Below are 57,671 nucleotides of genomic sequence, written 5' to 3'. Positions count from 1 at the left end.
TGCTGGTGTTGCTGGCTCAGCACTTTGTACCTCTGCTGGTGTTGCCTGTTGTGCAGACTGTGCTGGTGTTGCACCTTCTGATTGTTCTGCACTTTGTGCAGGTGTTGCTTGCGTTGTTTGTGCCTGTTGTGCAGGTTCTGCTGGTGTTGCTTTTTGTGTTTGTTGTGGTGTTTCCGCTTTTTCTGCTGGTGTTGCTTTTTCAGCTTGTTCTGGCTTTTGTGCCGGTTCCGCTTTGTCTGCCTCTTGTGCCTTTTCTGCTGGTTCTGCTTTTTTTACTTCTTTTTCATTTTGTTTTTCTTCTGCACTATTTGTTTGTTCTATTTCTTCTATTTGCTGTGGTGCTTCGCCTCCACTTCCACAAGAAGTCAATATCATAGTACTACAAAAAACCGCTGTTAACAACATAATTACTTTTTTCACTTTAATACTCCCTCTCTATGAAACATTTATATTATAAAAACAGCTTGCAAATCCGTTTTTATTCCTTCTGGTACATAAGCAGTAAATACTTGTCCAGTTTGCTCTTGTGTTGTTACAAAAGCTTCATAAATTTGGTTTTGCCACTGTATATATACTTTTCCTTTTTTGTGTATTGTTCCCTTAACACAGCTATATCCCTCTAAATCACTTTGTTCTACTACAACATCAGAAACATCTATTTGCTGTAACTGTGTGATATATTGTTGTGATACAGGTGATGGAAAAATAGGGGCATATTTTGCCAAATTTGAAATATTTCTTTCCACAATTTCTACAATTACTACATCTGCATTAACTTGCTGCATTACAGTTAAATTGTATGGCACTTTTCTGGAAAAACGGCTATGCCCAAAACTATCTGCCATAAAAGGATAGAGTGCATTGCCAAAAGAGTCCCGAAACATTAACAAAGAATGTTGTTTTGTTTCATTTATGGTATCAATTTGTATGTCATCTGGGGAATGAATTTCATTTTCTGCTTCAAATACAAATTCCCTTTCAAACACAACATTATTGTCCAATTCTTTTCCCATAGGATACAGCATTTCATATAAATCGCCTTTATGATTTTTTACAATGCTATACGGCTCATAATACCATTTTACATCATGTTCTATTTCTAATGCTTCTAATATAGTATCTCTAGCCAATGCTGCACCTTTGTTATTCCAATGAGAGTCTAATTTATGATACAATATTTCCTCTTTTTCACCAAATACAGCAAAAAAATCAATGTAATTTATATTTTGTTTTTGTAATGCCAACATCAATTTTTGAGCATTACTTTGTTCTGAAAACTTTTCTCCTAATTCTGGCATATATTGCCCATACAAACTATTTTTATTTGGTGCAATAAAAAATAAAAACTTTGCTCCTTGTGCTTCCACATATTGCTGCATCATATTGATATTGTTTGCAATAATTTCTATTTCTGCATCAGACAAAACATTTTTTCTGAAATAATTGTCCTCTGTATCTTTATAATACAGCCAACCCTCTTTACCTAATATAACATCTTTTGATGCAGAAGTATGAAATACTTTTGACAATATACTATTATGCACTGTAATCAACTCTGCTCTAAAAGCACTATGGTCGCTTACATAGTCTGTTACATTTTGCAAATAATTTTTATTGATGCCACCTTCTGGCAATTTTAGCAAGGGCTTAGGAGTTAATATTTCATTTGCTCTCGTTTTTGGTTGTTCTGTAAAAAACATTCCTACTGAAAGAAATATACAAATTGTCATAAAAAATATTATAAAAAAACTATATAAACCATTTTTATTCATAATTACAACACCTAAAATTGAAAATAAATAAAAGGATTAAATGTAGATGCAGACAAATCTATTACACTCCACACTAAAAGTATCATAGCAAATACATAACTTCCACATTCTACAACATTTTTTGTTACAATGCCTTTTTGATACAATTTGGGTACAATGCCTAAACAAGCTACTACACAAATCAACAATATAAATACTGTATAATGAGAAAGCAGTTGTTTAAAAAGCAATGTACTTTCTAATGTAACAGAAGATATTATAAACATTTTTGTTATCATACTAGCTGCTTGATATAAGTTTTCACTTCTAAAAAGTACAAAACCTATTGTTACAATCAGCATAGTATAAATATGTCCTATTACTTTTCCTTTCATTTTGTGAATGGGTATACTATTTGATTGCTCCAGCACAGAAAAAAGTCCATGAAAAAGTCCCCACAATATAAATGTTACATTTGCACCATGCCAAAATCCTGTTGCAAAAAACACTATCAATTTATTAATACCTGTTCTAAACCTTCCTAGCTGATTTCCTCCTAAAGGAATGTACAAATAATCTCTAAACCAAGAGGACAAAGAAATATGCCATCTCCTCCAAAATTCTTTAATACTATCGGCAGTATAGGGATAATTGAAATTCTCTTTAAAATGAAAACCAAATACTTTACCCAAGCCTATCGCCATATCACTATAACCACTAAAATCAAAATAAATTTGAAATACATAACAAATTGCACCTAGCCATGCTAAAGGCATATCAATTTGTGCTGTATTTAACTGAAAAACACTGTCTGCTACTAATCCCACTGTATTAGAAAGCAACAATTTTTTTGCTAAACCTATTGTAAAACGCCTTAGTCCTTCTGCTGTATTTTTTAATGTACAAACTCTATTGTCTATTTCATTTGAAATATCATGATATTTTATAATAGGCCCTGCTATAAGCTGAGGAAAAAATGAAATATACAAAAGTACTTTTAAAAAATTGTTTGTTCCCTCTGTACGATTTCTATATACATCTATCACATAAGAAATCCCTTGAAATGTGAAAAATGATATTCCTATAGGCAAAGGTATACCTGTTGTGGGAATATGGGTATGCAGTATTGTATTCAAACTTTCAATGAAAAAATCTGTATACTTAAATATGCAAAGCATACCAATATTCACAATAACAGCAAATGTAACAATATTTTTTCTTTTTGAAACACTGACATACTGTTTTGAAAGCAATATACCAAAAATATAATTACAAAAAACAGAAAATAAAAGCAATGGCAAATATTGCAGTTGTCCAAAAGCATAAAATACAATACTTGCTACTGTCAATATGATATTTCTGCAATTTTTATTCGGTATTATAAAATAAAGTAAAAATGTAATAGGGAAAAACCAATATAAAAATATGGCAGAACTAAAAACCATAATATACCACCCTTTTTACCATTTTACATATACAAAAGGTGCATCATTGTATGTCTTTTTATATAAATCATACTGTTGTCCACGCAATCTATATGCCATATCCATCTCTGTATCAAATAAATATGTTGTACCATTCATTTCAATTTCTACCCAGCCATGAGGAGAATGGTTGTGTCCTATTGTTCCAATAACAGCGTGTGCATCATAGCCTATTTGTTTGGCTAAATAATAATATAATGCTGCAAAACTGTAGCAGTTACCTTTGTGCATATCAATCATAGCTTCTGCATATTCTGCTTCCCAATCCAATTGCCCTTTTTGTACAAAAGGTCTTTTTATATATTTGTAATCATCTCTTACATAATCATACAATACACGAAGTTTTTGTTCTTGTGCCATGTCTTCACTTGTATGTAACATTACAATTTCAGAAAGTTTTTTATCTAATTCTGCATGATTTGTAGTATATACACCATTTTCATTAAATGTAAAATTACCTATTGTTTTATTTCTTGCTAAATCTCCATTTTCTTCTATATAATATAGTGTACCGTTTTGACTATAAAGTCCACAAGGAATATTTAAACTTTCTTTTTGAAAATCTGTCCAATTTTCTCCACTATCTGTCTTTTGATAGTCATGTACAACAGTAGCTTCTAAAATATCATAATATGCCCAATGTGATGGGGAAACATCAAAAAATTCTCTTATTCTGGTGTCTGTATTTTCTATGGTATTTTTATCTCCTGTTCTACCAAGCACTCTATTTAATATCACAACAGCTTCTTGCCTTTTTATAGCATTGTCTGGTAACACATTTTCTGTTGTACTAATCCAACCTCTTTTTGCTGCATTTGATATAGCATCTATTGCCCAATGCTCACTTGTTACATCAGTAAATGTCAATATTGTACCATCAGAAGGATATATTTTTGACAATATCGCTAAAAACTCTGCTCTTGTCATTTCTCTATTTGGCTCAAAATTTTCGCCATATCCTTCTACTAATCCCATTGTGGCAAGTGTACCTACTGCATCTGCATACCACTGTTGTGTATCTATATCTGAAAATGTTTTTTGAGGGGACTGTTTTTGTTTTAATAATATATATAATATTTGGCACGCTTCTGCTCTTGTTAATACCTTTTCTGGATAAAAATTTCCATTGCTTCCGTCCATATATTTTATATGTTTTTCTGTTTCTAATGCTATAGCACCTTCTATATTTTGTGATGGCTGCTGTGGCATTGTTGACATATCATAAACAGCAGTATATGCTACATTGCCAGATACTATTTGTGAAGCAATTTCTACTATTTCATTTTCTGCATTTTTCCAAGCAATAATTTGTTTTGCTTGTTTATTTTCAGTTGGTATATTTTGAGGTGTTTTTCCCGTATAAGTATATTCTCTAACAATTTCTGAATTGCCTAAATCATACAATATTTGGCACTGTTGTGCCTGCTGCCAAATTGCATATAATGTTATACTTTCTGTAACATCTTCTGGCAATTTTTGCACTGTAATTTCTTCCTCACTCAAAAACAAAACATCTGTACTTTCTTTTTCTATTCCCCAGCCTAAAAAAAAGCAGTCTTGTTTTGTCATATTATTTTGCTCTAATAAATATCCTTTTTCATTTGAAATAATAATGCTTTCTGGTGCTGTTCCTTCTGCACCATTTTCATCAAATGTTACAGTAACTGTTCTTTTTTGTTCCTCTTTTTGTTGTGTCTGTTCTGTTTGCTCTTGTTGTTGTTCTGTTTGTTCCTGTTGTTGTTCTGTTTGCTTTTGTTGTTGCCCTGTTTGTTCCTGTTGTTGTTCTGTTTGCTCTTGTTGTTGTGCTATTTGTTCCCCTTGTTGTTCAACTACATCTGTTTGTGTCTGTTCTGCCATTGCTGTCATTGGCAATAATGTTGTAGTAATACTTATAGTCAATAACAAAGCAAACGCCATTTTTGCTTTCATAACACTAATTTCCCCCTACTAAACCTCTCTAATACAAAAAAATCCTTAATAATACACACTTTTTTCATTATACAATTTTAGACATATTCTGTCAATATTTTTTACTATTATATTAGACAGTATACTTTTATAGTAGTCAAATATTTTTATATTTTGCATAAAAAAACACCTATTTAAAGTAATATAGGTGCTTTTTTTATTTTTCAATTATTTCGTTATATTTTTTGTTGCATTACTTCTAATAAGTCACTTAATGCAATATTTTCTACTGTACCTTGTTGCATTTGTTTGAGTTCTACACTATTTTTTTCTATTTCTGTATCTCCTATTACAACAGTATACATTGCATTGATTTTATTAGCATATTTCATTTGTGCTTTTACGCTTCTTTCTACAGTATCACATTCTGCATGAATACCAGCTTTTCTCATCTGCAATGTCAATGCTTGAGATTTTAACATTCCTTTTTCTCCCATAGCACCAATATATAGCATAACATCATTTTTTTGTTCTGACTGTCCATACTGTTTTTCTAGTATCATTACAAGGCGTTCTATTCCCATGCCAAAACCTACTGCTCCTGTTGGTTTTCCTCCACACTGTTCTACTAACTGGTCATAGCGGCCTCCTCCACATACTGTCAAACCATCTGACACAAATTCAAACACTGTTCTAGTATAATAATCCAATCCCCTTACAATTTTAGGGTCTATTGTAAAGGCAATATTCATTTCTTTCAATATTGTTTGTACTTTTTCAAAATGCTTTGTACATTCCTCATCTAAACAATCTAATACAGAAGGAGCATTTGCAATGACTTCTTGACAGCCTTTTTCTTTACAATCTAACACTCTTAAAGGATTTTTTAAATATCTTTGTTTACAAGTATCACAAAGCTTGTCTAAATGAGAAGCAATAAATTCTTTTAATTTTTGATTATAGCGGTTTCTACATTCTACACAGCCTAAACTGTTCAAACGTAATTCTACATTTTTAACACCTAACTGTTCTAACAATGTTGTTGCAACAGATATTGCCTCTGCATCTTGTGCCGCACTATAAGAGCCAAACATTTCTACACCAAACTGATGAAATTGTCTTTGTCTGCCTGCCTGCGTATTTTCACAGCGGAATGTAGGAGAAATATAATATAATTTTGTAGGTTGTGCTTGGTTGTGCATACCATGTTCAATATATGCTCTTACTGTTCCTGCTGTGCCTTCTGGTCTTAATGTCAAGCTTCTATTTCCGTCATCTGTAAATGTGTACATTTCTTTTTGTACAATATCCGTTGTTTCTCCTACTCCTCTAGCAAACAACTCTGTAAATTCAAATACAGGTGTTCTCATTTCTCCAATACCAAATACTGCACAAAGTTGACGCATTTTATATTCTAATTGTTGCCATTGTAATACTTCACTTCCATATAAATCTTTTGTTCCTTTTACTAGCTGAACCGCCAACGCAATCCCCTCCTAAATTTGAAAACCTTTTTTCTTTCTGTCTATCATTTCATCTATACGTGCAATATAATCATCTACACTTTTTACATTGAATATTCTTTCTACTCTATTTTGAGCAATATCTACTGTTTTGGTACTTGCTCCTGCTCCTGCTGCAAATACATTGTGCTTTTCTTCCATAATTTGTATATTGTATATACATTCTTTTGACTTGGCACAATATCCTACATTTTCAAAATTACCTACCATATTTTTTTGACGATACATATAATAGGGTTTCATATCCATTTTTTGAGCATATTCTGCCGCTATTGCAATCATTTTCTGCAATTGTTCTGCATCTGTAAGCGTATATAAATTAAAATTTTCTTTTAAACGAGAGGCTCTTTTTACTGCTAATGTATGTACTGTCAAATTATCTGGGAGAAGTTTTTCCATTTCTTTCATACTGTATTCTACATCTTTTACACTTTCCTGAGGTAAGCCTAATATCATATCCATATTGATAACATCAAAGCCTATTTCTCTTGCAGTAGCATAAATTTGTTTTATTTGTTCTACACTGTGTTTTCTTCCTATCAAATCCAATGTTTTTTGGTTCATTGTTTGAGGATTGATAGAAATTCTATTGACACCATATTCTTTCATAACACACAATTTTTCTTTTGTAATGGTGTCAGGTCTGCCTGCTTCTACACAAAACTCCAATGCCCCTTTTTTTATGTCAAAATTATTTGTCATAGTTTCAAAAAGCTGCTTCATTTGTTCTGCTGTAAGTGATGTAGGTGTTCCTCCTCCTACATATACTGTTTTTAAATCAAATGACTTAGTATATTCTCCTAAAAAATGCAACTCTTTATATAGTGCTTTCAAATACAATTCTACTTTATTTTGATATTGTGTAAGAGGATAAGAAGTAAAAGAACAATAAAGGCATCTTGTAGGGCAAAAAGGTATTCCAACATATAAACTTACATCATTTTGTTTATTTTTACTTAATATATCCCTTTCTGCCTTTGCTACTTCTAATGAAAGTTTTGCTTTTTGCTCTGTTACATCATACCCTTGTGTAAAATAACGCAGACATTGCTCCTCTGTATATCCTTTGTCTAAAAGTTCATTTATTGTTTTTGCAGGACGTACTCCTGTAATAAATCCCCATTGAGGGCGTATATTTGTTATTTGTTTTAATAGTTTATAAATAGAGCATTTTATTACTCTTTTTTTCTCTTTTTCAGATAAATTACTATTATCATATTCTACAAAAGAAATTTCTTTTTGTATACCATTTTCATAATATATAGCAACTGCTTTTTTCTGCTCTAATATACTTTTTATTGTAATACCATTTTGTTGTGGTTGCTCTACCATATAATAATGCAAATTAGGATAAAACACTTGTATGATTGTTTGTACATCGTGTTTCAATGTATGATTTTCTATTATAAAATATATCATATCATTCTTTCCTCAAATTAAAAATTCTTTTCACTATCAAGCAGTATTGTAACAGGGCCATCATTTACAATTTCTACTTTCATATCTGCCTGAAATTGTCCTGTTGCTACTTTTTTAATAGGCAATGTTTTTGCGTGTGCTACCAATTTGTCAAATATGCCACTTGCTACAGCAGGTGCTGCACCACTGGAATAGCCTGGACGTCTGCCTTTTCTGGCATCTCCATATAATGTAAAATTAGGTACAATCATAAGTTCACCTTCTATATCTAATAGTGAAAGGTTCATTTTTCCTGCTTCATCTTCAAATATTCTCATATTTATCACTTTATCAAGCATATATTCTATTACTTTGTCATCATCACTATCTAACATACCAAAAAGTACCATAATTCCCTTTCCAATTTCTCCTATTACTTTTCCCTCTACTGTCACACTTGCTCTTTGTACTCTTTGTAATACTGCTCTCATAATATCCTCCTATCAATTCGCTACACGTTCTATTTCTAATATATCATTTAATTTCATAAGCCTTTTTATAATTTTTTCTAGTTGTTCTTTTCCTTTTACTTCTATTGCTACATCAAATATTGCTGTATTTTTTGTTGTTTTAATAGTAAGCGATTTCACAGAAACATCTTCATCTGTAAATACTTTTGAAACTTCCATCATTAAGCCAACTCTATCTGTACCTACAATACGTATACCAGCTAAATAAGATACATTTGCCATACCTTTGCCTTCTACGTCCCATTCTGCTTCTATTAATCTATTTCTATCTTCTTCTGTCAAATTCATTACATTGATGCAGTCTGTTCTGTGTATTGTAACACCTCGCCCTCTTGTAACAAATCCTACAATTTCATCACCAGGCACAGGATTACAACATTTTGAAAATCTTACTGCAACATCTCCTATTCCTTTTACTACAACACCACTTTTACTTTTATATCTTTCTAATTTTTGTACAATATTACTATTGAAAGTATCTAGTAATGTATTTTCATCTTCTTGTTTTTTCTTTTCTCTCAAATATTCTTCTGCTAGTCTATTTGTTACTTGACCTTCTTTTACGCCACCATGTCCTACTGCAGCACAAAGTGCGTCCCAATCTCTAAAACCAAATTTATTTAATACAATTTGTATCCATTCTGTTTTTAAAAGTTCAGAAGGTACATAATTTTTCTTTTTCATGTCTTTATCAATGAGTTCTCTGCCTTTTAATATATTTTCCTCTTTAAATTCTTTTTTGAACCATTGATTGATTTTTGTTCTTGCTTGAGAACTTTTTACGGTATTGAGCCAATCTCTACTAGGGCCTTTTGAATTTTGAGAAGTTAATATTTCAATTCTATCACCATTTTGTATTTTATACTCAATAGAAACCATTTTATTATTTACTCTTGCTCCCACCATTTTATTGCCTATAGCACTGTGTATCATATAAGCAAAGTCTATTGTAGTAGAACCTTTTGGTAAACTAACCACTTTTCCCTGTGGTGTAAAAGCATATACTTGGTCATTAAATATATTCAAATCTAATTTAATGGTATCCAAATATTCTTTATTATCAGACATATCTTTTTGCCATTCCAATATTTGTCTTAGCCATGTCAATTTTGCTTGTTCGCTGTCGCCTTTTTTATTTGTGCCATTTTTTCCGCCTTCTTTATATTTCCAGTGTGCTGCAATACCATATTCACTAGTACGATGCATATCCCATGTTCTAATTTGCACCTCAAAAGGTTCTCCTTCTGGGCCTATAAGTGTATTATGCAAAGACTGATACATATTAGGCTTTGGCATAGCAATATAATCTTTAAATCTGCCTGGCATAGGTGTATACATAGTATGCACAACACCTAAAACACCATAGCAATCTCTTACTGTATCTACAATAGCCCTTACTGCAAACAAATCATAAATTTGGTCTAATGTTTTATTTTGATTTACCATTTTTTTATAAATGCTAAAAAAATGTTTACTTCTTCCTACTACCTTTCCATTTATACCAGACTGCTCCATTTTTTGTTTTAAATCATTTACAATAGACTTTACAAAATCTTCTCTTTCTATTTGTTTCCTTTCTATTTTTTCTTTCAAATCATAATAAGCATCTGGATTTAGATATTGAAAACAAAGGTCTTCCATTTCTGTTCTAATTTTAGAAATACCTAATCTATGTGCCAAAGGTGCATAAATATCAAGTGTTTCTTGTGCTTTTTCTCTTTGTTTGGCTTCTGTCATATAATTAAGTGTTCTCATATTGTGCAGACGGTCAGCCAATTTAATCAATATCACTCTAATATCTTTTGCCATAGCCATAAACATTTTTCTATAATTTTCTGCCTGCATTTCTTCTTTTGTAGAATAAGACAATTTTCCCAATTTGGTAACGCCATCTACAAGAATTGCTACTTCTTCACTAAAAAGTTCTACAATATCCTCATAAGTATAAGGAGTATCTTCTATAGTATCATGCAGTATACCTGCTGTAATAGTTTCTTTGTCTAGTTCCAACTCTGCTAATATATAAGCCACTTTTAAAGGGTGTATAATATAAGGTTCGCCAGATTTTCTTTTTTGGTCTTTATGTGCTTCTACCGCCAAATGATATGCCTTTTCAATAATATCAAACTCTTTTGTTGGGTGATAAGTATTCATTTTATTAATTAACTCTTTGTATAATTCTTCTTCTATCCTCACAAAATTCACCTCTCCAATTCTATACAAAAAGGACTTTTTTCAAAATACACATTATTTAAGTAAAAAGATTTTAAATATTATTATAATAATTTCTTTGTATACTTTCAATAGCGTTATGCTGCAAATTTATTGAAAATATCCCTTATCATACTTTAATGATAGTATTCTTTTTACTTTTTCATTTAGTTCCTGCTCTGACAAAGTTCCCTTTTTTACTGCGTTATAAACAGTATAATAAGATTTTTCCAGTTCAAAAGGCATCAATACCATATCTGCCCCTGCTTCTATTGCCTTAAGTGAAGTATCCTGTTGATTATATTCTGTAACTGCCCCCATATCTAAAGCATCTGTAATTATAATTCCTTTAAATTGTAATTTATTTCTTAACTGCTCTGTCAGCATTTCATAAGACAGAGAAGCAGGTAAGCCATCTGTTGTAGCATTTGGTGTTGTAATATGTCCTGCCATAACAAAATCTACATTTTGTTGTATAGCCTTTTGGAAAGGAAGCCATTCTATTTTTTCCATTTCCTCCAATGTATGATATGCTACAGCGATACCATTATGGCTATCTTCTATAGTATCGCCATGTCCTGGAAAATGTTTTACACAGGCACTAATGCCATTTTCATGTAATCCTTTTATAAAAGCGGTTGCCATTTCTGCTACTATTTGTGCATCACTAGAATAAGCTCTATCTCCTATTACTGTATTTTTTTCATTTGTATTCACATCTGCAACTGGTGCAAAATCTACATCAAATCCTAATTCTTTTAATTCACTTCCTATTGTTTTCCCAGCCTCATATGCTGTATTTGTATCATTACTATCTCCTATTATTTTTGCAGGAGGAATATCTTTTACTTTTAAATTTCCACTGGAATGTAAACGGCTTACTCTGCCACCTTCTTCATCTACTCCTATTAAAAGTGGTATATTGCTATGATTTCTATATTCTGCAATTAACTGTTTTGTCTGCTGTTCTGTATCAATATTCTCTCCAAATAACACCACGCCCCCTATATGATACTGTTGTATTGTTTTTTCTATGTCCTCATTCCATACTGTAATAGGTATATTTTTATCATCTCTTCTAAATGCACAGAAAAAAAGTTGTCCAACTTTTTGTTCTAGTGTCATATCTGCAATTTTTTGATTTAAAAAATCCTCCTTTATGTCTTTTATATCTTGTTCTGTCAATGCCTCATTTGTTTTCTGTTGTTGTGGTGGTACTATTTCTTGCTGCTGTTTACAGCCTAAAAGCCCTATGCTTATGCAATATAGCAACAATATAGAAAGTATCACTTTTTTCATAAAAACACCCCTTTCTAAATTTATATAATTTCATTATATCCTTTCTTATGAAAAAAGCATAGTAATTACTTTTTATTTTCTCATTTTTTTAGTATAATAAAATAATATTGTTTATTATTACAGCGTGTCGATAAAGTCGACACGCTAAGTCGAAAACAGATTTTCGACTTGTTTAAATAGAAGTATAAACAGCTTATTTCATAGGCTTAAAAGCCTTGAAACTCGCTGTTTTCCTCAGGCGAGCAAAGCTCGCCTTGCGGATTAGAATGGGGAGTTGTACTCCCCTATACCCCTTGCTTTTTACAGCAAAATGAGGTTTTTTGACAGATTGAAATAATATTATTTATTATCATGTTATACAGAAATATTTTGTTTACAGATATGATATATATTTGAAAACTTTTTATAAAAAATTTTACAGATTTTATATTCTATTATAGTATTATATTGGAGGCAATTTATGAAATTACAAAAACTATTAAGTTATGTTCGTCGTGCAGTAGAAGATTACAATATGATTGAACATGGTGACAAAATTGCAGTAGGCATCTCAGGAGGAAAAGACAGTATCTGTCTTTTATTAGCATTAAAAAATTTACAACGTTTTTATCCTAAACATTTCGAATTAGAAGCAATTACTGTTTCTTTAGGATTGCCTAATGCTAATTATGATGATATAAAACATTTTTGCCATGAAATTGGTGTAAATTACACTGTCGTAAATACAGACATAGCACAAATTATATTTGAAGAAAGAAAAGAAAAAAACCCTTGTTCACTTTGTGCTAAAATGAGAAAAGGAGCTTTAAATGATATGGCTGAACAACTAAATTGCAATAAAGTTGCTTTAGGTCATAACAAAGATGATGTTGTAGAAACATTTTTTATGTCATTGTTTTATGAAGGTCGTATCAACTGTTTTTCTCCTGTAAGTTTTTTAGACAGAAAACAAATTTATTCCATTCGTCCTCTTATGTATGTACCAGAACCAGAAATAAAAGGATTTATACAAAAAAGTGGTATTTCTATTGTAAAAAATCCTTGTATTGCTGATGGTAATACCAAAAGACAAGAAACAAAACAACTACTTCAATCTCTTTCAAAAGATTATAAAAATTTGCAGCAAAAAGTATTTGGTGCAATACAACGTTCTGATATAAAAGGTTGGAAATTAAAATAAATAAAGTTTAAATTGTTATGTTATAGAAATTTTATTCATATATAAATTAGAAATAGAAAGGAAGTTATTCTGTGAGTACTTATCACGAACAGCAAAAAAGAAATGATACCATACGTTTACGTGCTATATTAGAGGAGTGTCCTTATTTTTTAGGAGAATTTTTCAGAGCAATGGCTAATACAGCATCTATTAAAACACGTGTGGTATATGCTTATGATTTAAAAATATTTTTTACATATATTTCGCAATATCATCAAAAATTAAAAGGAACTTCATTAGAAGATATGACATTAAATTGTTTAAATGAAATTAATGCAGACGATATTGAAGGTTTTTTAGAATATTTAACGTACTATCAAAAGCCTGACCCTCTTTGTCCAGAAAAAATGATTGAAATTCAAAACGATGCAGAGGGAAAAACACGCAAATTAGCTGCTGTTAGAACAATGTATCAATTTTTTTATAAAAAACAAAAAGTATCTTCTAATCCTGCCGCTATTGTAGATGCTCCCAAAATACACAAAAAACAGATTATTTACTTAGAACCTGATGAAGTAGCCAATCTTTTAGATTTAGTAGAAAATTGTAATACAGATGCTATGTCACATACACAAAAGGCTCACATAGCCCACAGCCAAAAAAGAGATTTGGCACTTATTTCACTTTTTTTAGGTACAGGTATGCGTGTTTCAGAATGTGTAGGTATTGACTTAAATGATATTGATTTTAGAAACAACAGTGTAAAAGTTATTCGTAAAGGTGGCAATGAGTCAATACTTTATTTTAATGAAGAAGTACAACACGCTTTATTAGATTACATTGCTCAAAGAGAAAAACAAAAAAATAAAGCAGAACAAGAACAAGCTCTTTTTCTCTCAAACAGAGGGACTCGTATTACAGTACGTGCTGTTGAAAATATTGTTAAAAAATACTCTCGTATTGCATCGCCTTCTAAAAAAATATCTCCTCACAAATTACGCAGCACATATGCTACTTCTCTTTATCAAGAAACTGGAGATATTTATTTAGTAGCAGATGCCTTAGGACATTCTGACATAAACACTACTCAAAAACATTATGCGGCAATGGGAGAAAATCGTCGTCGTAGTGCTCCAAAATATGTCAAACTTCGTAAAAATTAACTAGAAATCATGAAAGGAGTGATTTTTTGAAATATACAAACACTTATATAAAAAATATCAAAAACAAATTACAAAATAATACACCAAAACCTATTATGAAATATCTTCCTTCTGCCGTTATGCTTTTACTTTTTTGTATTGATGATGAAATTCATTTACTTTTTACCAAACGTTCAGAAAAACTACTTCACCAGCCTGGTGATATTAGTTTTCCTGGAGGCAGAGGAGAAAATAATGAAACGCCCCTTCAAACTGCATTGCGTGAAACACAGGAAGAACTAGGCATTTCTCCTGATAACATTGCAGTACTTGGTTGTATGGATTTTGTATTGACAACATTTGGTACTATAATCATGCCATTTGTAGGATTTGTTTCAGGTATCAATATAAAAGATATTCATTTCAGCAAAGAAGAAGTAGACGAAATATTCACTGTACCAATTTCTTTTTTTAAACAAACAGAACCTGAAATACATTATTTATATTTTTCTCCTTTTACAAAAGAAGATTTTCCTTACGAGCGTATTCATGGAGGAAAAAATTATACTTTTGCTACCCCCAAAATACCGGAATTATTTTATCAATATCAGCAATATACTATTTGGGGCATTACTGCACAAATTACACATCATGCTATTACATCGCTTTTTTCATAAAGCAATTATAATGTGTTTTTTATATTGTGTTCAAAAGGAATACTATAGCCCTTTTGAACACAAATATATTTTATATAACCATTTTAGAAGTAATAGAAGTGTCCTTTTGTTAACATGATATACTTTGTCCCATTTTCTTTATATGATATTGTCTTTTTCTACTTTCTTTACATTGCAACTTTTTATTTCTTTGGCTTTTCTATAAAATGTAGAAGTACTAATGCCTAATTCTATACTTACCTCACAGGCAGATAATTCTTTATTTCTCCATCTTTCTACTATAGATAAAAAGTCCTGTGGTAATTCCTTTTCTGGCCTTCCAAATTTCATACCTCTTGCTTTTGCTGCGGCAATTCCCTCCGCTTGTCTTTGACGTATATTCTCTCTCTCATTCTGTGCTACAAAAGAAAGCAACTGCAATACCAAATCAGAAATTAATGTCCCTAATAAATCTTTGCTCTTACTTGTATCCAGCAAAGGCATATCCAACACACGAATATCTACTTTTTTTTCTTTTGTTAAATACTTCCACTGCATAATGATTTCTTCATAATTCCTTCCTAGCCTGTCAATACTTTTAATTACAATTAAATCTCCTTCCTTTACCTTTTCGACCATTCTATGATAAGCTGGTCTATTAAAATCTTTTCCTGACTGCCAGTCTATAAATGTATTACTCCTTTTCACTCCCTGTTCTTTTAATGCCTTTACTTGTCTTATTTCATTTTGTTCTTTTGTGGAAACACGAATGTATCCAAATAATTTTTTTGACATCTTCTTCACCTCCACAATTAGTCTATCAAATACCCTCCCTTTTTTTATTCTATTTCACAATATACAATAAACTTCATTTATCATTTTTCCCCTATTTTTCATTTTATTACTGATATAAAATTGGTAAATATACAAAAAAATCTATTTTTTTCATAAAAAAACGTGTCGATTTTATCGACACGCTGACACATTAAATTTTGAAACATATTTTATTATTTACATTTCCCAATATCTAATATCTTCTTCTCTTATATCAATATATCGGAACTGTTTTCGTTTTAAATCTCCATAAGTATACGGTTTTATTTCTCCATACAAATTATATCGCAATGTTACCTCCAACACGATATTGGCAGGTATCATTTTTCTTACTGTCTTTTTTATTTCCTCTTGCAATTGTTTTTTAATCAATCTAATTTCTATATGTAAATAATACAAATCATGCTGCATATCTACTACTACATTTGTTACATTATCTTTATTACATATTCCTTCCAACCAATCTAACAAATGAAAATAAGTATAAGGTTTATGATGGTTCCACAAAAAAAGTATTCTTTGTCTAAAATCTTCTAAACTTTCATTTTGCTCTCTTACAATATTTAATAATTTTGCTCTTCTTTTTAATCCTCTTTCTGTTGCTGTTACAATCCATTGGTCATCTTCTAAATATTGTTTTGCCTGTTTTTCTTCTGTCAATATATTTCCTTCTATTTCTGAAAGCATTTGAAATTCTCTTGTGTCTTTTACAAATGGTGGCAAATATTTTTCATAAATTTGTTTCATTCTGTCACCACACTTCCCAAAAACGGAATTTCATTATATTCTAATATATAATTTTGTGCACGGTCATTTATTTTAGTATATTGCACATCAATAACTCCTTCTGCGTCCAATGCCCTCGCTTCCAAATAACTAATACGTACTGTTAAATATTCCATATCTGCCCATTGTTTTCTCAAATTTGAAAAATAATCTTCTATAGAATTTGTAATTTCTTCTGTTACTTTTGTTTTATTTGTTCCATCTTTTAATAACAATGTCATTTCTATATAGCATTGTACTTCTTTTGCTGGTTCTACTGTTACTTTATGTCCTATTGGTGCAATACCATAGCCCAATCCCCTTTTTTGAGGGTCTATTACTTGTTGTATTTTTGCAATTTCTCCTTCTATTGGTGCATTGAAATTTCCGTCTACTATTGTCAGTTTTACTGTTCCTCCTCCATTCCAAACTGGTGTTACTTTTACTCCTCCTACTCCTTTTAATGCCATTACTTTTACTTTATAGTCTTCTATATTTCCCCCAAATGTATCTGTATTAAAACTACTATAGTATCTTTTTCTCAGACTTTCATCTGTTTCTTCATCTTCTCCTTCTGTAAGCAGTTCTATCAATTCTCCTTTTGCCAGTCCCTCTAAATATGTAATGGGTATTAAATCCCCTAAATACTGATTACCTGTTTCTCCTACTGTTTCGCACTCTAATATATACTCTCCTTCTACTGCTGTCTTTTCTATTACAATATAATTTAATTCTTCCAAATTAAATCTCATACCAATAGGTACATTACAAGCTCTTTCATTTCTATCTATAAATTTTCCTAAAAAAGTGGCTTTTGTACCTTCTTTTCTAAAAACTCCTCTTTCCATACATCTTCTTGTTAAATCTTGTTCTGTTGCACTATCTCCATAAGTACGATTTTCCAGCATTTTTAAATCTGCATAAAATATAGCTGTTTCTGCTGCATTTGGTGCAATCGCATCAAATATAATACTTCCCTGTCTTCTATCTCTTTTTTGATTTACTTGTTCTAGCTTTCTCTCCATCAATTCCTCATAACTCTCATACATTAAATATCAACCGTCCTTTCTATTTCTAGTGTTCCAAATATAGTATGTACTTTAAATTTTACTTCCAATTCTCCTTTTTTCCCTCCAAATTGAAAATCTGTTACTGCTTTTATTCTATCATCCGCCAGCAATGCCTCCTCAATTCTCTTTTTCATTTCTGGTATCACATAACTTTTTGCTCTACCAAACAAATCTTTCAATTCCATACCATACTCCCAATTATAAATTTCATACTGGTATCTTTCTGTAAACAATATTTTAAACACTGCCTGTTTCATTGCTTCCAATTCATCTACTGTACCAGAAACAATTTCTTTTTCTTTTTGCACTCTATAAGTTAATGTAGGTATTTTTTGTATAACCACATTACTATTTACTTCTATTTCAGACTGTGGTGTCAGTTTCATTTTCTGTCATCTCCTCTCCTACTCTATCCAATACGACATATCTTTGTCCTCCTGTCATTTTCATCAATATGACTCTTTCTCCCTTTTTTAGTTCCTTTTCAATTATGATTTCATAGTGTTCCCACTGTTCATTACTATCTTTTTTCCTCATATAAAAGCTTTCATAATGTTTCATTACATTTTGTGACAATATCAAAAAATTTTCTGTTAATTCTAATTTTTGCTCCAATATTATTTTTAGTGGTTCTGTTGCTGTTACAGTACCATAACAAATATCTGCTATATTTTCTTGCTGCAATACATCATATGCCAACAATTTTACTGCTTCTAACATACTTTTTTCCCCATTTCATATTTTCATTTGACTTGCTCTCAAACTTCTCTCTCTTTGTTCTAACAGCTTTTCTGTCATATGTAAAAACAATGTATTTATATCAACATTTTGTTGCTTTTGCTGCACTTGTTGTTTTTGCTGTTTTTGCTCTTCTTTTTGTTTTAAACTATTTTTTACAACATTTTGTATTATTTCTGTATTTATTTTTTTATTATATTGTTCTATTTGTTCTATATTTTTATTTTCTTTTTCCCACACACTTTTTATATCTCTTTTTTGTTCTGAACCAGGCCACACTTCTTTTTGCCATTGTTTTTTATTTTGTTTTTGTTCTAAATTCTTTTGTTTTATTTTTTCTATATTATTTTTTACACTATATTCTTTTTGTTGTAATATTTGTTTTCCTAAATTAAAAACACTTTCTTTTTTTTCTTTTTTTAAAATGCTATTTCCATATCCCCAAATATCACCTTTTTTTATTTCTTTTAACACTACTTTATTCTGTTTCTCTTTTTTATTTTCGCTTCCTTTTTTATCAAATATTTCTTTTATATCAAAGTATTTCTGTTTTTCTATCTCTTTGTTATATTCTCTATTTTGTTTTTCTATTTCCCATACACTTTCACTTTGTTTTTGATTTTTTTTATCTATTTTATATTGTTGTAATTCTTGTCTTTTTTGTTCTCTTTTATTTTCATTTTGCTGTTGTGTTTGTTTTCTTTTTTGTTGTTGTTTTTGAATTTGTTGTTCATATTCTTGCTGTTTTTGTTGTATATTTTGTTTTTGTTGTTGGTATCGTTGCTGTTTTTGTTTTTGATATTGTTTTTGTTGTTCTATTTGGTACTGTTTTTCTATTTCATATTTATTTTGTATCTGATATTTTATTTGTTTTTCTTTTTCAATTTGGTATTGTTTTTCTATATCACTTTTTTTCTGTTGTTGTTGTCTTTTTTGTTCTTCTGTTTGTTTATATTCTTCATATTCTTTTTGATACTGTATTTCATCAAACATACTTTTTGTTTTTTGTTTTTCAAATATTTCTTGTTTTTTAAATATACTATTTTCCTGTTTTTGTTTCTTTTTTATTTCTTTTTCAACACTTTTTTTCTCTTTATTATTTTTTATACTATTTTCTTTCTCTCCAACCATTTTATACAGCGACTGTTGTTTATTTTCATACAGATATTGTTGTCGCCACAATATACTTTTCTTTTGCATTTCTTCCTGTTCATACCAACGCCAAAAAAAATCATTTCCTTTTTCATTTTTTAAAAACTGTTTTTTATAAAAAGAAAACATTATCATCACCTCTCCTCCAGTTCCAAATCTATTACACTTTTTATAAACATTTTCTGTTCGAAATCCATACGAAAATATTGACTTGGCAATATATGATAATGTCGGAGAGCATAAGCAGCATAATCTGTTTCTGCTCTACCCTCCTTTATTGCTTTTTTATATCATTTTTTATTTTTTGTTCTCTTTGTTCAAAGCAATTTTGTTCTCTTACTGCTTTCAAAAGTATCATATATTCTCCCATTGTAAGCATTTCTTTCAATACTTCATCTGCTTTATCACAGCCATAACTTTTTAAAAGTTCTCTATCATTCAAATTTGGTATTACAACACAACTAGCACACAATTTTCCCCAATATTGCTCTATTGCTTCTGTTGTTTTTGTTTGTTTTATTTTTTGATGTTCTTTTTCTTTTAATGCTTTTATTCTCCATTTCAGAGGTTTTCCATTTTCTCCTATAAATCTTTTAGATACTTCAATTTCTTTTTCTTCTAGCAAATATTTTTCTTCTATCATAATTACTCCTCCATTCTTATATTCAAATCTGCTTTATATCCTCCATTAAAAAAATGATAAATTCCTTTTTCTATTACAAACATACCTTTTAAACTAATTTCAGCCAATTCTGGTAATTCTATATAAATAGACTGGCCTGGTATTAATATTAATTTTTCTGAAAATTGTTTTAATAGCAATGTCTTTTTTACACGGCATTTTTGTGACAAAATTGTATTTCCTATTGCTCTTAAATCATACTGTGTTAATCTATGGTCTACTCTTTGATAGTACAATATTCTGCCCCATTTTTTAATTTCTTCTTCTTTTTCTTCTCTATAAGACAATTTTTCTGTTTCCAATCTTCCCGCCTGAAACAGCTGTACACCATTATAAGTATCTTCTGATATATCTGTTATATAAATATAATCTTCTATACTTCCATCACACTGCAACACTTCATTTGTTACCATATCACTTTTTTCTGTTAGTGTTAATTTTCCCCCTTCATCATAAAAAAAATATTCTTTCCCTATCTCCTTTTTTGTTAAATTTAGTGCTGTATTAATCATATCCCAAAGTGTTTGACCTTCTTCTATTCTTTGCGGAATTTGCCACATTGTATTACAAATTTCTCCCATTTCTAAGCCATAATCATTCGCTATCATTTGTATGAGTTCTGATGCTTTTTTGTTATAATACACATAGGTATCTTTATTTTGTACCAAATAAAAAAACTGGTCATATGCCGTTACTTCTATAATTTGTTTAGAAGTTCTACTTTTTTTCATTATCCACCCTGAAAAAAATAATTTATCTTCTGCATAAAATTGTATTTGATTTCCTTCTACAAACTGTGTTACGCCATCTCTTATAATAGAACAAGTCATTTTTCCACAAGTCCCTATAATACTTTTCTCTACAACAACCTCTCCTTCTAACAAATTTGTTGCATCATACATTTTATTATTATTTTTTACAAGCATTTTAATTTTCATTTTTATCACCCCAAACGCAGTATTTGTCCTATCTGTATTTTATTGGGATTTACAATATTATTTTTTTCTGCAATTTCTTTATAGCGACTACCATCATTTAGCATTGTTTGTGCAATTTTCCACAAACTATCTCCCTTTTTTACTGTATAAGTATTTGGAATTTCTTTTCCTTCTCTTTTTACTCCATATTCTTCTAATACTGTTTGTCCCTCTTTTTGCTCTATTTTATATGTTGCAGATGTGATTTTCCTATATTCTTTCAAATTGATTTCTACCCAAAAATCACCTTGTTCTCCTCCCCTTTCCAGTACTGTATATCTTTCAAAAGAAACATCTATATTTCCACTAAACAATTCTGTACCATCTGCTAACTTTCGAAACACAATCAAACTTACTGGTTTTTTACTCATTTTATACTGTCTAAACTGATTTAAAAAAAATATAGGTGGCTGAAATACACCTTCTGTTTGTACAAAACTATACTGTACTGCTGGCAGCAACACTGTAAAAGAAATTCTTCTCAATCCTATATCTTTTAATATACTTCCCTCTCCTATATCTACTAACTCTACTCTCTCACTTTCTCCTTCTACATTTGTTATCAATTCTGATGGTGCTACTGGCAGCAATATTTGTTCTCCATTTTGTTTCATATAAAATCGATACATATTTTTTCCTCCCCTTTTACTGCACTTCTTCCACCACATTTTTCAGCTTTTCATATTCTCCTGCTGTCAACATTTCTAAAAGTAATGCTTCTTTTCCTATCACATGGTATTTATTTTGCAGTTCTACATTACTTAAATCTGGAAACACAACACTTTCTACCAATACCATTACCTCATACAAATTTTGTTTTCCTTCTTCTTTCATTGCTCTACATTTTTTTAATATATTTTCATTTTCTTTTTGGCTTAATGGTCTTATTTCCCACACAACTACATTTCCTTGTTTATCTACCAATCTCTCAGAAATTACTATTTTTTTATTTTTTATTTCTTTTCTATTTTGTTTATAATATGCCTGCATTCCCTTACACTCCTTTTTATTTATATAATATACGTCCCCCATCTAATAAGATGGAGGACTGTTTTATTTTCTTTTTTTTACAATTCTTCAAACGCTTCTAGCAAATCTGCATCATTAAATGTAAATGTCAATACTTCATCTAATGCTTCTTTATCTACATCTAATTTTGTAATAAACATACTATCAATATTAACTCCTTTTAAAAGTACTGTTTGTTTCCCTGTTTCACTTGTAGGGTCTTCATTTGTTACAAGCAATTCAAAATAAGTATCCACCCCATTTTTCATATACTCTAACATTACCTTTCTAAACAAACTTGAAACATAATACACCTCCATTGTTCCAGTACCTTTCCAGCCTCCAGCTTTATGCTGTTTTGATGTCAGCCCCAATATTGGTATTTCTGATTTTGTTTTCTCTACTTTTGCCTCTACATTTTTCGCCTGCATAATTTCATATCGATTTCCATTGATTAACGCAAAGCAAGTACCCAATGCTCCATTTATTGTATCTTTTGCTCTCAAATACGCCATTTTATTACCCCCTCACCTAATTAAATAACTTCTACTTTCATATACAATTTTTCCATAGCATCTATTGGTTTTACTTTCTCATACACTACAACATCTTGTTTTTCTATTCCCTGCATAATTGTAATATCTTCTGGTTCAAAACCCTCTATTGCTTCTATTCCTTCTAATTGTTCATGATACTGTATCAATTCCGCTTTTAACAGATTTCTTCCATTATCATTATTACTTTGTTTTCCCAAATAATACTGACTAAATATTCTTGCTACATCATTCGCTATAGCATCTAACACTCGTATTACTCTATTACTTGAAAAATCACTATTTTTATTACTTTCAAATGACGTAAATGTATTAATATCTCTCAGTACTCTAATATCATCGCCATCTTCATAATACAAAAATTCCCCATTTTGCAATCCTTCTATAAATTTTGATTTTTTATATTTTGCTTTAACGCTATATTCCCCATTATATTTTTTATTTGTTATACTTTCATTTACTTCTGCCCCTGCTTCTGCTCCTGCTGTCCAATACACCAGACCTGTTTTCTGTTCTTCTGTTTCATTTGTTACAGAAATAACGCCTTCAAAATCTGCTTTTGTATACTGAAACAACACTGTTACAAATTTTACGCCTTCTTCATTTCTTAATCTTTTTGTAAAAGCTGTAAACAATCCTTTTGTTACTTCATCTTCTCCTGCATAAGCCAACACATTGAAATTCTCTTTTTCTGCTTCTTCCAAAAAATCAGCATAATCATTTCCTGTTACTTCTTTATTTGTTCCACCTGTTAAATTGACTCCTGCATTTGCCTGCAATGCCCCTGTTCCCTGAAATACTACATAAGTATTTTCATTCAATTCTTCTATTGTTTTTACTGTTTGTGTATCTTGCAATACCAAATCTAAATATGTCCTTACATCAAATGCTGTTTCATCATCTACATTTTTTGCAATTACAATTTTTATATCATTTCCTCTTGTTCCGCCACATTTTGCCTGTACAGTACATTCTCCTACTTTTACACTTGCCTTTTCTCCACTATTACAACGATAAATCAATGCCTTTTTTGCATACAAAAACAATTCTCTCAGTGGTTGCATTTTTTCATGGGTATAATCATACCCAAATATATCTTGTGCTTCTGTTTGAAATTCTTCTGCCTCTACTGTCATCATGCCACTTTTTCCCCAATCTAATTCTAGTGCCATGCACACAGTACCTCTTTCCCCCAATGTTCCCATCGCTCTCGGTTGTGATACAAAATTGATATATGCTCCAGGTAATATTTTATTTTGTACTAAATAAGTACCTCCTCCTAATGCCATACGCTTTCATCTTCTCCTTTCTCTTTTTCCCTCTAAATACATTTTGACTAATCTCTCGGCTTCTTTTTTACTATACTGTTTCCCTTCTTTTAATACTGCTTGTACAACATCTTTATTCCACTTTTTATTTTTACTTTTCAAAAACTGTTCTTTTTCATACACATTTCTTTCTTCTTGCACTCCTTTTCCTCCTTATTTTTTAATATCCTACTACTTGACTTCCATTATATTCTAATCTTTCCATTTTTCTTTGTGTTACAACAGGCATAATTTGCACATAGTAAGTTACTTCAAATTGAAATCCTTTTTCTGTCATATTATGCTGCATTTTTACTGCAAAAAATTTATTTTTCCCTTCCCCTATCAATGACAACACATCATAAAGTATTTCTACTTTTTCTATACTTTCTGCTTTTTCTCTTTTTTCTACATCATTTCTATACTCTACATTCATTGTTATCCATTGTTCTCGTCTACCCTTTAAAAGTGGTTTCTGTTCTACACTTTTTACACTTACTCCAAAACAATTTTTACTTCCATTTTGAGGTACTTCTTCCCCATATACTTCACTTTGTTCAAATTGTTCTGCTATTGTTTTTATTACAATTTCTTTTATAATTTGTAATATCCCTTTCTCCACTCACTTTCCCCCCTTTTTTATGCTATATCTTCTCTTTTTAATGCAATTTCATTGTGTGTACTATAACTTACCATTTCTCCTACACTTTTAAATACAATATTTTCCCCTCCCTCCTTCTCTATTTCTATATTACTTCCTGCCTTTATCACATCTTCTTTACAAAACAACAATACTGCATCATATAGTATTTTTGCAGGTAAAACACCATTTTTTACTACTATTTTAGGGCTTCTACACAATCTACATTTTATTTGTTTTTTTTCTTCTTTTTCTACAAACAATATTTCTCCCCAATTTTGTTTTTGTTTTTCCCATACTGTTACAGTACATTTTTCATTAAAAAATTTCTCTACTTCTCTTTTTGTTCTTTTTATAATATTTTCACCTCTTTTCCCTCCCCTTACTATTTCACTACTACCATTTCATATTTCTAAATTTATCTAATTCCTCTGAAAATGTTCTCAACAAAACATTTTTTTGCTCTCTCCAACTACTTTTTTCACTTTGGTAGCTTACCGAAACATTACCTTCTGTTATACTTTTCAAGCGAGCATTTTTTTCTTCTTCTCTATAATTCTCATTATCATAAAGCAACATTGTTATTTCTACACAAACATTCTTTAATTCTTTTGGTACTTTTTCTATATTACAATAGCCCTTTACCATTTCAATACTTCTTTCACTTGCAAAAAGCAATATATCATCTATTTGTTCTATTTCTTGCTCTGTTTGTTGTTCTATTTCATTTTCTTTTATTTCTTCTTTACTTTTTCTAAGCTCTTTTATTTTTTGATATACTTCTTCTACTGTCACAAAATATTGCTCTTTTTCATCATTTTGTTTCATTTTATTTATCACCTGCTCATGCTGTTGCTTGTCCATCAATATTTACCCATATTCCTTCTATTGCATTATCTGGTATCCACAAATCATGGTATTTTCTATAGTCAATTTTCCAAGCATTTGCTTTTTGATTTGTTAATGGGTCGAATATTCTTGTTACATCTGTTTTAGACACTCCTATTAACGCATGACGTACTGCTATAATCCAATTTATATCTTTTGCATCTGTTTTTGCTTCAAATCCACCTTCTGTTTCTCCTGTTGTTACTCCATCAAAAAATTGATAGCTTGTTTTTAATCTTGCAGAAGGCACTCTTATAATAGGACTTCCATCTATATTTTTAACTTTCAATTCCACTTTTCCCTGTTCAAAAACACCACTTTCCAACATATGGTTACTTGCTATATCTAACAAATTGGCTATTTTTGTTGACATTGTTACAATTACTTCATTTTCATCTCCTACAATATCTTTTATTATTGTGATTTCTTCTAAAAGTTTTTGTACAATACTATCTTTCTCAGCATGATAATAAGACACTTTTTTACTTTCTGTTGCCAATTCTGCTATTTTACTATAGCGATATGCGTCAATTTCTGGTATTACTTTTGTTCTCTGAAATTCTCCCATTACATTCCCTGCTACCAATGCAAAATTTGTTTCATCTACATCTATCGCATCAAGTTGAAATGTTCTTCCTCTATCTTGTGTCATTTGTTTTGTTTCATATGTCAATGTTACTGCACCTTGCACAAATCCATTATCTCTATCATATGTACCCAGACCATTCAATTCTATTTTTGGTATTTTTACCTCATTTCCTCCAGTATACTGTATCTGTCCACTATTTTCTTCCATCCAGCCACTTGTTGCTCCTGCTATTAGCTGTTCATCTAACGCTTCCATAAATATTTTTGCATATTCTATTGTATTGATACTCATACTATTTTTCCTCCTTTTATCTTCTCATCAATGCTGTTTGAAACTGTTTTGCTGCTTCACTTTTTTTATCTACTTTTTTATTTGTACTATAATATCCCGTTCCCTCTATTTTTTTGTTTTCTTCCTCAAATAAATAAGGGACTTCTCTTTTTAATTTTTTTATATCCAATCCTTCTACTGTTCCATCTTCATTTAAAACAATATCTTGCAATTCCACCAATGCTAATAATGCTTTTGTATTTCTTCCTCCTGCTTGTTTTAATGCAGACTGTACTACATACTGTTTTAATTTTTCATTGTATTGCTGTTTCAATTCTTCCTTTTCTTTTTTCAACTGTGCTATTTTCTGCTGGTATTCTTGTTCTTTTGTTTTGTATTGCTCTTGTTTGTCTATTTTCTCCATCTGCATGATATTTCTCATTCCTTTCTTTTTCTTGTTTTATTGCTTCCATTTCACTATTTACATCTTGTACAAATGGGTGCTGTGCCAAAAGTGTTTTTTCGCTTACAATACCTTTTGATGCTGTTATCATATTTACTGTTTCTATATCATCTGTTATGCTATTTAGATTTAATCTAAAATCTAATTGATTTACATCATATTCTGTACCATTTTTTCTATTATTATCTTCTATTAAAAACCAAAAAAACTCTTTCAATGCTTTTTTAATTTCAGGTATTATGCCATTGATTTTTAAATTAAACATAGCATACTGAAATTTTAATGATACTCCACTTGGTGCATTCCCCAATCTTTCACTATCTGTATCTACTCCCATACCAAAATGAAATATATCTTTTCTCAACAATTTCAGCCATTCTATTCTACCCTCTATAGGCAAATGTACCTGTTTCGTTTCTACTTTTCCAGAAGCATCTGAAATTTGTACTGCTCTATTGACTTGCAATTTTTTTGTTATGGCATTTGCTGTTTCTCCTCCATATCCTGCTATTACCCAATACAGTTCTACCAAATCCAACAAGCTATTTGTTCCTTCACTACATATCAAATCATAAGCATCTACCAAGCCTTTTATCATTTTTAAATCAGACATTTCTTTACTATTATTTCGAAGTGCTATAAATGGTACTCTCCCCCAACCATGTTGCTCTTTCTCTGTCTGTTCTTGTTTTCCTTTTACTACTGTCCAATGTCCTATTTTTTGTTGTTCTTCTTTTTTATAGCTTCCATCTCCTTTTTCTATATAATATGTGACATCTTGTTTTGTCCACCATTCTACCTTTTTTACTATTTTTTCTTTACCATTTTCTACTACTACAAATTGATAATATCTTATTACTTGCTCTATTTCTTTTTTATTTACAGAATTATAAAATACAATCAATTCTTCCGCTGGTACAACACAATACTGCAATACGCCCTCTTTATCATAATAAACATGAACATACTCTATTCCTTTATTTGATGCCCCAACAAGCCACTCATACAACACCCCATTAAATACTTCATTTGCTACTGTTGTCATATATCTTTCATATTCTGTTATTTCTTTTCCCCTTACTAATATGCTTGGCTCTTTTGCTACCAAATAAGAAACTTTCTGTTCTACCAAAATATGATGAAAAGGACATACTACATGATGATTACTTCTATTTGGATTAGAAAGTAATTTTATTCTTTCTTGTTCTTCTCCTTGTGTATTTTTATATGTTTCTGAAAAATGTCTTACTGAAAAGTTCTTTTGTAACACATTATGCTCACAGCAATAATATTTTTCTCCTTCTATCATTTCCTTTTTCTTTTTACTATTTTCATCTTCTGCTATGAGCATTTTTAGTAGTTCACTTTCGCTCCATTTTTTCTCTGACTGTAATTTCGCTTTCATCAATTCCAATTCTGTGATATACATTTTTTCCCTCCTTCCTTTTATGTTACTTTTACATTTCGCATATCATATTCCCTTGCATATCGCACTGCATCTATTGCATGGTTATTTTTATCTGGAAATTTTGACAGCCATTTATTATCAATATCCCTCTCTAATTCATATTCAAAAAATTCTCTTGCTGTATTAGGACATCTTTTTTCATCTATTACTATCTGTTCCAGACTTTGCAGCCATTTTATACCATAGTTTACGCTATCAGGTCCCTTTTTTGCTCCTATCATTCTCAAACCATACGACTGCATTTCTGCTATAGATTTTGGTTCTGCACTATCTGCTACAATTACCCCATTTTGTTTATTTTCTTGTTTTATCATTTCATATGTTTTTCTATTACTTAATCCCCTTTGTTGTATCTCAAAATATATATAAAGTTTTTTCCTTGTTTTATCATAGTGATTTACTGTATAATGCAGTGGGTCTATTGCATATCCCCAATCCAATCCTCTAGACACATTATCAAATGCAGCTATCTCCTCTTGTGTAATTTCTCTCAATACTATATTTTGAAACACTGTCCCTTCTGTATCTACCACTTCTCCCATATATTCATGTTGATACACTTCGGGTTGTACCTGTTTTAAATGCTCCGCTTCTATAAAAAATTGCTCTCCCAGCCACTGTTGGGGTACTTCTTCATAAGTGCTATGATGTATATATTTATCTTCTCTTTTTCTTTCAACTTCTTTATTTACCCAATTCATTTTACTTTTTGGAGGGTTATAGGTATAAAATACTACAAATTTTTTACCGCCTCTCATCAATGACTGATTTATATTTCTTATCTCTGCCATTCCTGAAAATTCATCTGTTTCTTCATACCATATATATTTTACATATCCTTTTCGGCATTTTATGGATTTTATTTTTTTGGGATTATCTGCTCCCCTAAATAATATTTTTTGTCCTGTAGGTATATATGTTATTTCTAGCGGTGATGACTGTTTCCCTTCCCATTGTTGTTCTACTTCCAAAACAGATATTGCCCACCATATTTGCTCAAACACACTATCTTTTATATGAACCCCTACTTTTCTAAGTACTACACCATTCGCTTGTTTATCTTTCATGATACCTAACACAATTTCTAATGAAACAAATGATGATTTTGTACTGCCTCGTCCTCCTTTTAACCAATAATGTGTATTATTTTCACACCAAATATCTTTATGTACTTCATAAAACGATTTCGCAATTAATTTTGAAAGCTGAATTTTATTTTCTTTCATTCCTTCAGCACTTCCCTTTATTTACTATATCATCTACTATAATTACTACATCATTTTTATTCTCTATTTGTTCAAACACATTTTGTCTTTTCCCCAACAACTCCGCTGCTTTCATTCTATCTTTTATAGCAGCATCACTTTTTTCTTTATAGGCATCTCCTTTCATCACACTTGTTAAAAACTGCAATATATCTGTATCATTAGCAATTTCTTCTTTCCTTTTTTCTTCTAACAATCTTTTTATTTCTTTTTGTATATATTCCTTTTTTAACAAGTTTTTACCATATTCTTCTACATAGCCTGCTCCTTCTGCCGCCTGCAAGTCTGTTTTCCCTTCTGCCTTCAGGCGGCAAAACACAATTTCATTTTTACTCAAGCCTTTTTTCATACTTTTCCTCCTTTCCTCTACAGAATATATTTTGTAAAATCTCAAAAAGTCTCATTTTTTTATTACAACTTTTTCTATATTTTCACTAGCATTTTTATTTTATTTATGCGGCTAATTTTTGTTCTTTGCATATCACTATCAACTTATCTAATATTACATCATGGTCCCTAAAGCATTTTGCTCTACTTTTATGAAGCTGTAATGATATATAGTTATACTGATACTCTTTTTCATATCTCAATTTTAAAAATATTTGTTCCTCATATTCCAACTGTTCTATATATCTCCCCATTTTTGAATATTCTTCCATCTCCTTCTCTATATACTCCACAATTTTTATGATTTCTCTTTCATAAATCTGTTTTGCTTCTTCCAAAGTGACTACTTCTTCTCCTAAAAATGGTGCGTTTTTTCCCAATATAAAAAACTGTTTTGCCATTTTTTGAAGTTTATCAATCTCTCTTTGTTTTCTTTGACAAAAATCAAGTGTTCTCCCCCATCTGAACAGCTTCTTTTTCATCTGAACCCTTTCCTTTTTTTCTATATTTTGAAATTTCTTCTCTTTCATAATGAAAACATTCCCCATTTCTTTGTATCGTTAATTTTTTTCACAAATACATCATACTACACTCCTTTGAATAAACCCTCTCCTTATTTCACATATGATAATACTTTCATATTATCAGCACATATGTTCTTTGTCAACAAAAAACATCATCTATAAATTGCCTTTTTTTCATTATCATATTATAATATGATTATCAATATATCAGAAAGGAGTTCCCCTTCATCATGTTTCAAAAACATCTTTTTAAAGAACAACTTATCAAGTTAATGAACGGCAAAACTTCAACGGAATTTGCAGAAATTACTGGTTTTAACCGTACTTATCTTTCTAAATATCTTAATTTAAAATTAGACAGACCTCCCTCTGCTCGTTTGCTTCAAAGTATTGCTAGTTCTATTGTAAATTATGAAGATTTATTAGTATCTTGTGGTTATCTTCACAGCACCCACAATATAAATCAATCAAACAATTCTATTATCAAATTGCCTATTGTTGGTTCTGTTCATGCTGGTAATCCCTCTTTTTCAGATAATTACATAGAAGGTTACGAAGCAATTGATGCTTCTGAATTAAATCCCTCTTATGAATACATTTATGTTCGTGTAAAAGGCAACAGTATGATAAACGCTCGCATACATGACGGCGACCTTGTTCTTGTTCGCAAACAATCTGACGTTAATAATGGTGATATTGCTGTTGTTACTATTGATGACGAAACCGCTACTTTAAAGCGTATACTAAAAAAAGAAAATATTCTTGTACTACAACCTGAAAATCCTTCTTATTCTTCTTATATTTTCTCCGGTGAAGAGCAAAATCGTGTTCGCATTATTGGAAAAGTATTACATGTAAAATTCGTACCCATTTAAAAATTTCAACATTACTAAAAGACTTACATTCTGTAAGTCTAAAAACATCATTTTACCGTAAAAAGTAAGGGGTATGGGGAGTGCAACTCCCCATACTAATCCGCAAGACAAGCTTTGCTCGTCTGAGGAAAACAGCGAGTTTTAAGGCTTTTAAGCCCATGGAACAAGCTGTTTACACTTCTATTTAAACAAGTCAAAAACCTGTTTTCGACTTAGCGTGTCGACTTTATCAACACGCTGAAAAGACTTACATTCTGTAAGTCTTTTTACTATATTTTTATACTTTTTCAAAACAGAAGGAGATAGAAGTACACTTTCTCCTATCTCCACCTTTTTTACCTTTTTGGTATTATCAGTGTTTGCCCGCAGATAATTTTATTTCTATCATTTATACCATTCGCTGCCATAATGTCTTTTATGCCTGCACTTGTACCATAAAATTTACTGCTGATATATCCGAGGCTGTCCCCCGCTTCTACAACATATTGTGCGAGTATACTATTCTGTTGTTCTTCTTCCGCTTTTCTTTTTGCTTCTTCTTCAGCGGCCTTTTGTTCTTGTTCTCGCTTTTGTTGTGCAGCTCTTTCTTCTGCCTCTTTTTTCAGTCGCTCCTGCTGTTGTTGTTCTGCCTTTTGTGCTGCAAACACCATCTGTGTTTGTGCTTCCTCTAGCTGTTCCGCCATAGCATAATAGGAATTTTGCACTGTGACTATCTCCGTTTCCAGCTTTCTGACTCTACTGATGTTATTCAACAAACTAACCCCCATAAAAAGACAAGCGATGCACAATATACTACTGACACCAGCCAACATGGTCAATCTGCTGCGGTTCTCTTCTTCTGCTTCTTTTGCCCTCTTTTTCAGCACACGCCTAATATCTTTTGCGGCGTCCATTCTTTGCTCTGGTGTAGGGCGTTTCTTTTTTTCCTCTCCTTCCTCTTTTTCATTTTCTTTTTGTTTTTCTAACCGTGGACGCACCAGACTATTGTCCAGCATATACTCCTGCATTTCTTGGTTTTTTTCATAATATATGAAATATCCCTTTGCAGGTCTTAGTCCTGTTTTTTCTGTATTATGTATAAAAAAGGTATCCAGTTTGTCCAATGAGTCTATAACAAACAATACCTGCCACGGTTCTTTAAAATATTGTCTATGAAATGTTTCATCTTTTGCCATCAAAAACGTTCCAAATCCTGGCTGTGTATGCACCCAACCTACAAGCGACAAACCTTTAAAATATACTTCCATTTGTCCATTGATATATCTCCATGTATCTTCTGTAAAACTTTCTGCCCCTTTTTGTTGTTTTGTATCTTTTGCTTGTATTGCTCCACTAATAATTATAACTTCTTTTCCTTCTATTACAGCACGTTTCCCTGCCAATGCTGCAAGCTTTTCTTTATTTCCTCCACTTCTTGCATACTGATACAAATAGGTATGTACATAGTCCTCTACATATATTTTAATATCCCCCTCTATAGAACCTATCTGTTTTATATTAGACGGCAATGTGACATCATCTTGTTCCCCAGCAGCACTATATAAATTATTGTCATCATGAAAAAGATACTGCATTTTTTTGTTACCTCCTCATTTCATTTTAGGATATACACAATATATCACGACTTGTACAAGAAATTTGTCAAAGCCTGTCCCCTTTTTTACTTTTTTTTATACAAAAATCTCCCTTTTTTCGTCATTTTATTACCCCTCTTTTTTAGACATAACACAATTTGCTGTTATTTTTTTGGCTTTTTCTTTTGTTTTATTCATTCTATTACATATTACTTAACGATATCAAAACACAAAAAAAGAAGGGATTTTTCCCTTCTCTCTACATTACAATTTTTCTTTTTCACTTTCCAGTAATTCTAATTTATTCTTTTTTAACACATCTACATAAAAATTCCATACCACTTTTTGACCTTCTTCTGTTACTATCCAATCTCTTGTTTTTTGCAATATACTATGCGGATATTCAAAATATTTTGATTTTTGTTGATGATATGTTACTATAGGAGCAACATAATATTTATAAATATTACAATACCCATTTTCTTTTAAATATTTTGAAACAGCTACAATTATGTTACAATTATTATTTTCTTTAAACATATCATAATAGTCAATCAGTCCTTGTTCGCTTTTATAAAGTGCTACAAACTGCCAAATATAAATCTGTTGAAATGCTTCTGCCCATATTGGCCTATTTTTATTATAATATTTTACCATATATTCGTGAAAATCTGGCAATGTTTCACTACCCAACACTATACTATATGATGAAGGCCATTCTTTTACTTTTCCTTTTTCTCTTATTTCTTCTTTTAATTTTTGTATCGCTTCCTCCAATTCTTGATACATTTCTACTACAGTCAAATAAAACACCTTCTTCCCAAATTACAATACATAGTATTTATTATTGATTTTCTTTCTGTGATGCCAACAATATTGATTTATTTTTCATTAAAACATCTACATAAAAATTCCAAGTCATTTCTATATTTTCTTCTGCCCATTTTTCTGTTTTTTTCAATATCGGATACATTTCTTCCGGATAATAGTTCATTGGACGATATTTTACTCCATTTGAATATTCTTCCCATTCCTCTACTGGAATTTCTTCATATTCTACTGCTGGAGCAGCATAATACTCACTAAATTCAGTATATCCATTTTCTTTTAAATATTGTGCAACACGCATAATTGTTTTATAATCACTTTCTTCATAAAAATTTTCATAATAAAGTTCTATTCCTTCATAAAATGCCGACCATTGCCACGACATTATTTGATAAAACGCTTCTACTCCTATAGGTCTATTTTTATCATAATGTGTTGTAATATATTCATTAAAATCTCCCAACGCACCACCGTCAACTGCTGTGGGAATTTGTTCATAATCTATTTCTTGCTGTTGTTGTTTTAATTTATTAAATTTTTGTATTTCTTCTTCCAATTCTTCAAATGTTTTTACAATATCAACATCAATACTCAAAACAGTCACCTCACTATATACTATTTTTTATACTTCTTTTTCTGGCAAATCCTCCAAACTCATAAATGTATATCCTTTTTCTCTCAAACTTTTTATAATATCTGGCAACGCTTCTGTATTTGACTGTGAAACAGCGTGCAAAAGCATAATACTTCCATTATGATAATTATTCATTACCATATCATAAGCTGCTTGTTTTCCAGGCTGATTATTGACGTCCCAATCCCCATATGCAAAACTCCAGAATATTGTTTTATATCCTTGTGACTGTGTTTGTTCCAAAGAATGTATACTATATACTCCCTCTGGTGGTCTAAAAAAATGTGGCATATCTTGTCCTGTTATTTCTTTAAAATATGCAGCACACTCTTGTATTTCTGATGCAATTTGTTCGTCTGTCAATTTTGTCATATCTGGGTGTGTTACGCTATGGTTTCCTACAACATGGCCTTCTGCTACCATTCTTTTTATCAATTCTGTATTATCTCTTATATACGACTTTGTTACAAAAAACGCTGCTTTTACATCATACTCTTTTAACACATCTAATATTTTCTCACTATATCCATTTTCATAACCTTCATCAAATGTCAAATAAATTGTTTTTCTTTGTGTATCACCTAAATAATACGCGTCATATTTATCTATTGCTATATCTTGTTGTGCTGATGGAGGCATATTTTCTGTATTTCTTTTAAACCACCATGATTTTCTATCATGGTATCCTACAGCAGCATTATTTTGTTGTGGCTGAGGTGGTACTTCTACAGGGTCATACTCTGCTTCTGTTTTTTCATTTTCTATTATTATGATAGGAGGTTCTGCCACATTTATTACAGGTGTCATTTCTCCTCCTGCCATTAACACTGACATCATATATAATATTGCATTTATATGTAACATATCGTTCCCTTCCTTTCTTTTTCATATTACTATACTACAACTTTATCACTTTTACCAACATCTATCAATATTATTTTTTGATACAACAAAACCCCCCATTTTTAAAATGGAGGGCTTGTATAAAAAACTATATTATTATTTTAAATTAAACCATGCTTTTAAGCCTAAATATTCTGCTACATCGCCTAATTCTTCTTCAATTCTTAATAATTGATTATATTTTGCAACACGGTCTGTTCTTGCAGGTGCACCTGTTTTAATTTGACCAGCATTTACAGCTACAACGATGTCAGCGATTGTAGCATCTTCTGTTTCACCAGAACGGTGAGATACTACTGCTGTCATGTTATTTCTGTTTGCTAACTGTATTGCATTAAATGTTTCTGTTAAAGTACCAATTTGATTTACTTTAATCAATATCGCATTACCAGCTTTCAAATCAATACCTTTTTGCAATCTTTCTGTATTTGTTACAAATAAGTCATCGCCTACAAGCTGTACTTTATCGCCTAATTCTTTTGTTAATAACTGCCAGCCTTCCCAGTCTTCTTCTGCTAAACCATCTTCAATAGAAATGATTGGGTATTTGTCACAAAGAGCTTTCCAGAATTCTACCATTTCTGCTGATGTTCTTACAACATCTTTTCCTGTCATTTTGCTTTCGCCAGGGAAGTGGTATTTTCCATCTTTTTCATCATAAAGTTCTGTAGAAGCAGGGTCCATAGCGATTTTAATATCTTCTCCCCATTTATAACCAGCTTTTTCTACTGCTTCTTTAATTAAATCAATTACTGCATCTGCTGTTGGAAGGTCAGGAGCAAAGCCACCTTCATCACCAACTGCTGTAGAAAGTCCTTTTCCTTTGAGAACGCTTTTCAAGTTATGATAAATTTCAGCACACATTCTCAATGCTTCTTTGAATGTTGGTGCTCCAACAGGCATAATCATAAATTCTTGAATATCTACTGTATTATCAGCGTGTTTACCACCATTCATAATATTCATCATAGGAACTGGCATTGTTTTTGCATTGAAACCGCCAAGATATTGATATAATGGCATTTTTAATGCTTCTGCTGCTGCTTTTGCTACTGCCATAGATACACCAAGTATTGCATTTGCACCCAATTTTGCTTTATTTGGTGTGCCGTCCATTTCAATCATTTTTGTATCGATTGCTACTTGGTCAAGTGCATTCATACCAATAATTGCATCTGCAATAACATCGTTTACATTGTTTACTGCATCTTGTACACCAGCTCCAACATATCTGGAACCACCGTCACGCATTTCAACTGCTTCAAAAGCACCTGTTGATGCACCAGAAGGCACTGCAGCTCTACCTACTACATTATCTTCCACTACAACCTCTACTTCTACTGTTGGATTGCCTCTGGAATCCAATACCTCTCTTGCGTGAACATCAGTAATTTCAATATAACTTTTCATGTTCTCTTTCCTCCTCTTTATTTTTAAATTTTATTACTTTTATAATCATAGCATATAACTTTTTACTTTCATTAAAAGCTATTATACTATTGTTAACATATATCGTTTTACTATACTTTCTCCCCACACCCGCCCTTAAAAGATAAATCAGTACTGGTTTTTACAATACTCTATACATTGTACTCATGTAACAATACTTGACTTTTACATTGATATTATTAGCACAAGTCCGATGCCCTTATCTGCATACAGTTTGCCTACTGCTAGGTGTACTACGCATTTATCTTTTTAGCCTTTTTTTACATCTCTATCAAATCTACAGTCCAATTAACTCCTTGTAGTTTTGTATCTATTTCTCTATATTGTTTAGAAAGTTCATTTATAGTATGCTGTAATGCTTTTGCATCAATACATCTCACAAATTTAACTTCTTTTTGACTATAACGTTCAGGTCGTATTGTTGCTGCTTCATATACAGAGCGATACATACTGATTTTTGTTTTTAAATTATCTCTTTGTGCAATGGCATCTGCTACAGTTCCATTTTCAAATGGTGTGGTATCATTTGTTTTATTTATTTTTTGCACAAGAAACAACAGACGTTTCATATTTTCATCATATTCTGCAATTAATTCTTCTGGTTTTTCTGCTGGAGTATCTCCCTCCTGCACCATTGCATTGCCTGTAATACGATTGAAAAGCTGTGCATTTTTTTTTTGAATTTCTGCTCTTTCAATCAATGCTTCAGCAAGTTTCATATATGACACGCCCTTTCTTGTTCTTTTACAGTATATCTTGGTATATTTTAGCAAACTTTTATTTCATTTTCAACCAGAAATACATATTTTCATCAAATATCACAAAATTTTATTTACTTACAAGTAAACTTTCTCCTGTCATTTCAGCAGGTTTTTTAATATCCATCATTTCAAGCAATGTTGGTGCAATATCTGCCAATTTTCCGCCTTCTCTCAATACAATACCATCTGTATAATTTACTAATATAAATGGTACTGGATTTGTTGTATGTGCTGTAAATGGTTCTCCTGTAGTATAATCCACAAGCTGGTCGCTATTGCCATGGTCTGCACAAATAAACATTTGACTATTTGTGTCAATCAATGCTTTCAATACTCTTTCTAAACAGCTATCTATTGTTTCGATTGCTTTGATTGCTGCGGAAAGCACTCCTGTATGTCCTACCATATCTGGATTTGCATAGTTTATAATAATCAAATCATATTCTTTAGAATTGATTGCTTTTACTAATCCATCTGTTACACCTATTGCACTCATTTCTGGCTGCAAATCATATGTTGCTACTTTTGGAGAAGGTACTAGCCATCTATCTTCATTTGGATTTGGTTCTTCTACACCACCATTAAAGAAAAATGTAACGTGTGCATATTTTTCTGTTTCTGCTGTTCTAAGCTGTTTTAATCCCAATGATGAAATATATTCTCCTAATGTATTTGTTAATCTTTGTGGTTTAAATGCTACTGATTTATTTTCTATTGTTACATCATATTCTGTAAAACATACAAATGTAATATCTTTTGGTGCATTTACTCTCTCAAATCCATCAAATGCTTCATCACAGAATGTTCTTGTAATTTCTCTTGCTCTATCTGGGCGGAAATTAAAGAATATAACAGAGTCTTTCTCTTTTATTGTGCCAATCGCTTTCCCTTCTTCATTTGTAATTACTGTTGGCAGCACAAATTCATCTGTTTTTTCATTTTCATATGATTTTTTAATACATTCCTCTGAGCTAAATGCTGTCACGCCTTTTCCTGACACAATGGCATCATATGCTACTTGTACTCTTTCCCAACGTTTATCTCTATCCATAGCATAATAACGTCCTGATACTGTGGCGATTTTACCAACGCCAATTTCTCTCATTTTTTCCTCTAATTGTGCCAAATACTCTATACCTGATGATGGTGGTGTATCTCTACCATCTAAAAAGCAATGTACAAATACTTTTTTTAAGTCATTTCTTTTTGCTAGTTGAAGCAGAGCATACAAATGTGTATTATGGCTATGCACTCCACCATCTGAAAGCAATCCAAACAAATGCAATGCACTATCATTATTTTTACAATTTTCTACTGCTTTGAGCAATTCCTCATTTTCATAAAAATCGCCATCTTCTATTGATTTTGTAATTCTTGTCAATTCTTGATATACTATACGTCCTGCTCCTATATTCAAATGTCCTACTTCGGAATTGCCCATTTGTCCCTCTGGCAATCCTACATCAAGTCCACTCGCATATCCTTTTACACATGGGTATTTTTCAATGATTTTATCTATTGTAGGTGTATTTGCTTGTCTAATGGCATTACCTTCTGTTTTATCATTTATACCAAAACCATCTAATATCATCAACACTGTTGTTTTCTTACTCATAATTGCCTCCTTATTTTCAGATTACAAAAAACACTATATTGCAATCTCTCAAGGGTTCTCCCCTGTAAGAAAAATAAAAAATACTATCTCTATACTTTTTTATTGTTATCAATAATTTACAATACTTGCAAATTCTTCTTTCAAACTTGCTCCGCCTACTAATCCACCATCAATATCTGCCATTGCAAACAATTCTGCTGCATTTTTTCCATTTACACTACCACCATATTGTATACGAGTTTCTTCTGCTGTTTCTTTTCCATATACTTCTCCAACAACTTGTCTAATGGCACAGCAAACTTCTTGTGCTTGTTCACTTGTTGCTGTTTTTCCTGTACCAATTGCCCATATTGGTTCATATGCTATCACTACTTTTTTTACATCATCAGCACTTAATCCATACAATCCTGCTTTTACTTGCATACGCACGATTTCAATATTGATACCCATTTCTCTCTGTTGTAATGTTTCACCACAGCACATAATAGGCACTAAATTATGTTCTAATGCTTTTTTTACTTTTTTATTTACTGTTTCATCTGTTTCTCCAAAATATTCACGTCTTTCGGAATGTCCTATTACAACATATTTTACACCCATTTCTGTAAGCATTGCTGGTGCAATTTCTCCTGTATATGCTCCGCTTTCTTCAAAGTGCATATTTTCTGCTCCAACTGCAATATTTGTACCTTTTACTGCTTCTACTACTGTAGCAATATCTACTGCTGGTACACAGAATACTACATCTACTTTATCTGTATTTACTTTGTCTTTCAACAATGCACACAATTCTGCTGCCTGCTTTGGTGTTTTGTTCATTTTCCAGTTTCCTGCAATAATTTTCTTTCTCATAATAAAATGCCCTCTTTCTTGAATTTATATTATTTTTTCTTTTTTATTTTTACAACAATACATAACATAACCAAAATAATGAAAGCAACAATACCCATCACTTTTAATCTATAAGGTGTAAAAACAAAACGCTTTTTTTGATAAAATGTTTTTATTGCTGCCTGTTCTATTTTTTGAAGCAATTCTTCTCCTGTCCACCCAGAGTCCACTGTAATTCTAGGAACTTCTAACATACTTGTATTTCTATTTACAACATAAATATCTGTTGTCAACTGTAAATCATATTCCATATCAGAACGCATTGCCAATGCAATATCTTTTCTATAATTTCCATTAGGATATGTCAGCACTTTTACAAGACTTCTTTTCTGTAAATATTCATCAAGCATTTCTTCCCCTTTTATTACAGAATAACACACATCTGCATATGTTCTATTTTGTACTTGTTTATGGTCATATGTGTGATTATATATTTCTACTAATCCACTATTCTGCATTTCATTCAAATTTTCCCAGCTCATTCTTTCAATTTCTTGTTTTGGACACTCATAGTCTTCACAAATCAAAGAAGTAACTACAGAAATATTTGCTTTCATATTATACTTTTGCAAAAGAGGATATACAAGTTCATAATTGCTTTTATATCCATCATCTATCGTTATTACAATGTATTTTTTATTCAAATGCAATTCTGGTTGTACAATGCCTTTTTCTTTTTCCATTTTTGACTGCTGCATAATATAATACAATTCACTCAAAAATATAGTAGTATATCCTGACTGCTGCAATGCTTTTATATGTTCTTCAAATTCATCAATATTTATAATAACTCCATTATCTGGCTCAACTTCTTCTGTTTCAAAATGGTGATACATCAAAACAGGTATATAATCCTCTGAAGTAACATTTTTTTGTTTATATTGTTTTGACATACTATATTGTGTTATATCTATTTTTTTCTGTTGTTGTAATACTTTCTTTTGTATTTCCATAGTATTGTTTTCTTGTGCAAATGCAGTCAATGGAATATTTGCTGCTAAAAAACACATTATAATGCCCATTATGATATATTTTTTCATAGCATTTTCCTCAGTTAGTTATACTTTTGTCAGCTTAATATGAAAACTTTAAATTTCTGATATATTTTGAAAGAAATGCTAAACATTTCATGAAATTATTTTTATAGTAATTTTGACATAACTATTTTTTTTTATTTTTTATTTTAGCAATAATAAACGATATTACTATAACAATTAAACCAATAATACTAATTGTACCTGATACATTATAAATTAAATCAAACATACCCTGTGCGTCCATAAATACCTTCTCTTTCTAAAATATTACTCTTTTTGAAATGTCTTTTGTGCAGTCTGTTCTATCTTCTGTAAAAGTTGTTCGCCACTCCAGCCAGAATTTACTGTAATTCTTGGTATCTCCAATATGCTGGTATGTCTATTGACTACACCACTATTTGTTGTTAACTGTAAATCATATCCCATATATGCCCTCATAAGTACTGTCATATTTTCTGTATAACTTCCATTTGGATAGGTTAATACATTTACTGGACTTCTGACTTCTAATTCTTTATCAAGCATTTCTTCTCCTTTTGTTACAGAACAACGTACATCTTCATATACTCTATTCTCTACTGGCTTATGGTCATATGTGTGGCTAAATATTTCTATTAGTCCACTCTGCTGCATTTCATTCAAATTTTCCCAACTCATTTTATCAATTTCTTTTTCTGTATAAATATATCCATGATGTATACGAGATGTAATTACCGAAATGCAGGCTTTCATATTATATTTTTTTAAAAGCGGATACGCAAGTTCATAATTACTTCTATATCCATCATCTATCGTTATTACAATATACTTCCCATTCATATGCAGTTCTGGCTGTGTGATACCCATTTCTTTTCCTTCTTGTACTTGTTTCATAACATGATTTAAGTCATTTAAAAAAATGGTGGTATATCCTGCCTCTGTCAGTGCCTTTAAATGCTGCTCAAATTCTTCTATATTGATATTTGCCCCATCTCCAGCTGGCACTTCTTCCTCTCTAAAATGATGATACATTAAAACAGGTATATAATCTTGTTTCGCTATATCATTTTTTTCTGTTTGTTCTATTTCTTTTTTTTCTTCTGTTTGCTGCACTATATTATTTTTTTGTATATCATCATTTTCTTTAGCAAAAGCATTACTTGTCATATTGATTAGTGATAATACTATCATCACAGCCATACATACATATTTTTTCATATTACTATCCTCTTAATTATTTATCATCTACTGCTACTACACCTGGTAATTCTTTTCCTTCCAAAAATTCAAGTGATGCCCCACCACCAGTAGAAATATGTGTCATTTTACTACCATATCCCAACTGATTTACTGCTGCTGCGGAGTCTCCTCCTCCTATAATTGTTGTTGCATCTATTTTTGCTAATGCTTCTGCTACTGCTTCTGTTCCTTTTGCAAAATTAGCAAATTCAAATACTCCCATTGGGCCATTCCATACAACTGTTTTTGCATTTTTAATTGCATCTGAAAACAGTTCTCTAGATTTTTCTCCTATATCAAGTCCTTGCCAATCATCTGGAATTTCTTTTGTTGGTACTGTTTTATATTCTGTATCATTTTTAAATTCTTTTGTGATTACTGTATCTACTGGAATTAAAAATTTTACTCCCTTTTCTTCTGCTTTTTTCATCATTTCTTTGGCATATTCTACTTTATCTGCTTCTAGCAATGAATTACCTACTTTTCCTCCTTGTGCCACTGCAAAAGTATATGCCATACCACCGCCTATAATCAATGTATCTACTTTCTCCAAAAGATTATTGATAACATTGATTTTATCGGACACTTTTGAACCGCCTAATATTGCCACAAATGGTCTTTCTGGATTATTTACAGCATTGCCCAAGAAATTGATTTCTTTATCCATCAAATAGCCAACAGCAGACTCTTTTACATATTTTGTAACGCCTACTGTAGAGCAATGTGCTCTATGGCTTGAGCCAAATGCGTCATTTACAAATATTTCTGCTAAACTTGCCAGCTCTTGGCTAAAATTATCTTCATTTTTTGTTTCTTCTTTTCTATAACGTGTGTTTTCCAACAACACTACATCGCCATCTTTCATTTCTGCTACGGCTTTTTTTGCATTTTCTCCTACTACTGTATCATCTTTTGCAAATACTACTTCTTTGCCTAATTTTTCAGAAAGGCGTTTTGCAACAGGTGCAAGTGACAATTCTGGCTTTGGTTCTCCTTTTGGTTTTCCCATATGGGAACAAAGTATTACTTTACCACCATCTTTTATTAATTTTTGAATAGTTGGTAATGCCGCAACTATTCTGTTTTCATCTGTAATCACTCCATCTTGCAATGGTACATTAAAATCACATCTTACAAGCACCTTTTTTCCTTTTACTACTAAGTCCTCTACCGATTTTTTGTTCAGCATAATTCTTAATCTCCTTTCCTACTCTTTACAGGTTGTTTTTATTTTTTTCATTTTTATGAAAGCCATGCTTCCGCACACACTCTCCTAAACAGAATATTTTATTCTGTTTTTTTCACTCCCAATTTTTCCACTTCTCTTTTACTACATTTTACTTTTTTATGACTTCTTTTTTTTCTTCACAGACTTTCACATCTCTTTTGTCTATTTTTTTAATTATCTCTTTTGCCGTTACGGTGTCTGTTATCAGTATAGCTTGCGGCATAATTGGGCAGACAGCAGCAAGAGCTTCCGCTTTATTTTTTCCTTCTGCTACAATAATAATCTTTTTCATTCTGCTTATTTCTTCCAATCGTAACCCTATAGAATAAGAAGTATACACGATTGTGCCTTCGCTATCCAAATAGTAGCCTAACATTTCTGCTACTGCACCCTTTTTTAAAAGAAACTCATAAACACAAGAGTCAACCTGTCTTTTTTTAGCCATTTTTAGTGCATTTCCTACTCCCAAAATTAAAACATCGGCTTGTTTAATTTCTTTTAGTGTTTGCTGTATAAATGGCTCTTGTTTCATTTCTTCGAAGGCTTTTTGACTCATATGGTCGGGCAGTTGCAAAAGTTTATAATTGGCTGACAATTTTTCTGCTAATTTGGCTGCTAATGTATCCGCTTGCTGTTCTAATATACCACCTACGCTCCCCCTCGCTGGTACAACAAGCTCTGCCCTTTTATTACCAGAAAAAGGCATCGCTTCCACCATTGTTGCAAGAGTAGAACCACCTGTTAATGCAATTTTACTCTCTTTCGTGATATTTTTCAGAACTATTTCTGATGCAATTCGTCCTAACTCTTTTTTTATACTTTGGCTGCCTTTACAGCCTACTTCTGCAATATACGCCTCCGTAATACTTAACTTTTTGGCCAGCTCTTTCTCAAAAACAGCAATACCATCTATCTGTTTTACAAGCGGCTCTATTTCTGTTAGTATTTTTTTGCCCTCTTTGGTTACTTTCATTCCTTCCCTCGAAACATCAATGAGTTGCTGCATATGCAGTTTTTCTATTTCGTTACGGACAGTTCTTTCCGAAAAATCCAATGAAAGAGAAATTGTTCTTCGGCCTACTGGCTCTAATAAATGAATAGCACGCAATACACGATACCTTTTTACAATTGCTGTCATTTCTTCTGGTGCTATTTTTTTTATCATCTGTAATGTGTCTAATAAATTCTCTTTATAAAGGGACATAATTCGTCCCACCTTTCATTTTTCGTCCCACCTGTCTTTAAAGGAAAACCTACCAGTAGTATTACACATCTAATAGGCTTGTATTCATTATATTATATTTACCAAAATTTTTCAACCTATTTCCAAATGTATACAGTTAAAAAATTCACTAAATTTTTACGGTAAAATTACAATCTATAACACAATGTTTATAATATTTTATACCAAATCTATTTTTTTACTCATAAAATAGTGATACTGTTTAAAAACATACTTCTTTTTTTATAACACTTGCTTAAAACCTATTTTTACGATATACTATAAATATCATTACAATTTTCTCTATTAGAAAGGACGGATAAATATGGAACAGGCATTTTTGCAACAAATGAAAAATCAACCATTGCTCAAAAAAATCGCTTCTGAACAAGAAGTATTTTGGCTCAATGATGAATTAGAAGATGCAAAAACAGCACTATCTAAAATCAATATTACTATGTCTGACATAGAAGACGCACAAGCTCGTTTAGCTCGTTTTGCCCCTTTTATACAAAAATGTTTTCCAGAAACACAGCCACAAAACGGCTTAATTGAGTCCCCCCTCACTGAAATAGAAAATATGAAAAAACAACTAGAAAAAGAGTACAACGTTTCTATTTCTGGCAGACTATTTTTAAAACAAGATAGTCATTTAGCAATATCAGGTTCTGTAAAAGCACGTGGCGGCATTTACGAAGTACTCAAACACGCCGAAGATTTAGCACTAGAACATGGCAAAATTACACTTAATGACGATTACAGTGTATTTGCTTCTGATGAAATGAAATCTTTTTTTAGCCAATTTAAAATACAAGTTGGTTCTACGGGCAATTTAGGCATGAGTATAGGCATTATGAGTGCAGCACTTGGTTTTCATGTTATTGTGCATATGTCTGCTGACGCAAAGCAATGGAAAAAAGATTTACTTCGCAAAAGAGGTGCTGATGTAGTAGAATATGCTGATGACTACAGCAAAGCTGTTGAAGTAGGCAGAAAGCAATCTGATGCTGACCCTAGCAGTTATTTTGTAGATGACGAAAATTCTGTAACACTCTTTTTAGGTTATGCTGTTGCTGCAAAACGCTTAAAATCACAATTTGAACAGCAAAACATCACTATAGACCAAAATCACCCTCTTTTTGTATATATTCCTTGCGGTGTAGGCGGTGCTCCGGGCGGTGTAACATTTGGTTTAAAACAACTTTTCGGTGACAATGTTCATGTATTTTTTGTAGAAACTACTCCAGCACCTTGTATGCTTTTAGGTATGGCTTCTGGTATGCAAAATAAAGTTTGTGTACAAGACTTTGGTCTTTCCGGACAGACACACGCTGACGGTTTAGCAGTAGGTAGACCTTCTGGATTTGTAGGTAATGTTATGAGAAATATACTTAGCGGTGAAATGACATTACAAGATAGACGTATATATGATTTCATGAGAGATATTGTAAACACAGAAAATATATTCCTAGAACCTTCTGCTTGTGCTTCTTTTATGGGCGTTGTAGATTTGTTCCAATATGATGAAGGAAAACAATATATTGCTAAACAGCACTTAGAAAATAAAATGCAAAATGCTGTCCATATTGCTTGGGCAACAGGTGGCAGCCTTGTGCCAGAGGAAATTAGAAAGCAATATATGAATACTTATCTTTAATCATAAAATACTTCAATTTCGTTTGTAATTGATAAAACGAAATTTTTCTTTAAAATTTAGTTCAAGTATTTCAAAAGACCTTGATTTTTTGTCAAGGTCTTTTTTTTAATGATATAAATTACTTTGTGTCATTTTCCTGCAATATCTCCATCATCATTTTCGCACCAATTTTAAAACCATATATAAACATTTCGGATAACTCTATGGTAATCGTTTTAAATTGTTCGCCTATAATATCGTCAAATTCTTCAATAAGAGAACTGTCTATTTTTTTCTTAAAATCATTGTAATGCTTTTGTTGTTCTTTTCTTAAATGCTTGTGATATTCTGTTATAGCTTTGTATTGTTCAGAGGGGTATATTCTCCCCTCATATAAATCTTCTAATAATTTACTTATAATTTATCACCCATCAATTTATATTATATATTATATATTTATATTATATATTTATATTATACATTTATATTATATATTTATATTCTATATTTTTGATATATATTTATCAATGTTAAATAGATATAATAATTATAATAATTATAATTATTATAAAAATATAATATGGAGGTAGCATTATGTCAAAAAAATTTATTGTAACACATAAAAGTATAGAAAAATTTGTTATAATGACATTAAGAATAGAAAAAGATTTACAAGAAGAATTTGATAAATTAGCATCAAAAAGTGACCGTTCCAGAAATGAGTTAATGTGCATGGCATTAAAATATGCCTTAGAGCAGTTAGAATTTACTGCTATAAATGAAAATAGTGATAAAAATGTATAATCAGAAATGAAGTTTTTTTTAAAGTTTAGACTTAAGCCCCTTAAAAATGATTTGTGGAAGTATTGAGGGTGTTGAATTATGACGAATTATGTGCTATATTTAGCTTAGCAGTCATGACGGAGTGGTTCCACCCTCTACAAAAAGGGAAGGGGGTGGTGCTATGGATACATATCAAGTATTAACATTATTGTTACTATCTGGTAACTTCCTTATAGCATTACTTACCTACATAGATAGGCATAAGTAATAAAAAAATACTACCCGTCTACGCTCTCACAAAGCTAGGGTAGTATTTCTACTACAACTAATAGAGGGTGTCCACTTCGTGGTGACTGCTCCCTTTTGTAATGTTAGTATAGCATAGTTTTCTATGTTTTGTAAAGCACTTGTTTTAGTCAAGTGCTTTTTTGTGCTGTAATTAGATGTTTAATAACAATAATGTTTAGAAATGAATTGTTGAATTATGACCAATTATGTGCTATATTTAGCTTAGCAGTCATGACGGAGTGGTTCCACCCTCTACAAAAAGGGAGAGGCTCATCACTTTTGCTACGCAAAAGCCAGCCTTCGGCTGTCCGCCCATCTTGGCGGTGATAGGTAGTGCTATGGATACATATCAAGTATTAACATTATTGTTACTATCTGGTAACTTCCTTATAGCATTACTTACCTACATAGATAGGCATAAGTAATAAAAAAATACTACCCGTCAATGCTCTCAGAAAGCTAGGGTAGTATTTCTACATCATAGTAGAGGGTGTCCACTTCGTGGTGACTGCTCCCTTTTGTAATGTTAGTATAACATAGTTTTCTATGTTTTGTAAAGCACTTGTTTCAGTCAAGTGCTTTTTTGTGCTGTAATTAGATGTTTAATTGCAATAATGTTTAGAAATGAATTGTTGAATTATAACGAATTATGTGCTATATTTAGCTTAGCAGTCATGACGGGTGGTCACCCTCTACAAAAAGGGAGAGGCTCATCACTTTTGCTACGCAAAAGCCAGCCTTCGGCTGTCCGCCTATCTTGGCGGTGATAGGTGATGTCTATGACATTGTTCGAAGTGTTAGATTTGTTTATCTCCTTCGCTACATTTGTTGTAGCGTTACTTTCTTACATGAACAAGAAGTAACAAAAAAACTACCCTTCATAGCCCTGCAAGCTTTGGGTAGTTTTTAGTACCAAACTAGGGTGACCACAATAACGTGGTGACTGCTCCCTTTTGTAATGTTAGTATAGCATAGTTTTCTATGTTTTGTAAAGCACTTGTTTCAGTCAAGTGCTTTTTTTGTGTTGTAATTAGATGTTTAATTGCAATAATGTTTAGAAATGAATTGTTGAATTATGACGAATTATGTGCTATATTTAGCTTAGCAGTCATGACGGAGTGGTTCCACCCTCTACAAAAAGGGAGAGGCTCATCACTTTTGCTACGCAAAAGCCAGCCTTTGGCTGTCCGCCTATCTTGGCGGTGATAGGTGATGTCTATGACATTGTTCGAAGTGTTAGATTTGTTTATCTCCTTCGCTACATTTGTTGTAGCGTTACTTTCTTACATCAACAAGAAGTAACAAAAAAACTACCCATCATAGCCCTGCAAGGCTAGGGTAGTTTTTTGACACCAACCGAGGGTGACCACAATAACGTGGTGACTGCTCCCTTTTGTAATGTTAGTATAGCATAGTTTTCTATGTTTTGTAAAGCACTTGTTTTTGTCAAGTGCTTTTTTATGCAGAAAAGCAAACAACTACACAACATTCAAAACAGTAAAAAACCTTGAAGAAAAATCTCTTCAAGGTTTTTATTATGAAAACAGTTCAATTAAAACATTTCATTAAATAATGCTGGTTTTTCAAGTGCCTGTGTCACTTTTGCCATTTTTGAAGTATCACCTATGAGTGTTACTCCTACCAATCTATTATTTGCAAAATAATATTTTTCAAATGTATGTTTTGTATCATCTTTAAACACAACTGTTTTATATTTTCTATTGGCATTTTTGCCATTATCTCCTACAGCATACAAACTAGTATCCATGCCATGGAAAGCAAGAGGTGCAACAATTGTTTTATAACTTGTTTCTTCTCCTGCTGCATTTGCTCCTGCTACTTTACCCATTTCAGCTGCTTCAGACCAAAGTGCAAAGTTAATATTATCATATTCTGCACAGTCACCACAAGCATACACATCTTTTAAACTTGTTTCCATTTTCTCATTTACTACAATCGCTTTATTGATTTGTGCTCCTGCTTGTTTTGCAATAGCTACATTTGCTCTAACACCACTAGAAAGTATTACAACATCTGCTGCAACAATTTCTCCATCGCCTAATCTTACTCCTGTTACGCTGCTTTCGCCTTCTATACTTTCTACACTTGCTCCCAATTTCATTACAATACCTTGAGATTGTGCTGCTTTTAATATCATATCACTTGCTTCACTATCCAACTGTCTACTCATAAGGCTTGGCATCATTTCTACTACTGTAACATGGCAATTTGCTTTTTTGATTTCCCATGCTGCTTCTAATCCCAGCACACCGCCACCTATTACAACTGCATTTTTTGCTGTTTTTACTAATTTTCTAACTTTATCTACATCTTCCATTCTTCTTATTGTAACAACTTCTTTTTTATCTGCTCCTTTAATTGGAGGAACAAAACATTCTGCACCCAAAGCATAGATACATTTATCATAGCTCAGCACTGCACCACTTGCTAATGTGATTTCTTTTTTATTACTATCCAATGATTTTACTTCTTCATTGAGCATTACTTCAATATTGTTTTGTTCATACCACTGTTGGTCTTCTACTACAAGTTGTTTTGCAGTAACACCTGCAAGCAATGTTTTTGTAAGCATTGGACGGTTATAACTAATATATGGTTCATTTGTTATCATAGTAATAGAAGCTGTTTTATTTCTATTTCTAATTTCTTTTGCTGCATTTAATCCTGCTACACCATTTCCTATTACAACAAATTTTTCTTCTGTATCTTTTTGATAATCAGACTCATTTAATTCTACTGATACAAAGTTTTCTTTTCCTACGCCACATACTGGGCAAGTATCCATACCTTCTGGGAATATTTCGCCACATACCAAACATTTTACGAGGCTTTTTTTAGCTGATTTCAATTTATCATTTTCTTTATTCAAAAGTATACAGCCAAAGTTATAGCCATATTCATAAGCACCTGTCAAATCATTTTCGCCAGGACGCAATTTAATTCTATAACCATCTACTACTTTCATACGAAGTTGTTTCAATCTTTCAATAATATGTGGTACACCTTCGCCACTCCAGCCATAGCTACCGAATGCACTTGCTAATTTTCCGCCATGTGTTCCTGCAAATATAGATGTTGTTAAATCCCATATTGGTTTTAATGCTTCTCCTACTATTGTTGGTGTTCCAAACAATATACCATCTGCAAATCCCAATTCTCCCAATACTTTCGCTTGGTCAGATACTACCATGTCATATATTCTAACATCAATATCGCCACTATCTTGTATCCCTTTTTTAATTTCTTCTGCAAGCTGTCCTGTATAACCATAAGCAGATACATATGGTATTACAACTGTCTTTTTAGTATTTGGATTAACTACAGTACACCAGTCTTTATATGTTTGTTGTATTTCATCTATTCTACTATCTATTACTGGACCATGTCCTGTACATATCATATCAATGTCCAGTTCTTTTATTCTATCCAATGCTTTAAGCATAAATGGTTTAAATGGCCCTATAATATTATCAAAATAGTATTTTGTTGCTCTCATATATCCTTCATTATCTTTGAGTTTACTCAACACAATATCGTCAAGGCAATAGTGAGAACCAAAAGAGTCACAAGTAAAAAGCAATTTGTCCTCTTTTACATAAGTATACATTGTATCAGGCCAGTGTAAATTAGGCAAAAGCATAAACTGCAATGTTTTATTTCCTAATGACAATGTGTCATTTTCTTTTACTGCAATACTATAAAAATCATGATTGATAATGTTTTTCAAAAATCCTATTGCACAAGCTGTTGCTACCACACAGATACGTGGGTTCATTTCTACCAGTTTTACAATGCTACCTGCATGATCTGGTTCTGTATGGTTCATTACAACATAGTCAATATCATTTACATCTACTACTTCTTGCAATTTTTCTAAATATTCATCAAAAAATTTTACTTTAGCAGTTTCAAACAGTGCTGTTTTTTCGCTGCCTTTTAATACATAAGAATTATATGTTGTGCCGAATTCTGTTTCCATAATAATGTCAAACACTCTCAGGTCTTTATCAAGCACACCTGCCCAATATAAATCTTGTTTTAATTGATATGCTTTCATTTGTTTACTCCTTTCTTGATTTACAATACTTTCATAATTCTATTTTCTTTTGTCTTGTTCATTTTTTTATTATACTAAATACTACCATCTATTGTCAATAATAACTGTTCTTAATAGATAATTATTTTTTACTGTTATTACGCCTTTTTTATCAAATTCTATTATAACCACATATTACAGTATCATACTTTAAGCTGCTTTTTATTATTTTTAAAATTGTCATGTTTTTTATATCCAAAATAGTGTATAATAGGCTATAATACACATTGCTATACAGAAAGTGAGAATAATTATGGAAAAATTTATGATGATAGACGGCAATAGCATTGCCAATAGAGCATACTATGGTGTGCCTTTATTAACAAATTCACAAGGTACTTATACAAATGCAATATATGGTTTTATCAATATATTATTTAAATTACTAGAAGAAGAAAAACCAGATTATTTAGCAGTAGCATTTGATTTACATTCTCCTACATTTCGTCACAAACTATCTGAACAATACAAATCTAATAGAAAAGGTATGCCCAAAGAACTACGTGAACAAATGCCTTTATTAAAACAAATATTAACTGCTATGCAAATAAAACAATACGAAATAGAAGGATATGAAGCCGACGACATACTTGGCACACTTTCTTTAAAAGCAGAACAAAACAATATGCAAGCTGTAATTATTTCAGGTGACAGAGATTTATTACAATTAGCAAGTGACACATTAAAAATACGTATTCCCAAAACAAAAGCAGGCAAAACAGAAATAGAAGACTATTTTGCTCAAGATGTTTTACAAAAATACGGTGTCACACCTACAGAATTTATTGATGTAAAGGCCCTTATGGGAGATGCCTCTGATAATGTGGCTGGTGTGCCTTCTATAGGAGAAAAAACAGCTATCAAAATAATACAACAATATCACACTATTGAAAATGCAATACAATATGTTGATGACATCAAACCTAAAAAAGCATCTGAAAATTTAAAAGCTTATTATGAACAGGCAATGTTAAGCAAAACACTTGTTACTATTGTGAGGGATATTGACATTACTATTGATAAAAACACACTTGGTATTAAAAATATGTTTAATGAACAAGTTTATGCCATTATGAAACAATTAGAGTTTAAAACTTTTTTATATCGTTTTACACAAAACAAAACACAATCAATATTAAAAAATGAAATCTCTTATCAAACAATTACAGAGCCTTCACAATATGACACAGTATTTCATGCACTACAAAAAAATAAACAGATTGCTTATATTATTTTACACGAAAATGACATCATAAGAGGCATTAGTTTATATGATGGTGGAGAACAATGTTATTTTTTATTATGCCAAAATCATCAAAATATGGTATACTTATTAAATTCTGCTAAAGATTTTTTTGAAAACAAATGTTACAGTAAAATCGCTCACAATGCCAAAACAGATATGGTATTACTTCGTCAATATGACATAGAATTAAGTGATGTAATATTTGATGCTTCTATTGCTGCCTATATATTAAATTCTACAAAAGACTCTTATGAGTACGACGATATTGCAAAAGAATTTTTAAATGAAATATATCCTTGCAAAGAGGAATTACTAGGAAAAGGAAAATCAAAAATTTCTTTATTAGAATTACAACAGCAGCAATTAACACAATTCGCTTGCAATCAATCAGAAGTGATTTACAAAGCTATGCCTATATTATTACAAAAAATAAAAGACAACAATCAACAACAACTTTATTTTGAAATAGAGCTCCCTCTTATCAGAGTATTAGCAGATATGCAAAAATATGGCATTAAAGTAAACAAAACTGCTTTACAACAATATGGTGCAGAATTAGAAAAAAGTATTGAAATATTGACACTAGAAATTTATACTATGGCAGGAATAAAATTTAACATCAATTCCCCCAAACAATTAGGTGAAATATTATTCAGTACGAAACATATGGCATTATCTGGAGGCAAAAAAACAAAAACAGGTTATTCTACTGCCGCCGATGTATTAGAAAAGCTTAGCAATTCGCACCCTATTATACCAAAAATATTATACTATCGTCAGTTATCTAAATTAAAAAGTACTTATGTTGACGGTCTTCTATCTGTATTAGATGAAAAAACACAAAAAATTTATTCTACTTTTCATCAAACAGTTACTGCAACAGGGCGTATTAGTTCTACAGAGCCTAATTTACAAAATATTCCCATTCGTTTGGATTTAGGCAGACAGCTCAGAAAAGTTTTTATACCTACTGACGAAAATTATTGTTTTTTAGATGGTGACTACTCTCAAATTGAATTAAGAGTACTCGCTCACATGGCACAAGACAAAACACTAATAGATGCCTTTGTCAATGGGCAAGATATTCACACAATTACAGCTTCACAAGTATTTAATGTTCCTTTTGACCAAGTGACTGAAATACAAAGAAGAAATGCCAAAGCAGTGAATTTTGGTATTATATATGGTATTGGTGCATTTCGTTTAAGCCAAGAACTCAATATTACCATAAAACAAGCTGAAAATTATATTGCTGGATATTTTTCTAAATATCCCAATATTAAAAAATACATGGACAAAACAGTACTTGATGCACAAAAAAACGGCTATGTCAAAACACTTTTTCAAAGAAGGAGAGCAATGCCTGAACTTCATTCAAAAACATTTGTACAGCGTTCTTTTGGTGAAAGGGTAGCTATGAATATGCCTATACAAGGTACTGCCGCAGACATTATTAAAATTGCTATGATACAAGTACACAAAAAGCTTTTAGAAAACGGTCTGCACGCCAGACTCATATTACAAGTACACGACGAGTTACTTTTAGAAGTACACAAACAACACGCTTCTGAAGCAGCACAACTATTAAAACAAACTATGGAACAAGCTGTCAATTTATCTGTACCTATGTTTGTAGAAGTACATCAGGGAAATTCATGGTTTGAAACCAAATAAATTTATATATAAAAGAAAGGCGAGATGAAATGAAAGTAATTGGTTTAACAGGAGGAACTGGTAGCGGAAAAAGCATTGTATCCGCTTTCTTAAAACAAAATGGTGCTTATATTATTGATGCAGACGAAATTGCACATGGCATTATTGAAAGAGGAAAACCTGCTTATGAAGAATTGACAAATTACTTCGGTGGTGCAATATTAGACCAAGACAGAAACATATTAAGAAAAAAATTGGGCAGCATTGTATTTACAAACAAAGAAAAGCTTGACTTTTTAAACCGCTGTACTCACAAATACATTTCACAAGAAATTGACAAACAAATTGCAGAAAGATTGAAAAAGCGAAAAGACACTTGCATAGTATTAGATGCCCCCCTTTTATTAGAGGCAAAATTAGAAAATAGATGCAGTGAAATTTGGGTAGTATTTGCAGAAGAGGAAGTTAGAGCAAGAAGAATTATGGAAAGAGATAACATTACATACCAAGAAGCTAAAAATCGTATTGGCTGCCAAAAAAATTGGGAGTTTTATCGTCAAAAAGCTAATTTAGTATTAGACAATAGCAAAGATTTACAACATTTAAAAAGACAACTAGAAACAATATTCTATATAAGGATAGGAAATGGAGAAAAGTATGAAAATTTGTATTAAACTAGCAAAAATAACATTATTTTTTGCAGTTGTGATACTCCTTTGTCGTTTTGTATTATTACCTTATATTTTTCCTAAAAAATATCAGCAAGAAATCAATTATTTTTGTCAGCAATATGAACTTCCCCCTTCTTTGGTATATGCTGTCATTTTTACAGAAAGCAGATTTGACAAAAATGCCATTTCTTCTAAAGATGCCAAAGGACTTATGCAAATAAGAGAAGCAACTGGAGAATGGGCAGCTGGATTATTAGATATGGAACAATATCACAATCAAACGCTTTTTGAAGCAAATAGCAATATACAAATTGGTTGCTGGTATTTAAACAAATTGACAAATCAATTCGGTACAACACAAACAGCTTTAGCAGCTTATAATGCTGGAAGTGGCAATGTATCAAAATGGCTTCAAGACAGTCGTTACAGTGACGACGGCAAAACATTAAAAGACATTCCTTACGGAGAAACAAAAAGATATGTCAAAAAAGTAATGCTTATTAAAAAAATATATCAATGGCTTTATGATATAATATAATATTGAAAAGCAAGGAGGAAATGATGAAAAAATTAACACTTATTTATATTGCCTTGCTTTTTTTATTAGCAGGCTGCACATTGCAACAAACACAACAGCCACAGCAAGAGCAATTACAAACAACACAGTCAGAGCAGTCAGAGCAAACACAACAGTCAGAGCAGTCAGAGCAAACACAACAGTCAGAGCAATCAGAACAAGCACAGCAGTCACAGCAATCAGCACAAGCACAGCTCTCACAAAAGCAATTGCCTTTACAAGAGGGTGGAACACTTCATTTATCTATGAGAAACACCACCACATTAAACCCTCTTTTAAATCAAGATGCTTCTGTAGATACCATATTAAAATTGATTTATATGCCTTTGATAAAGCTTGACAAAAATTACAAGCCTTCTGCTTCTATTGCTCAGAGCTGGAGTTTTGATGAAGGAGGTACTGTACTTTCATTAAATTTAAGAAATGATATTTATTGGCAAAATGGCACAAATTTAACAGCAGATGACGTAATATACTCTCTTGATACACTTTTTAGAGTAGCAGACAGCAATGCTGTTTATAAAAATTGTACTAACTATATTAGAAGTTACAGAAAAATATCTAATTATGATATTGAAATTACATTTCATCAAAATTTTAGTGGCAATTTATATGCCCTACTTTTTCCTATTATAAGTAGTCAATATTATGGCAGCAATATCGCAAATTCTGATAAAAATATGTTGCCTATGGGAAATGGATATTTTGAATTTGTACATTACACTCCTGCAAAAGAAATGCGTTTAAAAAAATGTATTAGTAGTTTTGGCACAACAGCACACATTGACGAAATTTCAGTAAATATCAGTACAGACAAAGACACAGATTTATATTCTTTTGAACAAGGTCTTACGGATATATTAGTAATGGGTTCTTCTGATATAGGAAAATCTGACAATGATAATGAAATGAAATATTATCAATATACTACTAATTATTATGATTTTATTGGATTTAATTTTTCTAAAAGCCTTTTTCAAGACAGCAATGTCAGAAAAGCAATTGCAAGCATTACTCCTAAACAGGCTATGTTAGAAAGCATTTATTTGGGGCATGGTATTACAGCACAGACACCTATCAACACCAATTACTGGTTTTATGAACCAGATACTGTCACATATGATTTTGACATTGGGCAAGCAAGAGATTATTTGGAAGCTTCTAACTGGAAAGATACCAACGACGACGGCATACTTGACAGAACAACAAATGAACTTTCTGAAACATTTCGCATTTCTATATTATACAATACAGAAAATGAAATCAGAAAACAAGTTGCTATACGTATCGCAGATGAATTAAGAGGCATTGGTGCAGAAGTATCTCTTGACGGACAAAGTTACGACAATTATATTCAAAAATTACAATCTGGCGATTTTGATTTATTTGTGGGAGGTTGGCAATTTTCTGTAGTGCCAAATTATTCCTTTTTGCTACACTCTGCTCAAGCCTCTTTAACCAATTATCCCCGTTATCAAAACGGTGATATGGACGCACTACTTGCTTCTGCATACAGCAGTGTAAAAGACGAAGATATTAAAATGGCTTACAGCAATTTACAAAAGAAAATAGCAGAGGAATTGCCTTATATCAGCATTGTTTTTCGTGATTTTGTAATGCTTTCCTCTGATAGAGTACAAGGACAAGTAAAACCTTTAGAAAATAATATTTTTGACAACATAAATGAATGGTATTTGTATGAGCAATAAAAAGGAGTGTGCATATATGTCTGAAATGCGAAAAAATAAATTAACACAAGAATGGATTATTTATGCAGAAAATCGACAAAAAAGACCATATGAATTTGAAAAAAGTTTAATCAA

At 31.5% G+C, this 57,671-nt stretch carries 60 protein-coding genes (2 of these 60 only partly in view); 15 read left to right on the top strand and 45 right to left on the bottom strand.

Annotated elements, in window-relative coordinates; translation table 11 throughout:
* The 9 genes from C820_RS08010 to nagZ form a co-directional block, all read right to left on the bottom strand.
* A protein-coding gene (locus tag C820_RS08010) for a hypothetical protein (protein ID WP_004035004.1) crosses the window boundary here: on the bottom strand, positions 1-420 show its 5' portion. It extends 225 nt beyond the left edge of the window; only the first 420 of its 645 coding nucleotides appear in the window; its start codon is at positions 418-420; the stop codon falls past the left edge of the window.
* A 26-nt stretch (positions 421-446) separates the two neighbouring features.
* A complete protein-coding gene (locus C820_RS08005) occupies positions 447-1,772 on the bottom strand; it encodes an alginate O-acetyltransferase AlgX-related protein (protein ID WP_004035006.1) in 1,326 nt (441 codons plus the stop codon).
* An 11-nt stretch (positions 1,773-1,783) separates the two neighbouring features.
* Positions 1,784-3,196, bottom strand: a complete 1,413-nt coding sequence (locus C820_RS08000; RefSeq protein ID WP_004035007.1) for an MBOAT family O-acyltransferase — start codon at positions 3,194-3,196, stop codon at positions 1,784-1,786.
* Between the two features lie 15 nt (positions 3,197-3,211).
* The gene (locus tag C820_RS07995) at positions 3,212-5,164 is read right to left on the bottom strand and encodes an S-layer homology domain-containing protein (RefSeq protein WP_004035009.1); all 1,953 of its coding nucleotides are present in this window, start codon (positions 5,162-5,164) and stop codon (positions 3,212-3,214) included.
* 215 nt (positions 5,165-5,379) lie between these two features.
* A complete protein-coding gene (hisS, locus tag C820_RS07990; RefSeq protein WP_004035012.1) occupies positions 5,380-6,627 on the bottom strand; it encodes a histidine--tRNA ligase in 1,248 nt (415 codons plus the stop codon).
* Positions 6,628-6,639: 12 nt separating this feature from the next.
* Positions 6,640-8,085 carry a coproporphyrinogen dehydrogenase HemZ gene (hemZ, locus tag C820_RS07985; protein ID WP_004035014.1) on the bottom strand — a complete coding sequence of 482 codons (1,446 nt, stop codon included), beginning with the start codon at positions 8,083-8,085 and terminating at the stop codon, positions 6,640-6,642.
* A gap of 17 nt (positions 8,086-8,102) precedes the next feature.
* Positions 8,103-8,555 (bottom strand): D-aminoacyl-tRNA deacylase, encoded by a 453-nt coding sequence (gene dtd / locus C820_RS07980; RefSeq protein WP_004035016.1) that lies wholly within the window; start codon positions 8,553-8,555, stop codon positions 8,103-8,105.
* Positions 8,556-8,567: 12 nt separating this feature from the next.
* Positions 8,568-10,790, bottom strand: coding sequence for a RelA/SpoT family protein (locus tag C820_RS07975; protein WP_004035018.1), 2,223 nt, complete (start codon positions 10,788-10,790; stop codon positions 8,568-8,570).
* Between the two features lie 126 nt (positions 10,791-10,916).
* Positions 10,917-12,104 (bottom strand): beta-N-acetylhexosaminidase, encoded by a 1,188-nt coding sequence (gene nagZ / locus C820_RS07970; RefSeq protein WP_004035020.1) that lies wholly within the window; start codon positions 12,102-12,104, stop codon positions 10,917-10,919.
* 460 nt (positions 12,105-12,564) lie between these two features.
* Here nagZ and C820_RS07965 point away from each other — a divergent pair, with 460 nt between their 5' ends.
* The 3 genes from C820_RS07965 (at position 12,565) to C820_RS07955 (ending at position 15,082) form a co-directional block, all read left to right on the top strand.
* Positions 12,565-13,284 carry a tRNA 2-thiocytidine(32) synthetase TtcA gene (locus C820_RS07965; RefSeq protein ID WP_004035022.1) on the top strand — a complete coding sequence of 240 codons (720 nt, stop codon included), beginning with the start codon at positions 12,565-12,567 and terminating at the stop codon, positions 13,282-13,284.
* A 71-nt stretch (positions 13,285-13,355) separates the two neighbouring features.
* Positions 13,356-14,426 carry a tyrosine-type recombinase/integrase gene (locus C820_RS07960; protein ID WP_004035023.1) on the top strand — a complete coding sequence of 357 codons (1,071 nt, stop codon included), beginning with the start codon at positions 13,356-13,358 and terminating at the stop codon, positions 14,424-14,426.
* 26 nt (positions 14,427-14,452) lie between these two features.
* Positions 14,453-15,082, top strand: coding sequence for an NUDIX hydrolase (locus tag C820_RS07955; protein ID WP_004035025.1), 630 nt, complete (start codon positions 14,453-14,455; stop codon positions 15,080-15,082).
* A 138-nt stretch (positions 15,083-15,220) separates the two neighbouring features.
* Here C820_RS07955 and C820_RS07950 read toward each other — a convergent pair whose 3' ends face one another.
* The 22 genes from C820_RS07950 to C820_RS07845 form a co-directional block, all read right to left on the bottom strand.
* Entirely contained in the window at positions 15,221-15,856 is a 636-nt protein-coding gene (locus C820_RS07950; protein ID WP_004035026.1) for a recombinase family protein, read from the bottom strand.
* Between the two features lie 216 nt (positions 15,857-16,072).
* On the bottom strand, positions 16,073-16,642 hold the full coding sequence (locus C820_RS07945; protein WP_004035029.1) for a putative phage tail protein: 570 nt from the start codon (positions 16,640-16,642) through the stop codon (positions 16,073-16,075).
* Positions 16,639-17,709: a baseplate J/gp47 family protein gene (locus C820_RS07940; protein WP_004035031.1), complete on the bottom strand. Its 1,071-nt coding sequence runs from the start codon at positions 17,707-17,709 to the stop codon at positions 16,639-16,641. The genes C820_RS07945 and C820_RS07940 overlap by 4 nt, the downstream gene beginning before the upstream one ends.
* A complete protein-coding gene (locus tag C820_RS07935; protein WP_004035033.1) occupies positions 17,709-18,116 on the bottom strand; it encodes a DUF2634 domain-containing protein in 408 nt (135 codons plus the stop codon). The genes C820_RS07940 and C820_RS07935 overlap by 1 nt, the downstream gene beginning before the upstream one ends.
* Complete coding sequence (locus C820_RS07930) at positions 18,094-18,450, bottom strand: DUF2577 domain-containing protein (protein WP_004035035.1); 357 nt, start codon at positions 18,448-18,450, stop codon at positions 18,094-18,096. The genes C820_RS07935 and C820_RS07930 overlap by 23 nt, the downstream gene beginning before the upstream one ends.
* Before the next feature lie 15 nt (positions 18,451-18,465).
* On the bottom strand, positions 18,466-19,755 hold the full coding sequence (locus C820_RS07925) for a hypothetical protein (RefSeq protein WP_004035037.1): 1,290 nt from the start codon (positions 19,753-19,755) through the stop codon (positions 18,466-18,468).
* A gap of 139 nt (positions 19,756-19,894) precedes the next feature.
* On the bottom strand, positions 19,895-20,263 hold the full coding sequence (locus tag C820_RS07920) for a phage tail assembly chaperone (protein WP_004035039.1): 369 nt from the start codon (positions 20,261-20,263) through the stop codon (positions 19,895-19,897).
* A gap of 2 nt (positions 20,264-20,265) precedes the next feature.
* Positions 20,266-21,240, bottom strand: coding sequence for an XkdQ/YqbQ family protein (locus C820_RS07915; protein WP_035295611.1), 975 nt, complete (start codon positions 21,238-21,240; stop codon positions 20,266-20,268).
* A gap of 5 nt (positions 21,241-21,245) precedes the next feature.
* Entirely contained in the window at positions 21,246-21,908 is a 663-nt protein-coding gene (locus C820_RS07910; protein WP_004035044.1) for a LysM peptidoglycan-binding domain-containing protein, read from the bottom strand.
* Between the two features lie 16 nt (positions 21,909-21,924).
* Positions 21,925-22,269, bottom strand: coding sequence for a phage tail assembly chaperone (locus C820_RS07905; RefSeq protein WP_004035046.1), 345 nt, complete (start codon positions 22,267-22,269; stop codon positions 21,925-21,927).
* A 77-nt stretch (positions 22,270-22,346) separates the two neighbouring features.
* Entirely contained in the window at positions 22,347-22,802 is a 456-nt protein-coding gene (locus C820_RS07900) for a phage tail tube protein (RefSeq protein WP_004035048.1), read from the bottom strand.
* A gap of 20 nt (positions 22,803-22,822) precedes the next feature.
* Positions 22,823-24,130 (bottom strand): phage tail sheath family protein, encoded by a 1,308-nt coding sequence (locus C820_RS07895; RefSeq protein ID WP_004035050.1) that lies wholly within the window; start codon positions 24,128-24,130, stop codon positions 22,823-22,825.
* A gap of 6 nt (positions 24,131-24,136) precedes the next feature.
* On the bottom strand, positions 24,137-24,310 hold the full coding sequence (locus tag C820_RS07890) for a hypothetical protein (RefSeq protein ID WP_004035054.1): 174 nt from the start codon (positions 24,308-24,310) through the stop codon (positions 24,137-24,139).
* 19 nt (positions 24,311-24,329) lie between these two features.
* Positions 24,330-24,770: a phage tail terminator family protein gene (locus tag C820_RS07885; RefSeq protein WP_004035056.1), complete on the bottom strand. Its 441-nt coding sequence runs from the start codon at positions 24,768-24,770 to the stop codon at positions 24,330-24,332.
* Positions 24,771-24,787: 17 nt separating this feature from the next.
* Positions 24,788-25,051 carry a hypothetical protein gene (locus tag C820_RS07880; RefSeq protein WP_004035058.1) on the bottom strand — a complete coding sequence of 88 codons (264 nt, stop codon included), beginning with the start codon at positions 25,049-25,051 and terminating at the stop codon, positions 24,788-24,790.
* Between the two features lie 133 nt (positions 25,052-25,184).
* Entirely contained in the window at positions 25,185-25,616 is a 432-nt protein-coding gene (locus C820_RS07875) for a head-tail connector protein (RefSeq protein ID WP_004035060.1), read from the bottom strand.
* A gap of 16 nt (positions 25,617-25,632) precedes the next feature.
* Positions 25,633-26,556, bottom strand: coding sequence for a hypothetical protein (locus C820_RS07870; RefSeq protein WP_004035062.1), 924 nt, complete (start codon positions 26,554-26,556; stop codon positions 25,633-25,635).
* A 16-nt stretch (positions 26,557-26,572) separates the two neighbouring features.
* The gene (locus C820_RS07865) at positions 26,573-26,959 is read right to left on the bottom strand and encodes a phage scaffolding protein (RefSeq protein ID WP_083863674.1); all 387 of its coding nucleotides are present in this window, start codon (positions 26,957-26,959) and stop codon (positions 26,573-26,575) included.
* Positions 26,850-28,427 (bottom strand): phage portal protein, encoded by a 1,578-nt coding sequence (locus tag C820_RS07860; protein WP_004035065.1) that lies wholly within the window; start codon positions 28,425-28,427, stop codon positions 26,850-26,852. The genes C820_RS07865 and C820_RS07860 overlap by 110 nt, the downstream gene beginning before the upstream one ends.
* A 17-nt stretch (positions 28,428-28,444) precedes the next feature.
* Complete coding sequence (locus tag C820_RS07855; RefSeq protein WP_004035067.1) at positions 28,445-29,692, bottom strand: PBSX family phage terminase large subunit; 1,248 nt, start codon at positions 29,690-29,692, stop codon at positions 28,445-28,447.
* Positions 29,693-29,696: 4 nt separating this feature from the next.
* Positions 29,697-30,080, bottom strand: coding sequence for a terminase small subunit (locus C820_RS07850; protein ID WP_004035069.1), 384 nt, complete (start codon positions 30,078-30,080; stop codon positions 29,697-29,699).
* Between the two features lie 103 nt (positions 30,081-30,183).
* The gene (locus tag C820_RS07845; RefSeq protein WP_035295617.1) at positions 30,184-30,648 is read right to left on the bottom strand and encodes a hypothetical protein; all 465 of its coding nucleotides are present in this window, start codon (positions 30,646-30,648) and stop codon (positions 30,184-30,186) included.
* Between the two features lie 224 nt (positions 30,649-30,872).
* Here C820_RS07845 and C820_RS07840 point away from each other — a divergent pair, with 224 nt between their 5' ends.
* The gene (locus C820_RS07840) at positions 30,873-31,517 is read left to right on the top strand and encodes a LexA family transcriptional regulator (RefSeq protein WP_004035073.1); all 645 of its coding nucleotides are present in this window, start codon (positions 30,873-30,875) and stop codon (positions 31,515-31,517) included.
* 335 nt (positions 31,518-31,852) lie between these two features.
* On the opposite strand, the gene C820_RS07835 is transcribed toward C820_RS07840, so the two are convergent.
* The 12 genes from C820_RS07835 to C820_RS07780 all read right to left on the bottom strand — a co-directional run bounded on the left by C820_RS07835 (position 31,853) and on the right by C820_RS07780 (position 44,859).
* Positions 31,853-33,091 (bottom strand): LysM peptidoglycan-binding domain-containing protein, encoded by a 1,239-nt coding sequence (locus C820_RS07835; RefSeq protein ID WP_004035075.1) that lies wholly within the window; start codon positions 33,089-33,091, stop codon positions 31,853-31,855.
* A 264-nt stretch (positions 33,092-33,355) separates the two neighbouring features.
* A complete protein-coding gene (locus tag C820_RS07830; RefSeq protein WP_004035076.1) occupies positions 33,356-33,895 on the bottom strand; it encodes a hypothetical protein in 540 nt (179 codons plus the stop codon).
* A gap of 40 nt (positions 33,896-33,935) precedes the next feature.
* On the bottom strand, positions 33,936-34,514 hold the full coding sequence (locus C820_RS07825; protein WP_004035078.1) for a hypothetical protein: 579 nt from the start codon (positions 34,512-34,514) through the stop codon (positions 33,936-33,938).
* A 27-nt stretch (positions 34,515-34,541) separates the two neighbouring features.
* Positions 34,542-35,417, bottom strand: a complete 876-nt coding sequence (gene pdaA, locus C820_RS07820; RefSeq protein ID WP_004035080.1) for a delta-lactam-biosynthetic de-N-acetylase — start codon at positions 35,415-35,417, stop codon at positions 34,542-34,544.
* A gap of 135 nt (positions 35,418-35,552) precedes the next feature.
* Positions 35,553-36,866 (bottom strand): phosphopyruvate hydratase, encoded by a 1,314-nt coding sequence (gene eno, locus C820_RS07815; protein ID WP_004035082.1) that lies wholly within the window; start codon positions 36,864-36,866, stop codon positions 35,553-35,555.
* A gap of 299 nt (positions 36,867-37,165) precedes the next feature.
* The gene (locus C820_RS07810) at positions 37,166-37,624 is read right to left on the bottom strand and encodes a DIP1984 family protein (RefSeq protein WP_004035084.1); all 459 of its coding nucleotides are present in this window, start codon (positions 37,622-37,624) and stop codon (positions 37,166-37,168) included.
* A gap of 109 nt (positions 37,625-37,733) precedes the next feature.
* Positions 37,734-39,281: a 2,3-bisphosphoglycerate-independent phosphoglycerate mutase gene (gene gpmI, locus C820_RS07805; RefSeq protein WP_004035086.1), complete on the bottom strand. Its 1,548-nt coding sequence runs from the start codon at positions 39,279-39,281 to the stop codon at positions 37,734-37,736.
* A gap of 108 nt (positions 39,282-39,389) precedes the next feature.
* Complete coding sequence (gene tpiA / locus C820_RS07800; protein ID WP_035295619.1) at positions 39,390-40,136, bottom strand: triose-phosphate isomerase; 747 nt, start codon at positions 40,134-40,136, stop codon at positions 39,390-39,392.
* A 26-nt stretch (positions 40,137-40,162) separates the two neighbouring features.
* Positions 40,163-41,212, bottom strand: a complete 1,050-nt coding sequence (locus tag C820_RS07795; protein WP_004035091.1) for a polysaccharide deacetylase family protein — start codon at positions 41,210-41,212, stop codon at positions 40,163-40,165.
* A gap of 264 nt (positions 41,213-41,476) precedes the next feature.
* On the bottom strand, positions 41,477-42,406 hold the full coding sequence (locus C820_RS07790) for a polysaccharide deacetylase family protein (protein WP_004035099.1): 930 nt from the start codon (positions 42,404-42,406) through the stop codon (positions 41,477-41,479).
* Positions 42,407-42,422: 16 nt separating this feature from the next.
* Positions 42,423-43,619: a phosphoglycerate kinase gene (locus tag C820_RS07785; RefSeq protein WP_347562965.1), complete on the bottom strand. Its 1,197-nt coding sequence runs from the start codon at positions 43,617-43,619 to the stop codon at positions 42,423-42,425.
* Between the two features lie 145 nt (positions 43,620-43,764).
* Complete coding sequence (locus tag C820_RS07780; RefSeq protein ID WP_004035102.1) at positions 43,765-44,859, bottom strand: sugar-binding transcriptional regulator; 1,095 nt, start codon at positions 44,857-44,859, stop codon at positions 43,765-43,767.
* Positions 44,860-45,202: 343 nt separating this feature from the next.
* Between C820_RS07780 and dsdA the strand changes: the two genes are divergently transcribed.
* Complete coding sequence (gene dsdA / locus C820_RS07775) at positions 45,203-46,534, top strand: D-serine ammonia-lyase (RefSeq protein ID WP_004035103.1); 1,332 nt, start codon at positions 45,203-45,205, stop codon at positions 46,532-46,534.
* Positions 46,535-46,652: 118 nt separating this feature from the next.
* On the opposite strand, the gene C820_RS14590 is transcribed toward dsdA, so the two are convergent.
* Positions 46,653-46,931, bottom strand: a complete 279-nt coding sequence (locus C820_RS14590; protein ID WP_502799880.1) for a DUF6809 family protein — start codon at positions 46,929-46,931, stop codon at positions 46,653-46,655.
* A 176-nt stretch (positions 46,932-47,107) separates the two neighbouring features.
* Between C820_RS14590 and C820_RS07770 the strand changes: the two genes are divergently transcribed.
* The 5 genes from C820_RS07770 to C820_RS14580 all read left to right on the top strand — a co-directional run bounded on the left by C820_RS07770 (position 47,108) and on the right by C820_RS14580 (position 48,886).
* Positions 47,108-47,317, top strand: coding sequence for a ribbon-helix-helix domain-containing protein (locus C820_RS07770; RefSeq protein WP_004035104.1), 210 nt, complete (start codon positions 47,108-47,110; stop codon positions 47,315-47,317).
* A gap of 160 nt (positions 47,318-47,477) precedes the next feature.
* Complete coding sequence (locus C820_RS07765) at positions 47,478-47,564, top strand: putative holin-like toxin (RefSeq protein WP_242824481.1); 87 nt, start codon at positions 47,478-47,480, stop codon at positions 47,562-47,564.
* Between the two features lie 358 nt (positions 47,565-47,922).
* Positions 47,923-48,009, top strand: a complete 87-nt coding sequence (locus C820_RS07760) for a putative holin-like toxin (protein ID WP_242824481.1) — start codon at positions 47,923-47,925, stop codon at positions 48,007-48,009.
* A gap of 348 nt (positions 48,010-48,357) precedes the next feature.
* On the top strand, positions 48,358-48,447 hold the full coding sequence (locus C820_RS14585; protein ID WP_353477515.1) for a putative holin-like toxin: 90 nt from the start codon (positions 48,358-48,360) through the stop codon (positions 48,445-48,447).
* A 349-nt stretch (positions 48,448-48,796) separates the two neighbouring features.
* Entirely contained in the window at positions 48,797-48,886 is a 90-nt protein-coding gene (locus C820_RS14580) for a putative holin-like toxin (protein WP_353477514.1), read from the top strand.
* A 250-nt stretch (positions 48,887-49,136) separates the two neighbouring features.
* Here the strand turns inward: C820_RS14580 and C820_RS07755 are convergent, their stop codons facing one another.
* Positions 49,137-51,662 carry an FAD-dependent oxidoreductase gene (locus C820_RS07755; RefSeq protein WP_004035105.1) on the bottom strand — a complete coding sequence of 842 codons (2,526 nt, stop codon included), beginning with the start codon at positions 51,660-51,662 and terminating at the stop codon, positions 49,137-49,139.
* Positions 51,663-51,954: 292 nt separating this feature from the next.
* On the opposite strand from C820_RS07755, the gene polA reads away from it, so the two are divergent.
* The 5 genes in view from polA to galT are tightly spaced (at most 29 nt apart) and all read left to right on the top strand, a layout consistent with a single transcriptional unit that may run on beyond the window.
* Positions 51,955-54,621: a DNA polymerase I gene (polA, locus tag C820_RS07750; RefSeq protein ID WP_004035106.1), complete on the top strand. Its 2,667-nt coding sequence runs from the start codon at positions 51,955-51,957 to the stop codon at positions 54,619-54,621.
* Between the two features lie 29 nt (positions 54,622-54,650).
* The gene (gene coaE / locus C820_RS07745) at positions 54,651-55,274 is read left to right on the top strand and encodes a dephospho-CoA kinase (RefSeq protein WP_004035107.1); all 624 of its coding nucleotides are present in this window, start codon (positions 54,651-54,653) and stop codon (positions 55,272-55,274) included.
* Entirely contained in the window at positions 55,258-55,809 is a 552-nt protein-coding gene (locus tag C820_RS07740; protein WP_004035116.1) for a lytic transglycosylase domain-containing protein, read from the top strand. The genes coaE and C820_RS07740 overlap by 17 nt, the downstream gene beginning before the upstream one ends.
* Before the next feature lie 20 nt (positions 55,810-55,829).
* On the top strand, positions 55,830-57,557 hold the full coding sequence (locus C820_RS07735) for an ABC transporter substrate-binding protein (RefSeq protein WP_156801395.1): 1,728 nt from the start codon (positions 55,830-55,832) through the stop codon (positions 57,555-57,557).
* A protein-coding gene (gene galT / locus C820_RS07730) for a galactose-1-phosphate uridylyltransferase (RefSeq protein ID WP_083863677.1) crosses the window boundary here: on the top strand, positions 57,532-57,671 show its start. Its footprint extends 886 nt past the window's final position; only the first 140 of its 1,026 coding nucleotides appear in the window; its start codon is at positions 57,532-57,534; the stop codon falls past the right edge of the window. The genes C820_RS07735 and galT overlap by 26 nt, the downstream gene beginning before the upstream one ends.

It is taken from the genome of Clostridium sp. MD294 (assembly GCF_000364165.2).
Taxonomy (GTDB): Bacteria; Bacillota; Clostridia; order Lachnospirales; family Anaerotignaceae; genus Coprocola.
The sequence above is the reverse complement of the archived record's forward strand: the minus strand, read 5'-3'. Positions and strand labels throughout refer to the sequence as shown.

Excerpts from the sequence above, each read along its gene's own strand:
- polA (WP_004035106.1), top strand. The coding sequence starts at position 51,955 with ATGGAAAAATTTATGATGATAGACGGCAATAGCATTGCCAATAGAGCA.
- C820_RS07935 (WP_004035033.1), bottom strand. The coding sequence starts at position 18,116 with ATGAAACTGACACCACAGTCTGAAATAGAAGTAAATAGTAATGTGGTT.
- C820_RS07855 (WP_004035067.1), bottom strand. The coding sequence starts at position 29,692 with ATGAAAGAAAATAAAATTCAGCTTTCAAAATTAATTGCGAAATCGTTT.
- pdaA (WP_004035080.1), bottom strand. The coding sequence starts at position 35,417 with ATGTTACATATAAATGCAATATTATATATGATGTCAGTGTTAATGGCA.
- C820_RS07810 (WP_004035084.1), bottom strand. The coding sequence starts at position 37,624 with ATGAAACTTGCTGAAGCATTGATTGAAAGAGCAGAAATTCAAAAAAAA.
- C820_RS07795 (WP_004035091.1), bottom strand. The coding sequence starts at position 41,212 with ATGAAAAAATATATCATAATGGGCATTATAATGTGTTTTTTAGCAGCA.
- dtd (WP_004035016.1), bottom strand. The coding sequence starts at position 8,555 with ATGAGAGCAGTATTACAAAGAGTACAAAGAGCAAGTGTGACAGTAGAG.
- C820_RS07920 (WP_004035039.1), bottom strand. The coding sequence starts at position 20,263 with ATGATAGAAGAAAAATATTTGCTAGAAGAAAAAGAAATTGAAGTATCT.
- C820_RS07895 (WP_004035050.1), bottom strand. The coding sequence starts at position 24,130 with ATGGCATTAGGAGGAGGTACTTATTTAGTACAAAATAAAATATTACCT.
- C820_RS07950 (WP_004035026.1), bottom strand. The coding sequence starts at position 15,856 with ATGTCAAAAAAATTATTTGGATACATTCGTGTTTCCACAAAAGAACAA.
- C820_RS07860 (WP_004035065.1), bottom strand. The coding sequence starts at position 28,427 with ATGTATATCACAGAATTGGAATTGATGAAAGCGAAATTACAGTCAGAG.
- C820_RS07870 (WP_004035062.1), bottom strand. The coding sequence starts at position 26,556 with ATGAGTATCAATACAATAGAATATGCAAAAATATTTATGGAAGCGTTA.
- C820_RS07780 (WP_004035102.1), bottom strand. The coding sequence starts at position 44,859 with ATGTCCCTTTATAAAGAGAATTTATTAGACACATTACAGATGATAAAA.
- C820_RS07790 (WP_004035099.1), bottom strand. The coding sequence starts at position 42,406 with ATGAAAAAATATGTATGTATGGCTGTGATGATAGTATTATCACTAATC.
- C820_RS07760 (WP_242824481.1), top strand. The coding sequence starts at position 47,923 with ATGGATACATATCAAGTATTAACATTATTGTTACTATCTGGTAACTTC.
- C820_RS07850 (WP_004035069.1), bottom strand. The coding sequence starts at position 30,080 with ATGAAAAAAGGCTTGAGTAAAAATGAAATTGTGTTTTGCCGCCTGAAG.
- hemZ (WP_004035014.1), bottom strand. The coding sequence starts at position 8,085 with ATGATATATTTTATAATAGAAAATCATACATTGAAACACGATGTACAA.
- C820_RS07940 (WP_004035031.1), bottom strand. The coding sequence starts at position 17,709 with ATGTATGAGAGTTATGAGGAATTGATGGAGAGAAAGCTAGAACAAGTA.
- C820_RS07905 (WP_004035046.1), bottom strand. The coding sequence starts at position 22,269 with ATGCAGGCATATTATAAACAAAATAGAAAAGAAATAAAAAATAAAAAA.
- dsdA (WP_004035103.1), top strand. The coding sequence starts at position 45,203 with ATGGAACAGGCATTTTTGCAACAAATGAAAAATCAACCATTGCTCAAA.
- C820_RS07945 (WP_004035029.1), bottom strand. The coding sequence starts at position 16,642 with ATGAAACAAATTTATGAAAAATATTTGCCACCATTTGTAAAAGACACA.
- C820_RS07965 (WP_004035022.1), top strand. The coding sequence starts at position 12,565 with ATGAAATTACAAAAACTATTAAGTTATGTTCGTCGTGCAGTAGAAGAT.
- C820_RS07840 (WP_004035073.1), top strand. The coding sequence starts at position 30,873 with ATGTTTCAAAAACATCTTTTTAAAGAACAACTTATCAAGTTAATGAAC.
- gpmI (WP_004035086.1), bottom strand. The coding sequence starts at position 39,281 with ATGAGTAAGAAAACAACAGTGTTGATGATATTAGATGGTTTTGGTATA.
- C820_RS07930 (WP_004035035.1), bottom strand. The coding sequence starts at position 18,450 with ATGTTAGAAGCAGTAAAATTGTTGGCATATGATGTATTGCAGCAAGAA.
- C820_RS08005 (WP_004035006.1), bottom strand. The coding sequence starts at position 1,772 with ATGAATAAAAATGGTTTATATAGTTTTTTTATAATATTTTTTATGACA.
- C820_RS14585 (WP_353477515.1), top strand. The coding sequence starts at position 48,358 with ATGTCTATGACATTGTTCGAAGTGTTAGATTTGTTTATCTCCTTCGCT.
- C820_RS07995 (WP_004035009.1), bottom strand. The coding sequence starts at position 5,164 with ATGAAAGCAAAAATGGCGTTTGCTTTGTTATTGACTATAAGTATTACT.
- C820_RS07865 (WP_083863674.1), bottom strand. The coding sequence starts at position 26,959 with ATGGAGAAAATAGACAAACAAGAGCAATACAAAACAAAAGAACAAGAA.
- C820_RS07835 (WP_004035075.1), bottom strand. The coding sequence starts at position 33,091 with ATGCAGTATCTTTTTCATGATGACAATAATTTATATAGTGCTGCTGGG.
- C820_RS07755 (WP_004035105.1), bottom strand. The coding sequence starts at position 51,662 with ATGAAAGCATATCAATTAAAACAAGATTTATATTGGGCAGGTGTGCTT.
- C820_RS08000 (WP_004035007.1), bottom strand. The coding sequence starts at position 3,196 with ATGGTTTTTAGTTCTGCCATATTTTTATATTGGTTTTTCCCTATTACA.
- nagZ (WP_004035020.1), bottom strand. The coding sequence starts at position 12,104 with ATGAAAAAAGTGATACTTTCTATATTGTTGCTATATTGCATAAGCATA.
- C820_RS14580 (WP_353477514.1), top strand. The coding sequence starts at position 48,797 with ATGTCTATGACATTGTTCGAAGTGTTAGATTTGTTTATCTCCTTCGCT.
- eno (WP_004035082.1), bottom strand. The coding sequence starts at position 36,866 with ATGAAAAGTTATATTGAAATTACTGATGTTCACGCAAGAGAGGTATTG.
- C820_RS07845 (WP_035295617.1), bottom strand. The coding sequence starts at position 30,648 with ATGAAAGAGAAGAAATTTCAAAATATAGAAAAAAAGGAAAGGGTTCAG.
- C820_RS07765 (WP_242824481.1), top strand. The coding sequence starts at position 47,478 with ATGGATACATATCAAGTATTAACATTATTGTTACTATCTGGTAACTTC.
- C820_RS07735 (WP_156801395.1), top strand. The coding sequence starts at position 55,830 with ATGATGAAAAAATTAACACTTATTTATATTGCCTTGCTTTTTTTATTA.
- C820_RS07900 (WP_004035048.1), bottom strand. The coding sequence starts at position 22,802 with ATGGCGTATTTGAGAGCAAAAGATACAATAAATGGAGCATTGGGTACT.
- C820_RS07915 (WP_035295611.1), bottom strand. The coding sequence starts at position 21,240 with ATGAAAATTAAAATGCTTGTAAAAAATAATAATAAAATGTATGATGCA.
- C820_RS07925 (WP_004035037.1), bottom strand. The coding sequence starts at position 19,755 with ATGATAATGTTTTCTTTTTATAAAAAACAGTTTTTAAAAAATGAAAAA.
- C820_RS07740 (WP_004035116.1), top strand. The coding sequence starts at position 55,258 with ATGAAAATTTGTATTAAACTAGCAAAAATAACATTATTTTTTGCAGTT.
- C820_RS07770 (WP_004035104.1), top strand. The coding sequence starts at position 47,108 with ATGTCAAAAAAATTTATTGTAACACATAAAAGTATAGAAAAATTTGTT.
- coaE (WP_004035107.1), top strand. The coding sequence starts at position 54,651 with ATGAAAGTAATTGGTTTAACAGGAGGAACTGGTAGCGGAAAAAGCATT.
- C820_RS07875 (WP_004035060.1), bottom strand. The coding sequence starts at position 25,616 with ATGAAACAAAATGATGAAAAAGAGCAATATTTTGTGACAGTAGAAGAA.
- C820_RS07910 (WP_004035044.1), bottom strand. The coding sequence starts at position 21,908 with ATGTATCGATTTTATATGAAACAAAATGGAGAACAAATATTGCTGCCA.